Origin of the sequence: Rhodococcus ruber NBRC 15591 (genome assembly GCF_001894945.1) — a bacterium.
GTDB classification, from domain to species: Bacteria; Actinomycetota; Actinomycetes; order Mycobacteriales; family Mycobacteriaceae; genus Rhodococcus; species Rhodococcus ruber.
In genome coordinates this window covers 1-55,550 of sequence record NZ_BCXE01000004.1, presented here as the reverse complement: position 1 = coordinate 55,550, position 55,550 = coordinate 1, and the positions used below count along the sequence as shown (strand labels likewise).

Below are 55,550 nucleotides of genomic sequence, written 5' to 3'. Positions count from 1 at the left end.
GAGCGCGGGGGCGTGGGCGCGCATCAGCTATTAGGGTGGTGGGACACGCGCAAATCGGGCGTGCCCGCCCGGGCACCTCGTCCGGACCGACAGATCGAAAGGACCCCGCATGGGCGTCAGCTTGACCAAGGGCGGCAACGTTTCCCTCACCAAGGAAGCGCCGAACCTCACCGCCGTGGCCGTCGGCCTCGGCTGGGACATCCGCAGCACCACCGGTGCCGACTTCGACCTCGACGCCAGCGCGATCGCGACCGGCGCCGACAAGAAGGTGGTCTCGGACCAGCACTTCGTCTTCTTCAACAACCTCAAGTCCCCGGACGGCTCGATCGAGCACATCGGCGACAACCGCACGGGTGAGGGCGAGGGCGACGACGAGGTCGTCAACGTCGACCTGACCGCCGTGCCGGCGAACATCGAGAGCATCTTCTTCCCGGTCTCGATCTACGACGCCGACTCCCGTAGCCAGTCGTTCGGCCAGGTCCGCAACGCCTACATCCGCGTCGTCGACCGCGCCAACGGCAACGAACTGGCCCGCTACGACCTGTCGGAGGACGCGTCCACCGAGACCGCCATGGTCTTCGGTGAGCTGTACCGGCACGGTGCGGAGTGGAAGTTCCGCGCCATCGGCCAGGGCTACGCGTCCGGCCTGGCGGGCATCGCCCGTGACTACGGCGTCAACGTCTGACGTTCCTCCGGACCCCGGATCCGGCCCCCGGCTTCGTCGCCGGGGGCCGCTTTCCTTGGGTCACCGATAGTTTGCTGCAGTAACCACCCTGCACCGCCCGATCCAGACAGAAAGGCCACGCTTCGTGGTTCTGCGCATTTTCGGCATATCGTTCGCCGTCACCGTCGTGTCCCTGGTGGTCGCCTTCCTCTACGGCGGACCCCAGGCACTGTTCCTCGCCGCGATCCTCGGCGTCCTCGAGGTCTCGCTCTCGTTCGACAACGCGGTCATCAACGCCACCGTGCTGCAGCGGATGAGCGAGTTCTGGCAGAAGATCTTCCTCACCATCGGCATCCTCATCGCCGTGTTCGGTATGCGGCTGATCTTCCCGCTGCTCATCGTGTGGATCGCCTCCGGCCTCGGTCCGGTCGAGGCACTCGACCTCGCCCTCAACCCACCGCCGAACGACGCCGCGTACTTCCCCGACGGAAGCCCCAGCTACGAGACGATCATCACCGAAGCACACCCGCAGATCGCCGGCTTCGGTGGCATGTTCCTGCTGATGCTGTTCCTGAACTTCATCTTCGAGGAACGCGAGATCAAGTGGCTCGCGTGGCTCGAGCGTCCGCTCGCGCGGGCCGGCAAGCTCGACCAGCTCGAGGTCGTCGTCGCGTCGGTGCTGCTCGTGCTGACCGCCACGATCCTCGCCCCCGAGGACAAGGTCGCCACGGTGATGATCGCCGGCGTACTCGGCATGATCACCTACATCGCCGTCAACGGCCTCGGCGAGATGTTCCACATCCCCGAGGAAGGTGAGGAAGAAGGCACCGGCGGGCCCACCCAGCTGGCCAAGGCCACCGGCAAGGCCGGATTCTTCCTGTTCCTCTACCTCGAGGTGCTCGACGCGTCGTTCTCCTTCGACGGCGTGATCGGCGCGTTCGCCATCACCTCCGATCCGATCATCATCGCGCTGGGCCTCGGCTTCATCGGCGCGATGTTCGTCCGCTCGATCACGGTGTTTCTCGTCCGCAAGGGCACCCTGTCGGAGTACCGCTACCTCGAGCACGGCGCGCACTGGGCGATCGGTGCGCTCGCGTTCATCCTGCTGTACTCGATCGGCCATCACGTGAACGAGATCATCACGGGTCTGGTGGGGGTCGCGCTCATCGGCGCCGCGTTCGCCAGCAGCATCCGGCGCAATCGTCAGGAGACGAAGGCGTCCGTCGCCGCCTGACCGCACGACATCGACGGGAACCCGCGATCGGTTCGATCAATCGCGGGTTCCCGTTCTCGTATCCAGGGAAAGGTTCCAGCCATGGCAATCGATTACACCCGGCCCCCGAAGAACCCCGGCGACAGCACGGGCGGAGTCGACCCGAGCAAGATCAGCCTCACCAAGGCAGCCCCGACGGTCGATCTCGCCAAGTCCGGAAGCGGGATCACCCTGGTGAACCTGAACTGGTCACAGACCGGATCCCCGACCCCACCGAAGAAGGGATTCCTCGCCAAGCTCACCGGCGGCGCGGCGGGCCGCGGCGTCGACCTCGACCTCGGCTGCCTCTACGAGCTCGCCGACGGCTCGAAGGGTGTCGTCCAGGCCCTCGGCAACAGCTTCGGTGCGCTGCAGAAACCTCCGTTCATCGCGCTGGACGGCGACGACCGCACCGGCGCCGTCTCCGCCGGTGAGACCATGCGCATCGACCTGGGACAACCCGAACGATTCCGCCGGATCCTGATCTTCGCGATGATCTACGAGGGCGCCCCGAACTGGGCGGCAGTGGACGGCGTCGTCACCCTCACGCCGCCCTCCGGGCCGCAGATCGAGGTGCGCCTCGACTCGCCGAACAACGGTGCACGGATCTGTGCCATCGCGATGCTGCAGAACACCGGCCGCGAGATCAGCGTCTCGCGGCTCGTCGAATACGTCGACGGCAGCCAGTCCGACCTCGATCGTGCCTACGGCTGGGGCATGAACTGGGCGCCGGGCCGCAAGTAGCGCTGTCGACCGAGGGCGGCACTTGGTTGCAACGAATATCGGGCCGGCAGCGATCCCTTCAGGGGGCCACGCCTTCGTGTAGACCGACACCGACGACTCAGGGAGCTTGCCGTGACATCTCCGATTCTGTCCAAGGGACAGAACATCGCTCTGCCGAGTGAACTGTCGCAGATCGACGTGGTCGTCGGGTGGGCCGAATCGGAGGTCGAGGTCGATGCTTCGGCGCTGTTGCTCGGGTCCGAAGGAAAGGTGCGCTCGGACGAGGACTTCGTCTTCTACAACCAGCCGGAGTCCGCTGACGGGTCCGTACGGTTCCTCGGCACGAGTACAACCGAGGAGGGAGTGCAGGCACGGATCGCTGTAGTTCTCTCGGACGTGCCCGCCGACGTACACACCGTGGCGCTCGCCGGAAGTGTCGGTACCGGGAGCTTCGGAGACCTGGGGAAGCTCACCCTGCGAGTGGTCGACCCTTCGGGTCGTCCGGTGGCGGAGTACATGACGGCAGATGCGACCAGCGAAGCCGCCTTCGTTTTCGGGGAGATCTATCGACGCAACGGAGAATGGAAGGTACGTGCAGTCGGACAGGGATGGGATTCCGGTCTGGCCGCGCTCGCCACGGATTTCGGCGTCGACATCGACGAGGAACCGGAGGAACCGGCGCACGACTCCGGTTCCTCCGTCACAGTGCCTGAATCCACTCTCGTCGACGGCGGGGTCGCACCGACTGCTCCGGTCGCGGATGTCGTCGAGGACCGTACCGTCACACCTGCCGCGCCTGCGACGAAGCGGCGCGGGGTACGAACCGCCAGGCGAGCTGCCGCGAAAGCGAAGCCGATCGAGTTAAAGCTCGCAGAGCACGACGCGTGGCAGCCCGCGCGACTCTTCTCCGTAGCCGGAGTAGGCGGAGGCGAAGAGCAGGAACGCAGGGCAACGTCCGCGCTTGTGGCGACTATGCAGGCGGTACGTCCTTTTGCCCGTGCCATCTGCTCCCGAGTCGGGGCGCCGGCAGGCGCGTTCGAGGGTTACTGCGAAGTGCAGTACGCCCAGGGCGAGTCGAAGGTGATTCCCGACGCCGTGCTGAAGGTGTCGCGTGGCGCCAAACTCTGGACAGCGCTACTGGAGGTCAAGACGGGGAACGGCAAACTCCGACGGGACCAGTTGGAGAACTATCTCGACGTCGCGCGGAAGAACAAGTACGACGTTGTCGTCAGTCTGTCGAACGACATCCCTGCCAGTGCAGGCGAGCTTCCGGTCGAGGTCGACCGCCGCAAACTCGCCAAGGTGGCGCTGCGGCATCTGTCCTGGTCCGAGGTAGCGCACGAAGCTCGCATGCTCTTGTCCCACGGGGGTATCGACGATGCACTGCAGACGTGGGTTCTCGGCGAGTTCCTCCGCTACCTGGACCACCCTCGATCCGGTGCGGCCGAATTCGTCGACATGGGTCGCCATTGGGTAGGGGTCCGGGATGCCGTGGCTTCAGGAACTTTGCGTGCGGGTGACAAGAAGGCCGCAGCGGTGGCGGATACCTGGGTGTCTCTGGCACGGCATCTGTCACTCCGGTTGACCGCTGAATTGGGCGTGACTGTCAAACATGTTCTGCCTCGTCGGTACGGCAACGACCCGAGTGCGCGGAACGCCTACTTCGCAGAGAAGCTGGCGTCCGAGGGCACTCTCGAAGCTCTTCTCCGTATTCCGGAAACGGCCGGCGATCTCGTAGTAGTAGCCGATCTCCGAACCAACCGCGTTCGGTGCCGGACCACCATCGACGCTCCTGACGAGGGCACTTCGGCACGTCGCCTGGCCTGGTTGCTGAAACAGCTGAAGGACGCACCGGGTGATGTCCAGGTGGAAGCAGTGTTCTCCGAGCGCGGCAACGAGACCTGTGAACATCTCGACGCCGTCCGTGCGGATTCCAAGATCCTGACCGAAGGGAGGGACGGCCGGATCGTCAGTTTCACCCTTCAGCAGAGCTTTCCCATGGGAGGCCGACGGTCGGGAACCGCCGCCGGGTTCATCACCAGCGTGACGTCGTCCACCGATGCGTTCTACGCCGGTGTCGTCCAGCCACTGAGGGGATGGGTGCCGGCAGCGCCCAAGCCCGCGCCTCTGGGCGAACCGGTTGCTCCCGATCTCGAATGAGCACGAGAGAGGGCTCGTCGCTCGGTTCGACCTGTCAGCGTGCCCGTCACCGCGTGACGGACGACTCGCGTAGCAGCGTCTCGGCGTCGGCGAACGCCCCGGCCCGTCGCGCGACGGTGGGCGGCGCCGGGGGATGCCCGCCCCACCCGTGGAACAGCGTGCTCAGGCTCAGGACGATCCGCTCCGGGTGGATCCAGTCGCCCCACCGGACGAATTCGGGATCGCGCACCAGCCGCCGGGCCGCCTCGAGCGGCCCGGCGCCGCGCGCGTGCTGTTCCCGGCCGGCCTGCTCGAGCCACACCCAGTAGGCGCGCAGTTCGCGGATCTCGTCCGGTCCGCACAACGGTCCGTGGCCCGGCACGTAGGCGTCGGCGTCCAGCGCCAGCAGCCGATCCATCGCGGCAATCCAGTTCTCGAGCGGCCCGTGCCACAGAATCGGGGTCGAGCCGACGAACAGCAGATCGCCGGCGAAGACCACGCCGGCGTCCGGCACGTGCACGATCGCGTCCCCGGCGGTGTGGCACGGCCCGAGCCGTTCCAACGCCACCGGACGTTGTCCCACCTCGAGCCGCAGACCGGTGTCGAAGGTGTGGTCTGGCAGCCGGGGCGACCGCCACGGCAGGTGGGCGCCGCCCGGAATCCGGCGCATGTAGGCGGCCGCGGCGCCGACCCGGCCGGGCACCGCGCCCAGCCACCGGCCCGCCGTCGCCAGCGCCGTCACCGCGGCCGGCGGCAGATCCTCGCGCATGCCGCGCAGCGCGGCCGCACTGGTCGTGATGCGGGTCGCCGCCGGCAGCGTGTCGTTGCCCCACCAGTGGTCGCCGTCCGAGTGGGTATTGACGGCCTCGGTGATCGGTGCCCGCGCCACCAGCGGCTGCTGCGCCTCCGCGATCCGGCGCGCCAGACGGGTGTCCCACGCGGTGTCCACCACCAGTGACGCCGTGCCCGCATCGACGACGAGCCCGGTGTTCGCCTCGCCCCAGCCGCCCGGCGCCCGCACGAACGCCCACACCCCGTCGCCGATCTGCGTCGATCCACCGTCGTCCACGATTCGCCCCCTGTCCACGGTCGCGGAGAGTCTAATGGCAGGCGCCGGACCGGAGGTTTGCTCCTCGACCGGCCCGGGAACGCGGTACGGGTCGCACGGACGACGGCACGAGCGAGGGGATTCTCATGGGCACGACAGTTGCGGTCACCGGACCTACCGGCGAGATCGGCAGAGCCGCCGTCGCGGCCCTCGAACAGGATCCGCGCATCGACCGGATCCTCGGCATGGCACGAAGCCCGTTCGACCCGGCCGCACACGGGTGGACCAAGACCGAGTACCGGCAGGGTGACATCCTCGACCGCAGCGCCGTCGACGCCCTCGTCGCGGAGGCCGACGTCGTCGTGCATTTGGCGTTCGTCATCATGGGTTCGCGCACCGAGAGTCACCGGATCAACATCGCGGGCACCCGCAACGTCTTCGAAGCCACGGTCGCCGCGGCCCGGCCGCGACGCCTCGTGTACACCTCGTCCGTCGCCGCGTACGGCTATCACCCCGACAATCCGACCCCGCTCTCGGAGGACGTGCCCACCCGCGGCTCGCACGAGCACTACTACTCCGAACAGAAGGCCGAACTCGAGCGCGTCCTCGGCGAGGTCACCCGCGGATCGGATCTCGAGGTGTTCGTGCTGCGGCCGTGCATCGTCGCGGGACCGAACGCGACCGCCCTGGCCGACGCCATGCCGTGGCGGCAGCTCGCCGAGCACGTGCCCGAGACCGTCCGCCACGCCGTCGGTGCCCTGCCCCTGCCGCGCCCGGTGTTCCCCGACCCCGGCCATCCGCTCCAGCTCGTGCACCACGACGACGTGGCGAGCGCCGTGGTCGCGGCGGTGACGTCCGACGGGCCGCCCGGCGCGTACAACATCGCCGGGGAGGGGGTGGTGTCGCTGTCGGAGGTGGCGACCGCGCTCGGCGCCCAGCCGATCCGCGTCCCCGCCGCGGTCGCGACGGCGGCGTCGGCCGTGGTGGCGCGGCTGCCGTTCATGCCCTCGATGATCGAGTGGATCCACACCGGCCGCACGTCCGTCGTGATGGACACGACGAAGGCCCGGACGCAGCTCGGCTGGCAGCCGCGCTACACGGGTGCCCAGACCCTCGCGGCACTCGCGCAGGCGGTGGGTGAGGCCCGGTAGCGGCGGTCAGCGTCGCGCGGCCGCATGCGCGGCCATGCGGATCGGGGCGTTGACGGTGCCGTGACCCCGGTAGCCGCCGCGCCGCTGCACCAGTTCGAAGAACACCCGGGCGCTGACGACCTTGGTGAACACCTGGAACAGCTCGCCGCCGTCCTCGTCCCGGTCGTAGAGCACGTTGTATTCCCGAAGGGCGGCAAGTAGTTCCGGATCCGGGGCCAGGCGCGCATCCAGATCGTCGTAGTAGTTGCGGGGGATCTCGAGCACCGGCGCTCCCGAATCGCGCAGGGCGCGGGCAGATTCCACTGCATCGTCGACGCCGAACGCGATGTGCTGGGGGTGCCGCACGCCCGGCGCCCATTCCCCGCGCCGGAGGACGGGGGCGACCAGGCCGACCTCGAAGCCGTCCGCGGCGAGGACGCGGCTGCGCACCAGGCCGAACGGCCCCGCGTATTCGGCGGACTCGGCGTCGGTCAGGCCCAGCACCGAGCGGTAGAACAGCGTGGCCTCGTCGAAGCGGTCGTAGGCCTGGGTCAGCTCGACGTACTCGGTGCACCGCACGCCCACCGCCGTCGACGGCGTCGTACCGGTGGGACGGAAGTCGTTGCGCCAATCGGCGGTACCGTGGTCTCCGGACGACAGGAACAGGGCGGTGCCGTCCGGGGAGACCACCGCGGACAGCGGTGCCTCTCCGGGGCCGACGACCCGTGCCAGCTGCGGTGCCAGCAGCTCGTGGGCGTGCCGGGTGACGGCGCCGACGTCCGCGACCTCGATCCCCAGAGCCGTGACGGCCGCGCCCTCGGCCGCGCTGTGGGCGGGGTTCGAGGTGTTCACCAGCACCCGCGCGTCCCCCTGCTCCCACAGCTCCACCGGCTTGCTGTGATGCCGGCCCGAGTGGGTGAAGCCGAGCGAGGCGAGAGCCGCACGGACCGGCTCCGCGGCGGTGGGCGGGGTGCCGATCTCCGTGAACGCGTGCCCACGCACCTGCACCGGGTCGGGGTCACCGTCGAGACGCAGTTCCAGATCGAGCAGCGAGCGCATCGCGTCGGTCGCCGTCGGCACCGGCGCCGACTGGCGGAACACGTCGTTGAACACCTCGAGCGAGAGCGGACCGGTGTAACCGGCCGCGAGGACGTGCCCGACGAGCCCGGCGAGATCGAACTCGCCCTCGCCCGGGAACACCCGGTAGTGGCGACTCCACTGCAGGACGTTCATGTCCATCTCCGGTGCGTCGGAGAGTTGCAGGAAGAAGATCTTCTCGCCCGGGATGTCCGCGATGCCGGCGACGTCCTTGGTGCGGGAGAAGATGTGGAAGCTGTCGAGACACAGGCCGAGGGCCGGATGGTCGGCCCGGCGCACGATCTCCCACGAGCGCTGCCAGGTGTTCACGTGGCGGCCCCACGCCAGGGCCTCGAAGGCGATCCGCAAACCGCGCTGCGCCGCCGCATCCGCCAGTTCCCGCAGCTGCGCGGCGGCGAGGTCGACGTCGTCGACGGTGTGCGGCGAGACCGACGAGCACACCAGCACGAGGTCGGTGCCGAGTTGTTCCATCACGTCGAACTTGTGCCGCGCGCGGCGCATGTTGCGGGCGTGGATCTCGGCCGGGACGGCCTCGAAGTCGCGGAAGGGCTGATACAGCGGGATGCTCAACCCGAGCTCGGCGCAGCGCTCGCGCACTCCCGCGGGCGTGAGCGGGGAGCCGAGCAGGTCGGGTTCGAACAGTTCGATGTCGTCGAAGCCGGCGTGGGCGGCGGCGACGAGCTTGTCCTCGAGGGTGCCGGACAGGCACACCGTGGCAATTGCCTTGGCGCGCTTGGTTCCAGGACGGGGATGGGTCATGGTCGGGCTCCTCCACGACGGCCGCCTGGGCGGGCGACCGCGGAATCGGGGACCGGTACGCCGGGGCGGGTTCGCCGCGGCGGTATCGGTTCGGACGGCTCGCTGCGGGTCACGCGCGCGAGGGGTCGGTGACGGCGCCGGTTACGCCTGCGTCGTGCGCTGGGCGACGAGTGCGCGCAGCGCCCATTCGTAGCCGGCGACGCCGAGGCCGACGATGATCCCGGAGGCGACCGGGGAGATGTAGGAGTGGTGGCGGAACTCCTCGCGGGCATAAACGTTGGAGATGTGCACCTCGATGAGCGGCACGTGCGCGCCCTTGATCGCATCGTGCAGGGCCACCGAGGTGTGCGTGTAGGCACCCGCGTTGAACACCACGCCCAGGGATTCCCCGCGGGCGACCGCGGCGCCCGCGTCGTGGAGCGCATCGATCAGGACGCCTTCGTGGTTGGACTGCCGGAAGTCGATGTCGACGCCGAGTTCCTTGCCGACGTTGCGGCACAGGGTCTCCACGTCCTCGAGGGTCTGCGCGCCGTACACACCGGGCTCGCGGGTGCCGAGCAGATTGAGGTTGGGGCCGTTGAGTACGAGCACCGAGGTCATGAACGAATCTCCTTCGCTTTCTTCGAATTCCGAGGCAGTGCCCCGAAACGGTCTGTCAGCCGACGGGCAGGCCGGCGGTCACGGTGCTCGAACGCACGACGAGGTGGGTGCCGAGTTCCACGGGTCCGGCGTCCGGTGTGGTCTTTCCGTCGAGTACGTCGCACAGCAGATCGATGGCCGCCACACCGGCCTCGTCGAATGCCAGATGCACGGTGGTCAGCGGCGGCGAGGTCATCTCGCAGAGCCACGAGTCGTCGAATCCGACGACCGAGTAGTCGCGGCCCGCGCGCAGTCCGTGCTCGGCGAAGCCCTGCATGAGGCCGACGGCGGCCTGATCGTTGTACGCGACGACGGCCGTCGTGCCGGCGTCGACCAGTTCGTCGGCCGCGTTCCGGCCCGCGGCGACGAAGTCGGGCTCGAGGGGGCCGAGCACCGTGCCGGTGATGCCCCGGGCGGCGCAGGCCGTGGTGAAGGCGGTCAGGCGCCGCCGCTGGGCGAGCCAGTAGTCGGGACCGCCGAGGTATGTGACGGCGGTGTGCCCGGCGTCGGCGAGGTGGTCCACCGCCTGGGACATGCCGTCGTCGGAGGTCAGCAACACGGCGGGCAGCTGCCCGCAGGTGTGGTTGACCAGCACGACGGGGGTGACCCGTGCGAGATCCTCGAGGTCGGCGTCGGACATGCGGGGGGCGATGAGCACCAGTCCGTCGACCTGCCGGGCGATCGCCCGGACGAGGTCGAGTTCGTCGGCGGACCGGCCTTCGCCCGCCGCGACGAAGAGGGAGTAGCCGCGCTTGCGCGCCCGGTCCTGCGCGGTTTCGACGGCGGGACCGAACACGGGATTGCGGATGTCGGGGACGAGGAAGCCCAGGTTGTGGGTGCGGCCGAGGGCGAGCGAGCGGGCGGTGGGATTCGGGGTGAAGGACAGTGCCTCTGCCGCGGCGAACACCTTCGCGCGGGTGTCGGGACTGACCGCTTCCGGCCGGGAGAACACACGGGAGACCGTGGCGGTCGAGACGCCGGCGCGCGCCGCGACCTCGCGAAGCGTCGCCATGGGTCCTCCTCCGGGGTGGGGTCCCCCCACTGTGCAAGCGGTTACATCGCTTTGTCAAGGGTGGATGTAATCGCTTGCACGGAGGATCGGCGTGGGCGTCGCCCGTCCCCGGCGGGCGACGCGTCGCTCACGCGTCGATGCTGGACATGTCCCCGTAGCGCGCCCCGGCGACCGCCTCCCGGGGCACCGCCGACTCGATCGCGCCCAGCACCTCCGCGGTGAGCGACACGTCCACGGCCGCGATGTTCTCCTCGAGGAAACGCACCCGCTTCGTCCCGGGGATGGGGACCACGTCGTCACCCTGAGCGAGGACCCATGCCAGTGCCAGCTGACCAGGGGTGCAGTTCTCGGACCGGGCCAGGCGGCGGACGGCGGCCACGAGCGCCAGGTTCGCCTCCAGCGCCGCACCCTGGAATCGCGGGAAATAGGCGGTGCGGCGAGAATCCGAGCTCTCGAGATCGGACGGTGCCGTGATCGCGCCCGTCAGGATGCCGCGCCCGAGCGGCGAATACGGCACGAGCCCGATGCCGAGGTCACGCAGAGTCGGCAGGATCTCGTCCTCGATGTCGCGGGTGAACAGCGAATACTCGGTCTGCAACGCGGTGATCGGGTGGACGGCGTGGGCCCGGCGGATCGTCTCCGCGGATGCCTCCGACAGACCCAGATGGCGGACCTTCCCGGCCTGCACCAGTTCGGCCATCGCGCCGACGGTGTCCTCGATCGGCACGGTCCTGTCCACACGGTGCTGGTAGTAGAGATCGATGTGGTCGACGCCGAGGCGGCGGAGCGACGCGTCGCAGGCCGTGCGGACGTACTCGGGCCGGCCGTTGACGCCGAGGCGGGTGCCGTCCTCGGCGCGCTCGTTGCCGAACTTGGTCGCGAGGACCACGCGGTCGCGGCGATCCGCGACGGCGCGGCCGACGAGCTTCTCGTTGGTGAACGGGCCGTACATGTCGGCGGTGTCGAGCAACGTCACGCCGAGTTCGAGGGCCCGGTGAATCGTGGCGACGGCATCGGCCTCGTCCCCGGCGCCGTAGAACTCGGACATGCCCATGCATCCGAGCCCCATCGCCGAGACCGTCAGCGGCGACGCGGTGCCGAGCGTGCGGGTGCCGAGTGGGGGCCGAGAGGTGTTGTTCGTGGTCATGGCGTCGAGTCAAGACCTTCGAGCGCGCTCGAAGTCAAGCGCGAGCGCTCTCGCACGGTCCGTCGTCGAGGCCGCTCGTCCGGGAGCGATAGATGTCGATCTTGCCGTCGATCGCGGCGAGGTGCTCGGTCACCTGATCGAGCTGGGTGAGCACCCGTGCCCGGTGCGCGCGGAGCAGCGCGAGGCGGTCCTGTTCGTTGCCGCTGCCGGCCCGGCAGAGGGCCGCGTACTCGCGGATCTCGCGGATCGGCATGCCCGTCGCCCGCAGCCGGGTCAGCAACACCACCCAGGCGAGGTCGTCCTCGGTGTAGAGCCGGTGGCCGGAGGAGGAACGGCCGATCTCGCGGAGCATGAGGCCGTCGCGCTCGTAATAGCGGAGGGTGTGGGTGGTCAGACCGGTGCGCTCGGCGGCCTCGGCGATGGTCGCAACGGTCGTCGCGGAAGGGGCGGTCGTCATGGCTTCATGATCCGCCTCGGGGTGGTCCTGCGCTCCGCAGGCGATCCGGGGTGGCCGCATCGGCACCACAGGGTGCCTGTCGCGGCTCCGGACGGCGGCCGACGATGGGCGAACCCCGTCCCGCACCATCGTCAGGAGACTGCCATGAAGACCCGGATCCGCACCACCGTCGCGGTCGTCGCGACCTTGTTCGCCGTCGTCGTCGGTACCGCAGGCGCCGCGAACGCCGCCACTGCGAGCCCGTCCGTCAGATGCGGCCACGTGACCATCCACTGCCCGGGCTGAGCGCGGCCGGCGTCGGGGACGTCGCCGTCCCCGGCGCCGCCCCCGTCGGCGCCGGGTGCGGCCCTCCGCGATGATGAACAGATGATCGAGACACCTGTGATCGTGGGCATCGTGTCCATCTGCATCGGATTCGTGCTCTTCGTGCTCGCCGCGAGCGGGACCCGTGGCGGATGGAACCGGAAGCTGACGATCACGCTGTTCGTCCTGTCGGTCCTGTTCCTGACCCTCGTCCCGGTGACCGGCGCGGTCTTCTTCGCCACCTGACTTCCGATCGAGGACCGAACTCGTCCGCATTCCCGCCTACCGTCGTCGTAGCAGGAGAATCGATCTCACGAAGGGCGGAAAACGAGATGACCGAGCCGACCGGAGAACGCGCCGACATCCTCGACATCCTGGCCGAACAGCGGAAGACGTTCCTGATCACCCTCCGCGACCTCGACGACGAGCAGGCCCGCACCCGCAGCACCGTCAGCGAGCTGACCCTCGGTGGGCTGCTCAGGCACGTCGCGACCACCGAGCAGCACTGGATCGACACCATCCGCACACTCGACGACACCGCCGAGTTCGACATGGAGTCCGCGATGGAGCAGTACTTCATGCGCGACGACGACACGGTCGCCGGACTGCTCGAACGGTACGAGGCGATCGCGAAGGAGACGGAGGCGTTCGTCGCCGGCCTCGAGGACCTCGACCTGCCGGTGCCGCTGCCGACCGCGCCGTGGGCCCCGGAGCGGCAGTGGTGGAGCGCCCGGAAGGTGCTGCTGCACATCATCCGGGAGACCGCCCACCACAGCGGCCACGCCGACATCATCCGCGAATCCCTCGACGGCGCGAACACCACCAGGCAGCAGGGCGCCGACGCGGGGATGACCTTCGAGTAGCCGAGTCGTCGCTGCGCCGCGCGCCGCGGTGCTCGATGCGCGCGTGAGGACGCGCGCAGGAAGCACTTTCGGGCGCGAGGTCGCCGCCGAATCGCGGCGATCGGCGACACGCGGTCGGATGTCCTTGGTGCTCGCGGTTTCCGGGAGCAGTATCGGCCCATGTCGGCACTCTGGGACGAAGACGGCCGCGTCGCCTGGGAACTGCACGCGTCCGGGTGGGACTGGGAGCAGATCGGTCGCGAACTCGCGTGCCCCGAGCACATCGCCCGCGAGATGTGCGAGAGACACGGCGCGGTGCTCGCGGAGCAGGCGCAGCAGGACCATCCGACGCTGTTCGACCTGCCCTGACATGACGGGCACCCGCACTCGCATCGCCCGGGTGCGGGTGCCCGTCGTCGTCAGTGGGCGGTCGCGACCTCCGCCCCGATGCCGGTCTCGGCGCGCACGAGCATCTCCGCGAACTTCTCGTCCTCGTGTGCGGAGCGTCCGCGCCGATTCTCGGCCACGAGTGAGCCGACGACGCACGCGGCCAGGCCGAGCGGCATGGTGACGATCACCGGCAGCTGGATCGTCAGGGGGGCCGGTCCGCTGCCGAGCCACAGCGCCTCGGTGAACATGAGACTGACGACGGTCGAGATCAGGCCGGTGAGGATTCCCCACACGGCGCCGGTGCTGTTGAAGCGCCGCCAGTTCAGGCTGAGCACCAGCGACGGCAGGTGGGCGCTGCCGGCCACCATGAACGCCATGCCCATGAAGTAGGTGATGTTGGTGTCGTCACCGATCAGCATGGTCAGCACTATTGCGACGACGCTGAATGCGACGGCACCGAACCGGGCGACGCGGGCCTGCGCGTTCTCCTCGCGTGTGCGCGCCGCGACGTCGAGTTCGTCCACCGGCGGCGTGCGGGTCAGCGCCGGCCAGATGTCGCGGGCGAAGGTGCCCGCGGCGGAGATCACCACGCCGGCGACGACGGCGACGATGCTCGCGAAGGCGACCGCCGCGACCATCGCGAGGGCGATCGAGCCGCCGATCGTGCCCACGCCGCCACCGAGTTCGGTGACGAGCACGGGCGCCGCGAGGTTGCCCCCGGCGCCGACCCGATCGGCGCCCTCGTCGCCCAGCAGGGCGGCGGCGCCGAAGCCCATGACGATGACGACGAGGTAGAACATGCTGCACAGCGCGACGGTCCAGCCCAGCGAGCGCCGGGCGGTGCTCGCCTCGGGGACGGTGAAGAAGCGGATCAGGATGTGCGCCATGCCCGCGGTGCCGAGCGCGAACGCCAGCGAGTACGACACGAGGTTCAGCGCGCTGGTCTGCCCGAAGATCAGGCCGGGGGACAGGACGGCTTCGCCCGCGACCGCGTGGTCGGTCGCGGTGTCGAGGACCTTCGGGAAGCTGAACCCGAACTGCGCGAGGATGCCCAGGCCGACCGCGACGGCGAGGACCGACAGGATCGTGGACTTGATGACCTGCACCCACGTGGTGGCGAGCATGCCGCCGACGAAGACGTAGATGCCCATGAGGGTGCCGGCGACGATGACGGACAGCCAGAACGGGATGCCGGAGACCGACTCGAGCAGCACCCCGGCCGCGACGAGTTGCGCGAGCAACACGAAGGTGCCGGTGGCGATGGTGCTCAGTGCCACGACGATTCGCACACTGCGTGCCTCGGTGCGGAACACGAGCACATCGGCGAGGGTGTACTTGCCCACGTTGCGCATCTTCTCCGCGAGCAGGAACAGCACGGGCAGGAACGAGACCACCGAGGTGCAGAGGATGACCGCACCGTCGACGCCCTTGTAGAAGATCAGGCCGGTGGTGCCGAGAAAGCTTCCGGCCGAGATAAATTCACCGGCGATCGCGAAACCGTTCTGCCAGCTCGAGATCGAGCGGCCGGCGGCGAAGAACCCGTCGGCGCTGCGGGCCCGCCGGGACACGGCGAACGTGACCCACAGGGTCAGCGAGATCACCGCCGCGCAGATCGCGATGGCGAGGTAGTCGGCGTCGCCGGTCATGCCGCACGCTCCTGGTTCTCGAGGACGGCCGCGACGGCGGCGTCGGCGGCGGGCTGGATGTAGGTGCGGGTGAGCCGGAAGTAGGCGTAGACGAGCACCCACGTCCCGGCGAACTGGGAGAACACGACCCACAGCGAGAGGGGCACGCCGAGCAGTTCGGTCTCGCCGAGGAAGCCGGGGAAGTAGGCGAAGCCGACGAGGAAGGACGCGAAGAGGACGATCGCGAGGCCGCCGAGGGAGTTGGTCACGGTGCGCCGACGGCGGCGCAGTTCGACGACCTCGGGCAGGGCGAGCATCGCGCTCCAGGTCGGTTGCGTGCGCAGTTCGGTCACGGTCGCACCGCCGCGCGCCGCGCCGTCTCGAGCGCGAACAGGTTCTCGTCCCAGCCCTGTTCGAGCGGGCCGAAGAAGTGGAAGCGGACCTGTTTGACCCGGTAGCGCCAGCGGCCGTCGACCTTGACGACCTCGTCGGTGTAGCGGCCGGCGGCGATCGCGGGGGCGCCGTCGGTGACGCAGGGCTGCCACAGGAACGACCGCACGGTGGCGCGGTCGCGGTCGAGGTCGATCTCCATGTTCGTGATGAAGTGCCAGAACGTCGTCAGTCCGCCGGCGGCGAGGCCGGCGAAGAACTCGCGCATCTCGGCCTTGCCGCGGGGACGGGACAGGCCGTCGAACTCGCCGTCGTCGGTGAACAGGTCCATCAGGGCGTCCCAGTCGCCGTCGTCGAGATGGCGGCAGTAGCGGGCGTCGAGCGAACGGATCGCCTCGAGGTCCTCGAGGCGGGCGATCCGCTCGGCGAGCGTGAGATCGGGGAGGGTGGTCACAGTGCGTCCTTCGACGAAGTGGTTAACGCATGTTCATGTGAGGTGGACCATAAACGGAGCGCAATGGACACGTCAAGACGGCCTTCTTGCTGGTCGCGACCCGGACCTCTACCCTGCACCTCATGAACACTCGATCGGGCACGGCCCTGGTGGGCGTCCGCGAACGGATCCTCGACGCGGCGCTCGACGAGTTCTTCGCGGCCGGTTTCCACGGCGCCACGATGCGCACGATCGCCAACCGTGCTGGTTGCAGCGCCGCGAACGTCTACAACCACTTCGAGAACAAGTCGGAGCTGCTCGTCGAGATCCTCCGCGCGGCCAGCGACGAGCAGTTCACCGCCACGCGTACCGCCCTGCGCAAGGCCGGCCCCGATCCCGCCGAGCAGTGGCGGACCGCAGTGGTGGCGCATGCGCTGTTCACCGCCCGCAACCCGCGCGAGTGCCTGGTGGCGAACACCGAGCTGCGGTACTTGGGCGAGGTGGACCGCAAGCGGGTCGTGGGCTCGCGCGACGCCCAGGAGCAGCTGTTCGTCGACATCGCGGAAAAGGGTGTCGAGCTGGGCGTCTTCGAGGTTCCGCACGTGCATCAGGCGGTGACCGCCGTGCTGACGATGTGCGCCGGGATCCCGCTGTGGTTCCGGCCCGACGGGCCGCTGAGCGCCACCGAGGTGGCCGGCGACTACGGCCGGTACGCCCTCAACCTGCTCGGCTACCGCCCGTCCTGAACCGGCCGTTGACGCGTGGTCGGCGTCGTGCTCTACTGGGTGAACAAGCGTTAATGACCAGATTCTGGTTCATCGAGGGAGTCCCCAATGACCCACCGGCCGTCGCAGCCGCGCACCGACACCCCGCGGTACCTCACCGAAGAGCGCCTCGCCATCCGCGACCTCGCCCGCGACTTCGCCATGACGAAGGTGCTGCCCGTCGCCAACGAACTCGACCCCGTCCAGGGCACCATCCCCGACTCGCTGAAAAAGGAGATGGCCGAGATCGGGTTCTTCGGCATCATGATCCCCGAGGAGCACGGCGGCCTCGGCCTCGGCGTGTTCGAGTACTGCCTGGTCGCCGAGGAACTGTCCCGGGCCTGGATGAGCGTATCGGGGCTGCTCGCCCGCGGTAACGGCATGGGCGGCGGCTTCACCCCCGCGCAGGAGGCAGCCCTGCTCCCGAAGGTGGCCCGCGGCGAATACCTCGGCGCGTACGCGCTGTCCGAGGCGGAGGCCGGCTCCGACGTCGCCAACATCTCCTGCCGGGCCGTCCGCGACGGCGACGAATGGGTCGTCAACGGCACGAAGATGTGGTGCACCTACGCCGACGAGGCCGACTACCTGGTGCTGTTCGCCCGCACCGATCCGCACAGGGATCCGGCCAAGCCGCACCGGGGAATCAGCGCGTTCCTCGTCGAGAAGCAGCGCGGCGTCTTCCCGGAGGGGATCTCGGGCACCAAGGTCCGCAAGATCGGTTACTTCGGCTGGAGTACCTGGGAACTGTCGTTCGACAACTTCCGCATCCCCGCCGACAAGATGCTCGGCGAGGAAGGAAAGGGCTTCTACCTCGCCGTCTCCGGGCTCGAGGTCGGCCGCGCCCACACCGCCGCCCGCGCGATCGGCCTCGCCCGCGCGGCCCTCGAGGACTCGATCGCCTACGTGCACACCCGGCGTCAGTTCGGCCGGCCCATCGGCGACTTCCAGCACCTGCGGTTCAAGATCGCGAAGATGGCGGCCGACATCGAGGCGGCCCGCCAGCTCATGTACTCCGTCGCCACCGACATCGACACCGGACGCCGCTGCTCGCTCGAGGCGTCGATGTGCAAGCTCGTCGCCACCGAGATGGCCGAGCAGGTCACCAGCGAGGCGGTGCAGATCCACGGCGGCGCCGGCTACACCACCGACTTCCAGGTCGAACGACACTGGCGCGACGCCCGCCTGACGAAGATCTTCGAAGGCACCAGCGAGATCCAGATGCGCATCATCTCCGACGAGCTGCTCGGAAGGCCGGAAACCGCATGAGCACCACCGTGACCGCATCGCCCACCGTCCGCGTCGGCGATCGTACCGCCGCTCCCGTCCGGATGACCTCCGAGCTGCTTTCCGAGTCCGGAATCGTCCTCCCCACAGGAACGTTCGCCCTCGGAACCGTGGCCGCCGAGCTGCTCACCCCGCGCGTGCCGGCCGCGCACCGCACACGTCTGCGCTGGACGGCGATCGCGCCGGTCACGGCGGTGGACCGGATCCGGTCGGAGGCCGTCGTCACCCGCGTCGAGGGCGCCACCGCCGAGCGGTTCGTCCGTGTGCTCGACGCCACCGGCGCCGTCCGCGAGGAGGGGACCGAGACCTGGCAGCTCGACTCGCCGGCCGCGACCGCCACCGAGCTCGACTTCTGCACCCCTGCGTGGGGAGAGTTGTTGCGCGGCAGCCTCGCCGACGATCCGGCCTTCGCCTCGTCGCTGGCCACCTGGGACGGCACCGTCGGCCTGCGCAGCGGCGACCGCGAGGTGCACCTGCGGATCTACCGTGGCCGCATCGTCGACGTCACCCGCCGCACCCCGCACGGTGCCACCTTCACGTTCGTCGCACCCGACCACCTGTGGGTCGACCTGGTCCTCGGTGCGCGCGACGACTTCATGCGCCGCGCGATCGGTGGCGAATTCTCCGCCACCGGAGACGGATACGAGTACCTCCGGCTCACCAAGCCGCTGAACCTGATCATCGGCCACGCCCGTGCCGTCGCGAGAAAGGCCCGCTCATGATCGAGGCCCGCTACCTGGACATCGACGGAGCCCTCGGGTTCGTCGAGATCGTCACGCCCGAAGGGACTCCCGCCGCCGACACGCTGCCCACCGTGCTGTGCCTGCACACCGCCGGCCAGAGCGGAGTGCAGTGGCGGCACGTCGCCCGCGACCTCGCCGTCCGCGGCTACCGCGTCCTCGTGCCCGACCTGCCCGGCCACGGCCGCTCCGAGCCGGCCCCGGCCGGACCGGTCACCAGCCTCACCACCTACGGCGACTGGCTCGGCGCGCTGCTCGACGCGCTCGACGTGCACCGGCCGTACGTGCTCGGCTGCTCCATCGGGGGCAAGCTGACCCTCGAGCTCGCCACCCGGCCCGAGCGGCCGCTCGCCGGCGCCGTCGCGATGGAGGCCGAGGCCGCTCCGGGCCGGGTCAACGTCGCCGGTCTGCGGCGCGAACTCGAGGACGTCGCCGGGCCGTCGCGCGCCGAACGGACCTACCTCGGCACCCTCGCCTCCGTCGGGCGTTCGGTACCCGTCGCGACGGCGCACCGGATCGCCCTCATGCACAAGCGGGAGGACCCGGAGATCTCCTCGTCCGACCTCATCGGCTGGGGCACCCACGACGTCCGCGACCGGCTGTCGCAGTTGACCTGCCCCCTGCACCTCGTCGTCGGCTCGGACGACCCGTGGCTCGAGCCGGACGCCGTCGCGGACCTCGCCGACCGGATCAACGAGATCTCGCCCGGCCGCGCACGGTTCACCCGGCTCGACGGCATCGGCCACTACCCGATGGAGGAGGTCGACGACTTCGCCGCGCTCGCCGACGCCTGGCTCACCGAGCTACGTGCCGCCACCACGGAGGTGCTGTCGTGACCGCCACGACCACCGCGGGGCTCGCCGCCTTCCTCGACGACCTCGTCGCCGCCGATCCGGACGCCGTGGTCACCTACGACGTCGCCGACGGCCGGCTGCTGGCCTGCACTCGGGCCGAGCTTCGCCGCCGCGCGCAGGCGCTGCGGACCGAACTCGAGGCCGTCGGCGTCGAGCGCGGCCGGTGCGTCGCCGTCCTGCTCCCCAACTGGTCCGACGCGCTCGTCTGGCAGTTCGCGGCCGCCGCGCTCGGCGCCCACGTCATCGGGGTCAACACCCGCTACAACACCGGGGAGGTGGCCCACATCCTCACGGCCGCGCGGCCCGCGGTCGTGGCCGTCGCGGCCGGTTTCCACGGGCTCGACCTGTTCGGCACCCTGCGCGACGCGGCGGGCACCGCGGCGGTGCCGCCCCCCGCGGTCGCCGTCGTGGGCGGCCCCGGCACCGACGCCGGCGATCCGACCGGATTCGATCTCGGCGCGGGCTCCTGGTGGGCGGGCAGCGGCGACACCCGCGGGGTGCGCGTCCCGGACACCCCGGACACCGCCGTGCCCACCCCGGCCGGGACGGAGGACGATCCGGCGGATCCGCTGGCCGTCGCGTTCACCACCTCCGGCTCCACCGGCACCCCGAAGCTCGCGGCGCACCGGGACTCCGCGGTGGTGCGGCACGCCCGCGCGGACGCCGCGATCATGCGGGTCGCCCCCGGCGACGTCGCGCTGTGCGTGCTGCCGGTGTCCGGCGTGTTCGGCTACAGCACCGCGATGGCCGCCCTCGCCGGGGGCGCCACGCTGCTCATGGAGCCGGTCTTCGACGCGGCGGCGACGCTGCGCCGCATGGAGCACCTGCACGTGACGCACGTGGTCGGCGGCGACGACCTGTTCGGACGCCTGTACGACACGTGGCACGGCGAAGTGCGCGCCGACCTGTCCGCACTGAAGTGGCTCGGCATCGCCGACTTCCTCGGCCGCTCCCACGAGATCGCCCGCTGGGCCCGCGACGAGTTCGCCGCCCACACCTCGGGGGTGTTCGGCTCGTCCGAGGTGTTCGCGCTGACCCTGCTCTGGTCGGACGACGACCCGGAGTCGGTGCGCTGGAACGGCGGCGGCCGGCCGGTCGATCCGGCGATCCGGGTGCGTATCGCCGACCCGCTCGACGACCGGGTGCTTCCGGACGGCGAGCAGGGCGAGCTGCAACTGCGCGGCCCCAACGTCGTCGACGCCTACCTCGGCAACCCCGACGCCGCCGCGCGCGCGTTCACCGCCGACGGCTGGTTCCGCAGCGGCGATCTCGCTGTCGCGACCGGCGACGGCGGCTGCACCTACGTGTGCCGGATGGGAGACGTGCTGCGGCTGCGGGGATTTCTCGTGGACCCGGCCGAGATCGAGCACCGGCTGGCCGAGCACCCCGGGGTGCGGACGGCCAAGGTCGTCGGCATCACCGGCGACGGCGGCTACACCCGGGCCGTGGGTTTCGTCGTCCCCGCCGACGACGCCCCGGCCGACTTCGATGCGACGTCGCTGAAGGCCTGGTGTGCCGAAACGCTCGCCGCGTTCAAGGTGCCCACGATGATTCACGTCATCGAGGCGATGCCCACGACGGTGGGCGGCAACGGCACCAAGATCCGTGCCGTGGAACTGCGCGAGTGGGCGCAGGACTGGACCGACCGGGAAAGGGACTTCCGACATGACGACAACTGATGCGACCGCCGACGACGTGGTGATCTGCGAGCCCCTGCGCACGCCCGTCGGCCGGTACGGTGGGGTGTTCGTCGACGTGCCCGCCACCGACCTCGCCGCCCAGGTGATCTCGGAGCTGATGTCCCGCACCGGGATCGACCCGGAATCGGTGGACGACGTGATCTTCGGCCAGTGCTACCCCAACGGGGAGGCCCCCGCGATCGGCCGCGTCGCCGCGCTCGACGCGGGCCTGCCGGTGACCGTGCCGGGCCTGCAACTCGACCGGCGGTGCGGGTCCGGGCTGCAGGCCGTGCTCGACGCCGCGATGCGCGTGCAGACGGGCGTGGCCGACGTCGTGATCGCCGGTGGCGTCGAATCCATGAGCCGCGCCGAGTACTACACCGAATCGATGCGGTGGGGCGCCAAGGGCGCGCCGGCCGCGCTGCACGACCGGCTCGCTCGTGGCCGTGTGACCGCCGGCGGGCGAAACCATCCCGTGCCCGGCGGGATGCTCGAGACCGCGGAGAACCTGCGCCGCAAGTACGGGATCGGTCGTCGCGAACAGGACGAACTGGCGGTCGAGTCGCATCGGCGTGCGGTGGCGGCGATCGACTCGGGGGTGTTCGCGGAGGAGATCGTGCCGGTGTCCGTGCCCCAGCGCAAGGGTGACGACCGGGTCGTGGACCGGGACGAGCACCCGCGGGCCGACACCACCGTCGACACCCTCGCCAGGCTCCGGCCGATCATGGCGGCGCAGGACCCGGAGGCGACGGTGACCGCAGGTAACGCCAGCGGTCAGAACGACGGTGCCGCAGCGTGTCTCGTCACGACCCGCGCCCATTCGGAGCGGCTCGGCCTGCGACCGCTGGGCCGGCTGGTCACGTGGGCGGTGGCCGGCGTCGCACCGGCCGAGATGGGCATCGGACCGGTGCCCTCGACCGAGAAGGCCCTGAAGCGGGCCGGTCTCACGCTCGCCGACATCGACCTGATCGAACTCAACGAGGCGTTCGCGGCGCAGGCGCTGGCGGTGACCCGCGAGTGGGGCTTCACGGCAGCCGATTTCGAGCGGACCAACGTCAACGGCTCGGGAATCTCGCTCGGTCACCCGGTCGGGGCGACCGGCGTGCGCATCCTCGCCACGCTGCTGCGCGAACTCGACCGCCGCGGAGCGCGGTACGGACTCGAGACGATGTGCATCGGCGGTGGGCAGGGGTTGACGGCGATCTTCGAGAGGGTGGCATGACGACGCGCCCGCTCGACGGGGTGCGCGTCGTCGACCTGTCCAGCTTCGTCGCCGGACCGACCGCCGGGCGCATCCTCGCCGAGCTCGGCGCGGACGTGATCCGTGTGGACCCGCTCGGTGGCGCGGTCGACGGTGGTCGCTGGCCCCTCGCGGGGTCGGGGGCGAGCCTGTACTGGACGGGCCTGAACCAGGCGAAGCGGTCCGTCGCGGTGGATCTGCGCAGCGAGGACGGCCGCGCCGTCGTCACCGACCTGATCGCCGAGGCGGGCATCGTGCTCGAGAACGCGGCCCGCGCGCCCTGGCTCGCGCACGACGTGCTCGCCGCACGGCGGCCCGACCTGATCCACCTGCACATCGCCGGCAACGCCGACGGCTCGCCGGCGGTGGACTACACCGTCAACGCCGCGGTCGGGCTGCCCCTGATGACCGGACCCGTCGACGGGACGGTCCCGGTGAACCACGTGCTCCCGGCCTGGGACCTGATCACCGGGGTGCAGGCGGCCCTGGGCATCGTCGCCGCGCTGCGGCGGCGGGATCGCACGGGTGAGGGCGCCTACCTCGAACTCGCCCTCGAGGACGTCGCGGTGTCCGCGGTCGCGAGCATGGGCTGGCTGGCCGAGGCGGAGGAACGCGGGTCCGGCCGGGAGCGGCAGGGCAACGCGCTGTACGGCAGCTACGGCTCGGATTTCGCCACCGCCGACGGCCGTGCCGTCATGGTCGTCGGCCTCACCGCCGCCCAGTGGCGGGGGCTCGTCGAGGTCACCGGCACCGCCGAGGTGTTCGCGGCACTCGAACGGCATCGCGGGCTGCGATTCGCCGACGAGGGCGACCGCTACGCTGTGCGGGACGAGATCACCGCGATCCTGCGTCCGTGGTTCGCGGCGCGCACGCTCGCCGAGATCGAGAAGGAACTGTCCGGCAGCCGGGTGCTGTGGGCGCCGTACCGGACCATGGACGAGGTGGCCGCCCGCGAGTATGCCGTGATCGAACGCGTCGAACAGCCCGGTGTCGGTGCGGTACCGACGGCGCGCTCCCCGTTGCGCTGGGACGGGACGTACACCGGGGCGCGCCCGGCGCCGCAGCATGGGCAGCACACCCGCGAGGTTCTGGCGGAACTCGGGCTGGGACCCGGCAGCATCGACGCGCTCCTGGATGCCCAGGCGGGGACGCCGGCGCCGTCGGCCCGGCCCGACGGGGCGTAGCGCCACGCCCGCGAGCACGGCGTCATTTCTCCTCCGCGAAGCCCCCGAAGAACAGCGCGACGAGCAGGTCGGTGAACTCGTCCGTCGTGTAGTCGTCGCGTCCCGGCCAGTGCATGCTCGCCCACAGTGTGTCCCGCACGGTGCGGTAGAAGACCTCGGCGGGAATGTCGGAGCGGAAGCTGCCGTCGGCGACACCGGCTGCGAGGGCGGTGAGCCAGTAGTCACGCACCGTGCGTGACGGCGCGTCGACGACGTCGAGCAGGCCGTTGTCGCGCAGGTATTGCCGGTTCTGCTGGTAGATCGCCGTCGGATGGGGATGTTCCTCGATCACGGCGAGCGTTTGCCGAATCAGGCCGCGCACCGTCTCGCGCGCGCTCGTCGATGTCTCCACCACGCGCCGGAAGCGCTGGTCGATGTCGGCCATGAAGCCGCTGAGGATCTCGGCGACGATCGCATTCTTCGATCTGAAGAAGTGGTACAGGCTTCCGGAGAACACTCCGGCGCGTTCGCCGATGTCGCGGACCGTCGTGGGGGCGATCCCCTTGGTTGCGAAGAGTTCGGCCGCGAGCCGCATGATCTCGTCGCGTCGGTCCGACGTCATGGTCACTTTTCCCTTCCGTTTCGCCGGTTCGGCTCGAGTTTTCTGCCGTCCGTTCCAACTGAGTGGGAACGGGCCGTCCCGGCGGGGCATCCGCGCCTACCGTACTGCACCAAGCGCTTGCTCAAGAAAGGTGGTGCGGACGTGCCGACGCTGGAACAGGAGTTGGAACGGGAGTTCGAGCAGTACGTCGGGCGGGTGGCCGAGCCCGCCCGGGTGGCCCGGTACGCCGTCGACGAGGCGATGATCCGGAACTGGGTCGAGGCCCACGACGACTACAACCCCGTCTATGTCGACCGGGACGCGGCCCGCGCGACTGGGCGACCGGACGTAGTGTGCCCGCCCGCGATGATCTCGACGTGGGTGATGGCCGGCTACCGGCGCTGGCGCGAGGTGCAGCGGCTGCGCACCGAAGGACGGACCGAGGACTTCGCCTACTCCGAGCTGATGACTCTGCTGGACCGGCACGGCTTCACCTCCGTGGTCGCCACCAACGTCGAGCAGGACTACCACCGCGAACTCGTCCGGGGCGACCACGTCACCGCGCACTTCACCATCGAGTCGATCTCCCCGGTCAAACGCACCGGCCTCGGCCGCGGCTGCTTCGTCACCCTGCACAAGCGCTACGAGAACCAGCACGGCGACCTGCTCGTCGAGGAGCGATTCCGGTTGCTCCGCTTCGACCCGAACACCACCGAGGAGGCGTGATGACGGCCGTTCCCAGGTTGACGATCACCCAGGACAACGAGTTCTGGTTCGCAGCCGCCCGCGAGGGCAGGCTCGAGATCCAGCGCTGCAGCGACTGCGGCGCACTCCGGCATCCGCCGGGACCGGCGTGCCCGAAGTGCCGCTCCTTCAAGTGGGACACCGTCGAGTCGTCGCGCCGCGGCACCCTGCACAGCTGGACCGTGATCCACCACCCGAAGGACCCGTCCTTCGACTATCCCCTCGCGGTCGGGCTGATCGACCTCGAGGAGGGCATCCGGATCGTCGCCGACATCGCCGGGGTCGAGCACGACCGGCTGCGGATCGGCATGGAGCTCGAGGTCGGCTTCGCCGAGCACGCGCACGGCGAAATCCTGCCGCAGCTGCGCCTTCCGGGCGGGGGTGCCGCATGAGCCTGCCGACCGTGTCCGTCGGCACCGAACTGCCGGCACTGGACCTACCGCTCGACCGCAGCACCATCGTCGCCACCGCGATCGCCTCCCAGGATTTCGAGGATGTGCACCACGATCCGGGTGCAGCCGAAAAGCGCGGCACGCCCGACATCTTCATGAGCATCAACTCGACGAACGGATTCGTCGACCGCTACATCACCGACTGGGCCGGGCCGGCCGCCCGCATCCGCCGCGTCGCACTGCGGCTGGGCGTCCCCAACTTTCCCGGCGACACCATGCGCCTGACCGGGACGGTGACCCGCGTCGACGCCGGCGCCGTCACCGTCGAGGTGCTCGGCCGCAACGCCCGAGGAACACATGTGACCGCCGAGGTCACCGTCGCACCGTACGAAGGACAGACACGATGAGCGGCAAGGCAATTCCCGACGGGGGTTTCGCCCGCAAGGCGGCGATCGCGGGTATCGGCGCCACCGAGTTCTCCAAGAACTCCGGGCGCAGCGAATGGCAGCTGGCCTGCGAGAGCGTGCTCGCCGCGCTCGAGGACGCGCAGATCGGCGTCGAGGAGGTGGACGGCTTCGCGCTGTTCACGATGGAGACCAACCCCGAGATCGCGGTCGCCCGGGCACTCGGCATCCCCGAACTGACGTTCTTCAGCCGCATCCCGCACGGCGGCGGCGGCGCGTGCGCACCCGTGCAGCAGGCGGCGCTCGCCGTGGCCAGTGGGGTCGCCGACGTCGTGGTCGTCTACCGGGCCTTCAACGAACGCTCCGGCACCCGGTTCGGCGCCGGCCCGCCGCCGTTCGCCTACACGGCCAACACCGACCAGGAATACCGCAACTGGATCAACCCCTACGGGTTGCTCACCCCCGCCCAGCAGGAGGCGTTCCTCGCCCGGCGCTACATGCACAAGTACGGGGCGACCAGCGCCGACTTCGGCCGCATCTCCGTGCTCTCGCGCAAGCACGCCGCCGTCAACCCCAGGGCCTGGTTCTACGAGCGGCCCATCACCCTCGACGACCACCAGAACTCCCGGATGATCGCCGACCCGCTGCGGCTCCTCGACTGCTGCCAGGAGAGCGACGGCGGCCAGGCCCTGGTGATCGTCAGCACCGAGCGGGCCCGCGACCTGCCGCACCCGCCGGCCGTCGTCTCCGCCGCCGCGCAAGGCGTCGGACCCCAGCAGATCTCCATGAGCAGCTACTACCGCGAGGACATCGACGAGATGCCCGAGGTCGAGCTGGTGGCACGGCAGCTGTGGGATCAGGCCGGCATCGATCCGGACGACATCGACGCCGCGATCCTCTACGACGCGTTCACCCCGATGGTGCTGCTGCAACTCGAGGAGTACGGGTTCTGCGGCCGCGGCGAGGCCAAGGACTTCATCGCGGACGGCAACCTCGAACTCGACGGCCGCCTGCCCGTCAACACCCACGGCGGACAACTCGGCGAGGGATACATCCACGGCGTCAACGGAATCGCCGAGGGCGTGCGCCTGATCCGCGGTACGTCGGTGAACCAGCCCGGCAAGGACGTGTCGAACGTTCTGGTCACGGGCGGCTCCCCGGTGCCGCACAGCGCACTCGTGCTCTCCGCCGACAACTGACCGACCACCCATCCAGAGAAAGTCCGAACATGACCGAACGCATCACCTATGCCCGCGCCACCCACGGCGAGGACGAAATCCGAGCGGTGGTCGACGTCCTGCGCAGCGGCCATCAGGGGCTGCGCATCGGCAAGAACGTCTTCGAGCTCGAACGCCGCATCCCCGAGCTGTCCGGGAAGCAGTACGGCGTGATGTGCAACTCCGGATCGTCCGGCCTGTACCTCGCGGTCGAGCTGCTCGACCTGCCGAAGGGCAGCGAGGTCATCACCTCGCCGCTGACCTTCTCCACCGACGTCGCGCCCCTCGTGCGCGCCGGCCTGGTACCGGTCTTCGTCGACGTCGAACCGGACACGTTCAACGTCGACGTCACCAAGATCGAGGCGATGGTCACCGACCGCACCAGCGCCGTGCTCGTCCCGAACCTCGCCGGCAACTGCCCCGACTGGGACGCGATCCGGACCGTCGCCGACCGGCACGGCCTGAAGGTGATCGAGGACACCTGCGACACCCTCGGTGCCCGGCTGCACGGCACGCCCACCGGCGCGCGTGCCGACCTGAGCGTCACCAGCTTCTCCATGGCCCACATCATCACGTGTGCCGGCACCGGCGGCATGGTCATGATGGACGACGAGCAGACCCGTGATCGTGCACTCCTGCTTCGCCGCTGGGGACGTCGCTCCGAGCCGAACCTGTTCGGCAACGGGGGTGGACGCGTCTTCCGGGAGGATCTGGACGGGGTCGACTACGACAACGACTTCATCTTCGATCTGCTGCCGTGGAACTTCGAACCGTCCGAACTCGGCGCCGCCTACGGCGTCGTGCAGCTGAACAAGCTCGCGCAGAACTACGAGCGGCGCCGCAAGACCTTCGCGGAGTTCACCGCCGCATACGGCGCCTACCCCGAGTTCTTCCGCACGCCGGTCGAAACCGACGGCCTCGACACCGCCTGGCTGTGCTATCCCGTCACGGTCTCCGCCGACGCCCCGTTCTCCCGCAGTGACCTGCAGGAGTTCGTCGAAGCGCAGGGCATCGACACCCGAACCGTGTGGAGCGGCAACATCACCCGCCATCCCATGATGGCGGGCGTCGAGCACCGCGTGCCCGACGAGGGGCTGCCCGAGGCCGATGCGGTGTTCGAACGCGGCATGACGCTGGGCATGAGTCACGGGCTCTCCGACGAGGAGGTCACCCGCGTGACCGGCGCGATCCACGCCTTCGCCGCGAAGTGGCGGTGACCGTCGTGCCGTCCCGTTTCACCGGCCGGATCACCGCCGGCCCCGGCCTGGTCGACGAATCAGGGCTCGAGATCCACGGCCTCGACAACCGACAGTGGACCCGACCGGAGGTACCCGCATGAAACCCGTGATCGTCGACGCCGCACGCACCCCCTTCGGCAAGCGCGACGGCTGGATCTCCGGTCTGCACGCCGCCGAGTTGCTCGGACTCGCGCAACGCGGCGTGCTCGACCGGCTCGGCCTCGACGCCGCCCTCGTCGAGCAGGCCGTCGGCGGGTGTGTCACCCCGATCGGGGAGCAGTTCGGCAACATCACCCGCACCGCGTGGATGCACGTCGGCCTGCCCTCCCACACCGGGACCACCACCATCGACGCCCAGTGCGGCACCGCGCTGCAGGCGGTGCATCTCGTCGCCGGGCAGATCGCGCTCGGCACCCTCGAGGTCGGCCTGGCGTGCGGCGTCGAGCTGATGTCGCGGGTCCCGCTCACCTACAAGGTCGGCACCGGCGCCGGCACCCCGCGACCGGCGTCGTGGTCGGTGGACACCCCCGACCAGTACACCGCGGCCGACCGCATCGCCCGGCACCGCGGCTTCGCCCGCGAGGACCTCGACGCGTTCGGCCTGAGGTCGCAGCAACGGGCGCGCGACGCCTGGGACGCCGGGTGGTTCGACCGGCAGATCATCCCCGTCGCCGTCCCCGGCGACGACGGCAGCAGCACCGTCACCCGGGACCAGGGACTGCGCGAGACCAGCACGGAGGCGCTCGCGCGGCTGCGTCCCACGATCGAGGGCGGCCTGCACACCGCCGGCACCTCGTCGCAGGTGTCCGACGGGGCGAGCGCCGCGGTCCTGATGTCCGAGGACAGGGCACGAGAACTCGGCGCGGCGCCGCGGGCCCGGCTGCTCGCGCAGTGCGTCATCGGCGGCGACACCGAGTTCATGCTCGACGGCCCGGTGGCTGCGGCGCAGATGCTGCTCGACCGCACCGGGATGACGGTCGCCGACGTGGACCTGTTCGAGGTCAACGAAGCCTTCGCCGCGGTGCCGATGTCGTTCGCCGAGGTGCTCGAGGTCGACCCGGACGTGCTCAACGTCGGCGGCGGTGCCATCGCCCTCGGCCACCCGGCCGGCGCGACGGGAATCCGGTTGCTGGCCACCGCGATCGACGAGCTCGAACGCCGGGACCGGCAGGTCGCGATGATCGCCATCTGCGCGTCCGCCGCCACGACGTGCATGATTCTGGAACGGATGTAGGCCATGACGATCGCACTCGACGCCGACCACCGCGACCTCGCCGACTCCGTCGCGGGCCTCGCCCGTCGCCACGCCCCGATCGAACGCACCCGCGCCGCATTCGCCGACCTGGCGGCGGGCAAGCGGCCGGAGATCTGGGATGCGTGCGTCGCGCAGGGCCTGCACGCCCTGCACCTGCCCGAGGAGCACGGCGGCGGTGGGGCGGGACTGCCGGAACTCGCGGTCGTGGCGGAGCAGTTCGGCCGCGCCCTCGTTCCCGGCCCGTGGGTGCCGACCGTACTGGCCGGGGCGTTGGTCGCCACCCTCCCGCCCGAGGGCCTCGTCGCGGACCTGCTGCGGCGGTTCGCCGAGGGCGCGACCGGCGCCGCCGTCACCACCCCCGGCCTCGTCGCGACCGCGTCGGGGCGGGGATGGACGGTCACCGGTGTCTCCGAGCCGGTGCTCGGGTTGCCGGGCGCCGACGAGGTGATCGTGCGCGCCACCGCCGACGGCGCACCCGTGTGGTTCCGGCTCCCACCCACCGCCGGGGAGATCGAGACCGCCGACGGCGTGGACCTCACCCGATCGGTGGGACGACTGCGACTGTCCGCAGCGGCGATCACACCCGAGCACCTGCTCCCGGCGATCGCCGACGACGACGTGCAGCTGATCGTCAACACCGTGCTCGGCGCCGAGGCCGCCGGAATCGCGGCGTGGGCGCTGGACACCGCCGTCGACCACGTCCGCAACCGCCACCAGTTCGGCCGACCCGTGGGCAGCTTCCAGGCCGTGCAGCACAAGGCCGCGATGATGCTGGTGCGCAGCGAGATCGCCCGCGCGGCGGCATGGGACGCCGCCCGGTCGGTCGGGCAGGACCGGGAGCAGCAGCGTCTCGCGGCAGCGCAGGCGGGGCTGACGGCCGTCCCGGCGGCCGTGGACGTGGCGCTCGAATGCGTCACCCTGCTCGGCGGTATCGGATTCACCTGGGAACACGACGCGCACCTGTACTGGCGACGGGCACTGTCGATCGCCTCCGTCGCCGGTCCGGAGGACGTCTGGGCGCGCCGGCTCGGTGAGCTCGCGCTGTCCGGCGAGCGTGACTTCTCCTTCGTCGAAGCCGATGCGCTACCGGAGCTGCGTGCGCAGGTCGGTGCCGTCCTCGACGAAGTACGGGCACTGCCGGACGACGCGGTGCGCAGCGACGGCTGGGCGCCGGCACGCGGCGGGGCACGTCGTGCCCGGCTCGCCGAGGCCGGACTCGTCGCGCCGCACTATCCTCGGCCCTACGGCCTCGCGGCCGGACCGCAGGAACAGGCCGTGATCGCAGACGAATTCGCGCGCCGCGGCCTCGAACTGCCGACCACCGTCATCGGCGAGTGGGCCCTGCCCACCCTGTTGCGGCACGGCACCGAGGACCAGCAGCGGCGTTTCGTCACCCCCACCCTGCGCGGCGAGATCGTCTGGTGCCAGCTGTTCAGCGAGCCGGGCGCCGGCTCGGACCTCGCCGGGCTGTCCACCCGCGCCCGCAAGGTGGCCGGCGGCTGGGTCCTCACCGGACAGAAGGTGTGGAATTCGATGGCGCACGAGGCGGATTGGGGCATCTGCCTGGCTCGCACCGACCCCGATGCGCCCAAGCACGAGGGCATCTCGTACTTCCTCGTCGACATGCGCAGCGACGGGCTCGACGTGCGACCGCTGCGGCAGGCGACCGGGCGGGCGGAGTTCAACGAGGTGTTCTTCGACGACGTCTTCGTCCCCGACGACTGCCTGGTCTCGGAACCGGGGCAGGGCTGGCGCCTCGCGGTGACCACCCTCGCCAACGAACGGCTCAGCATGGGCGCACAGCTCGAGCACGGTGCGGCCGCACGGGTGCGCGACGTCGTCGAGTCGGGCCGCTACGCCGCCGCCCGCGACGACGCACTGCGCGTCCTCGGCCGCAACACCGGCCGCGAGATGGCCCTGTCGGCGATGAACCTGCGCAGCGTGCTGCGCCGGTTGTCCGGTCTCGACGCCGGGGCGGAGATCAGCGTGCAGAAGGTCTTCAGTGCCCTCGCCCAACGCGACGGCTCGCGCGGGCTGGTCTCGCTGCTCGGTCCGCTCGGCGCCGCCGACGACGACGGACACATGCTCGACCACCTCGGTCTGCCCGCGGTGCTCTTCGGCGGCGGCACCATCGAGATCCAGCTGAACGTGATCGCCCGTCGCGTGCTGGGACTGCCGCGCTGACACCGACCACACCACATCCACCTGGAGGGGCTATGCACCCGGAACTGTCCGACGATTCACGTCGGCTCCGCACCGAATTACGCAACTACTTCGCCGAGATCATCGACGACGACGACCGGCGCGCCCTCGCCGACCAGACCGAGGGCGGACCCGTGTTCGACCGCATCCTGCGACGGATGGGCCGCGACGGGTGGCTCGGTCTCGGCTGGCCCACCGAATACGGCGGGCGGGGAGAGGATCCCGAGGCCCTGTACGTGTTCTACGACGAGGTGATCCGGGCCGGCGCACCGCTGTCGCTGGTCACTCTCAACACCGTCGCGCCGGCGCTGATGAAGCACGGGACCCAGGCGCAGAAGGACTTCTTCCTACCGCCGATCCTGGCCGGTGAACTCATCTTCGCGATCGGCTACACCGAACCGAACGCGGGCACCGACCTCGCCTCGCTGCAGACCCGCGCCCGCATCGAGGGCGACGAACTGGTCATCAACGGCAACAAGATCTTCACCAGCGCCGGCGTCTACGCGGACTGGATCTGGCTGGCCGTCCGCACCGACCCGGACGCACCGCGGCACCAGGGCATCTCGGTGGTGCTGGTACCGACGTCGGCGCCCGGGTTCTCGGTGACCGAGATCCACACCGTCGGTGGCATCAGCACCTCCGCCACCTACTACGACGACGTCCGCGTGCCGCTGACCAACGTCGTGGGCGAGCTGAACCAGGGCTGGGACCTGATCACCAACCAGCTCAACCACGAGCGGGTCGCGCTCGCGGCCCGCGGCGGCATCGCGAACGAGCTGTACGACGCCGTGCTCGCCTGGGCGCAGTCCGAGCCCCTGGGCCCCGGGACCGTCTACGACCTGCCCTGGGTGCGCACCAATCTGGCGGAGACGTACGCACTGCTCAGCGCCGCCGATCTCGTCAACCTCCGGCTCGTCGCGGACGTCGCTGCGAACACGCTCGGCGGCGGAGACTCCGCCGCTGCCAAGATCTTCGGGACGGAGGCGGTCGTCACCGCCTACGGCAAGATGCAGGAGATCCTCGGCGTCCGTGGCCTGCTGCGGCCCGGCAGCCCCGGAGCCGTCGTCGAGGGACGCGTCGAAACCCTGGCGCGCAGAGCCCAGAACAACACCTTCGGCGGCGGCACCAACGAAGTGATGCGCGAGATCGTCGCCGCCAAGTGCCTCGGCATGACGCTCGCCGCCCGTCGCCGCACCGACGCCCCCACCAGCACGAGGAGCTGACATGGATTTCGAACTCGACGAGGACCTGACGAGTGTGCAGGACCTGGCGTCCCAGCTCTTCCGGCAGCTCGCGCCGGTCGAGCGGGTCGTCGAGGTGGAGAAGAACGAGGGCGGCTTCGACGCGAAGCTGTGGAGCGCCCTGGCCGACGCCGGTCTGCTCGGCATCGCGGTGCCGGAGGAGTCCGGTGGCGCCGGGATGGGTCTGCTCGGCCTGATCACCGTGCTCGAGCAGCAGGGCCGGCACGTGGCGCCGGTGCCGCTGTGGTCGGTGACGGCGGCCGCGTCGGCGATCGTCCGGTTCGGCACGGCCGAGCAGGTCGAACGGCTGGTGCCCGGCATCGTGGACGGCTCCCGACCGGTCGTCGCCGCGTTCGACGCACCCTACGGTGAACTCACCTCGTTGTCTGCGGTGAGCAAGGGCGACGACCTGGTCGTCAGCGGAACCGTCGCCGGCGTGCCCGCCGCGGCCGTGGCCGCCGCCACGACCGTGCCGGTCCGGTGCGACGACGGATCGCTCGCCGTCGCAGTGATACCGACCGGGGCGGACGGCGTCACGGTGGAACCGGTCGCCGCCACCGACCGCGGCAGCTTCGCCAACCTCCGGTTCGACGACGTCGTCGTGCCCGCGGCCGATCGTCTGCCGGGCGACGGCGCGGAGACGGTCGCCTGGGTGCGCCGCCGGATCCAGCTCGCGCTCGCGGCGGTGCAGCTGGGCGTGTGCGCGCAGGCGCTGCAGACGACGGCCGAATACACCTCGCAGCGAGTCCAGTTCGGTCGGCCGCTGTCGACCAATCAGGCCGTGGCGGTGCGCGCCGCCGACGCCTACCTCGACACCGAGGCGATCCGGCTCACCACCCGGCGGGCGGCGTGGCTGCTCGACGCCGGACGGGAGCAGGAGGCCGAATCCGCGGTCCTCGTCGCCAAATGGTGGGCGTCGCGAGGCGGTCTGCGGGTGGTGCACGCGACGCAGCACCTGCACGGCGGTATCGGAGCGGACGTGGACTACCCGATCCACCGCTACTTCCTGTGGGGACGGCAGCTGTGCTTCAGCCTCGGCGGTGCGGACGCCACCGCGGCCGAGCTGGGCGACGTCCTCGGGTCTGCACCCAGGATCGGGGCACCCGCATGACGCATCCCGGGCGCCCGACGCTCGTCACCGACGCCGGCATCGGCTCGGCGCTCACGCGCCGGATCGCCGGAGAGGACTCCCGATGACCCGCACCATCGATGTGCCCGCGGACCTGCGGGAGGCGTCCGCGGAACTCGTCGCCGCGACTCGCGCGCTGATGCTGGCCGCGGCGACCACGACGGCGGACACCGAGACCGTCCGCGCCGCCCGCGCAACGATCGCCGAACTGGCCGAGACCCTCGGCGTGCGACCGCGCTCGCGGGTGCTGCGTCCCCCGTTCGACGGTCCGTCGCGGTCCCGGGACACGGGTGGGCGCGAGCCGTGGGCGCTGTTCACCCACAACCCGATGGGCATTCCGCTCGAGATCCACTTCGGCACGGACGAGGCGCGGGCCCGGCTGGTCGCGAACGCCCTGCACGAGGGTCCGCCCGACAGCGTGCACGGCGGGTTCAGCGCTCACCTGCTGGACTGCATGCTCGGCACCCTCATGCAGGCCCGGGGCAGCCGTTCGCTGACGGCGTCGCTCGACCTGCGCTACCTGCGCCGCACGCCGCTCGACGAGCCGCTGGATCTGTATTCGCGGATCGTCGAGACCGAGGGCCGGAAGACCGTCGCCGAGGGCTGGATCGAATGCCGCGGTGAGCGCACGGTCGAGGCGCGGGGAGTGTTCGTCCGCGTCGAGGAATGACCGGTTCCGTCGACGGAACAGCATGCAGGAAAAGTGAATTCGCGGCGCGCCGGACGACGTCCGGCGCGCCGTCGCGTTCTAGTTCGCGACACCCACACGTGTTCGGTGCGCCAGGCGGGTCCGCGCGGTGGAACCGGAGCGGCCGGGGGTGAGCATCCGCGAGGTGCGGCGTGCGGCGGCCCAGACCATCGGTGCGATGTGGGCGAGTTCGACCGTTCCGCGGCACGCCACCGAGATCGCGCCCACGACGCCGTCGGGGCCGACGACCGGTGCGGCGACCGCGCTGATGGACATGGGGCACGAGTGGCCGGGCACGAACGCGAGGCCCTGCCGCTGGCGCACCCGGTTCAGACGGTCGTGCAGTGCCGACAGATCGGCGCGGGACCGGACGTGCGGCCCGGCCGTCATGAGAGCGTCGACCCGCTCCGGCTCGAGGCCGGCGAGCAGTGCCCTTCCACTGACGGTGCTCTCGGCCGGAAGCCGGGCCGCGACCTGGGAAGGGATGCCCGCGCTGGCCGCGCCCCCGATCCGGTCGAGAAAGTACACGGACGAGCCTTCCAGCACCGTCAGGTGCGCGACCCCGCCGGTGCCGATCTGCAGGTCGTTGAGCATCCCCGCGGCCGCGGCGCGCAGCTGTGAGTAGTCCCGGGGCCGGGCCATCGTCTGCATCCGCAGCCCGGGTCCGTATCCGCGGGAGTCGTGTTCGACCCAGTGGAGGTCGACGAGCTGGGTCAGCAGGCGGAAGACGGTCGAGCGGGGCAGTCCGGTGGCGGCCGTGATCTCCTCGAGGAACATCCGGTCGGGACCGGATGTGAACACGTCGAGGATCTGGGTGAACCGCTCCGCCACGCTGGGGCGCTGCTCACGCGGCATGTCCGACACCGGAATCGAGTCACTACGCATCACAGTCAATGTCTGACCTCCTTCGGCTCACGTTACCTAGCACTTGCTTGGTGCGCTACGCGGGCCGGCGCGGCGGCGCCGCCGGATGACGATCGGTGCCGTCACGAGAGCTTGGTACGCACGCCGGTGGTGTCCAGGGCTGCGACGCTGCGGGCGGAGAACGTCCGGTCGGCGGGGCGGTCGGCGAAGTACCCGGAGACCTGCGCGTCGAGTTCGTCGAGGGTGAAGACCCCGGAGCCGGCGGTGAATCGATTCTCCACCGTCGGGGGAGCCATCAGCGCCACCATGTCGCCGTAGACGACGAAGACCTGACCGTTCACGCGGCTCGCCGCCGGACACGCCAGGTAGGCCACGAAGGTCGCCACCCGCTCGGGGGCCAGGATGTCGACGGCCGATCCGGACGGGTCTTCGTCGAAGACGTGCGCGGTCATCTCCGTGCGCGCCCTCGGCGCGATCGCGTTGGCGGTCACCCCGTACCGGGAAAGTCCGTGCGCGGCTGCCAGGGTGAGAGCGACGATTCCGGACTTGGCGGCGGCGTAGTTCGATTGCCCCGCCCCGCCGAAGAGGAACGCCTCCGAGGTGGTGTTGATCAGCCGCCCGTACACCGGGGAGCCCGACGATTTCGACTCCGCACGCCAGTATCTCGCCGCCGCGGTGGTCAGCGCCGCGTGCCCCTTCAGATGCACGCGGATCACGTCGTCCCACTTCTCCTCGGTCATGTTGACCAGCATCGCGTCGCGGATGATGCCCGCGTTGTTCACCACGACGTCGAGGCTGCCGAACTGTTCGACGGCCGCGTCGACGAGGCGGTCGCCGATCGACCAGGCTCGGACGTCACCTTCGACGGCGATCGCCCTGCCGCCGCGCGCCTCGATCTCGGTGGCGACGGTGTGTGCAGCAGCTCCGATGTCGTTGACTACGACGGCTGCGCCCCGTTCGGCGAGTGCGAGCGCCTCGGCCCGGCCCAGGCCGGACCCGGCTCCCGTCACCACGGCCGTGCGGCCGGTCAGGTCGGTGTCGCTCACAACGTCTCCTCGTTTCGGTGGATGCCGGTCCCACGGGCCGGTGCGACGGGTCCGCGCAGGTGCGGACTGTTCCTGCAGCGTGGTCCACCCCGCGGCGACCGATCCTGCCGCTCGGTCGGCACAATAGAATCAGATTCTTCTTCTGTCGAGGAAGGGGTCGGTCCCGCCTCGCCGATACAGAAGTGGTTCAGCTGCATATTCCATGTATACGACGACGAATAAAAGAACGTGATTCTATTCCGCTGACCGGGACCTGGGGGCGGGATCATGCTCGCTCTACCGACGCTCCACACGGGTGCTCGACGCGGCTACGGCGACCGGTCCGCCCTCTGTGACCCTGTCGTCGCTGCCGCGGGGCCGCGCTAGTCTGCGCAGGTGAGTTCCGCAGCCGCCGGTGTACCCATGAGCCCGGACGACATGACCCCCGCACAACTGCGGCGACGCAGCCGGATCACCGAGACCGTCGTCGAGATGCTCGAGGAGACGAGTCCCGACAGCATCCAGATGCGGGACGTGGCCGAGCGTTCCGGGGTGGCGCTCGGCACCCTGTACCGATACTTCCCGGCCAAGCCGCAACTGCTCGCCGCCGCGATGGCGGCATGGAACGACCGCCTGTCGCAGCGGCTCGCCGCCGAGCGCCGGCGCCGCCCCGACCGCGACGCCCGGGCGGGGGATGTGGTGGAGCGCGTCGTCCGGTTGTACGGGCGGCAGATGAAGGCGTTCCAACGGGGCCCGTACTTCGCCCGCCTGGAGGTCGAGCTGCAGACCTGCAGGGATCCGTATGTGGTGGAGACACTGGTCGAGCGGTCGGCGGTCAACCGCTCGGCCGTCCTCGAAGCGATGGAGGGAATTCCGGCCGAGCGGGCACGGCTGGCCTCGCTGGCGATCGGCAGCACCATGCTCAATTCGCTGGTCCTGTGGACGACGGATCGCATCAGATTCGCCGAGGCGCTGCGCAACGTCGAGGACGTGTGCCGGCTGGTACTGAGCGATCGTCCCGCCTCGAGCTGAAGGCTGCCCACCGAGGGCGACGGATCACGTTGCGATGCACAGTCTCACGCGTCCGGACCCGATTGCCTCCGCACCTCCGTCGGGTCTCCGTCGCCGCGTGTTTCCGCGGCCGGGGTGCGCCGGTGCTGCATCAGGTGTTCCCCGGCGAAGAGGGCGAAACCCGCAGTGGGGAAGACCGCTCCGAGGACGCACACCGCGAGCCATCCGCCGGTGAGGTAGGCGGCCGTGGACAGCGCGCTGCCGAGGGCGCCGGCCAGAAAGTAGGACGTCATGTACGCGGTGTTGAGGCGGCTGCGGGCGTCGGGCCGCAACGGCTGGATCAGGCTCTGGTTGCTGATGTGCGTTCCCTGGATACCCAGGTCCAGCAGGGCGACGCCCACCGCGAGTGCCAGCACGTGGTGTTCGCCGAAGGCGAGGAACACGAAGCTGACCGCGGTGACCGCGACGAACAGACCCGTCTGCCGGCGGGCGTAGCCGCGGTCGGCGAAGATGCCGGCCGTCCGTGCTGCCAGCGCGCCGGCGACCCCGACGAGGGTGAAGATCCCGATGCGGGCCTCGGACCACCCGTACCCCGGCCCGGCCAGCAGGAAGCCGACGCTGGTCCAGAACACCCCGAACGAGGCGTAGGTCAGGGCACCGTAGGCGATCCGGCTGCGGAGCACCGCTTCGTAGCGGATCAAGTGCACCACCGAGGCGAGCACCGTGCGGTAGCCGGCGGTGGTCGCCGGGGGCAGGACCGGAAGGGTCCGCACCAGCAGCACGGTGCAGAGCATCAGCACCGCGGCCAGCACGAACACCGCTCGCCACCCGGCGATCTCGGCCACCAGGCCCGCCACGACGCGGGAGAGGAGAATGCCGAGCAGCAGGCCGGTCATCACGTTTCCGATCACACGTCCGCGTTCGTCGTCCCGGGCCAGGGATGCGGCGAACGGGACGAGGATCTGGCCGACGACCGATCCGGTGCTGACGAGCACGGCCGTGACTGCGAGGATCTGCCAGCTCGGTGCCCAGGCCATGACCAGCAGGCCGGCGGCGGTGAGCACGAGCATGCGTCGCAGCAGCCGCCGCCGTTCGACCATGTCGCCCAGCGGCACCAGCAGCGCCAGACCGGCGGCGTACCCGATCTGGCCCGCGGTGACCACCCATCCGACCTGTGTGGTGGAGGCGTCGAGGCTGTCGGCGACGGCGCCGACGAGCGGCTGGGCGTAGTAGCTGTTGGCCACAACCAGGCCGGAGGCCAGGGCCATCGCGACGACGAGCCGGCGGGGCATGCGCGTGGTCGGGGTGTCGGCGGTCGGGGCGCCGGTGGACGGGGACTGCATGGCACCGATCCTGCGAGCCCCGGCATTGATGTGTCCAACGGGATGAATCGATGAATCCGAGCGATAGAGTCGATGAATGGAACTTCGGCAGTTGCGGCACTTCGTGGCCGTCGCCGAGCACGGGCACTTCACCCGGGCCGCCGAGTCGGTGCACCTGTCGCAGTCGGCGCTCAGTGCGTCCGTGCGCGCGCTCGAGCACGAACTCGGGGCGCCGCTGTTCGAGCGCACCACCCGGTCGGTGCTCCCGACCGCGGCGGGCAGGACCCTCTATCCCTACGCGCAGCGGCTGCTACGCGAGGCCGCGGAGGCCCGCGCAGCCGTGGCGAGACTGGAAAGCGGCGAGACCGGCACCCTCGCGGTGGGTACCGTGCAGACATTCCGGGCCGCGGACCTGCCGTCGCTGCTCGCGCAATTGCACCGCGCCCACCCGGGTATCGAAGTGGCCCTGCGAGAGGCGACCACCACCGAACTGTTCGACGCCCTCGTCACGGCAGAACTGGACCTGGCGTTCGTCGCCCTCGACGCGCGTCCGCTGCCGCCCGGGCTCGTCGCGTTGCGCACCTACACCGAGGAACTGGTCGCCGTGGTCGCACCCGGCCACCGGCTGGCCGCCGTCGCGGAGACCGATCCGGCCGGGCTGCAGCCGTACCCGTTCATCGAATTCGAGGCCGGCACCGGACTGCAGACCACCGTGGATGCGCTGTTCGTCCGCGCGGGCGTGCACCGCGACGTGACGTTCCGCGTCGGGGACATGGATCGCCTGCTCGATCTCGTCCGCCACGGTCTCGGGGTCGCGGTCATCCCCGAACCGATCGCGCGACGCAGCGGCCTGCACCGCATCGGGCTGCGGCCCGGGCCGCCGCACCGCACACTGGCGCTGGTGTGCCGCGACCCGGCCCCGTCCTCCACCGCCGCGCGTCTGTTCCTCGACCTGCTCTGACCCGGCGATCCGACCGGCAGGGAGCGTCCCGCTCGGTCCCGCTCAGTGCCCCGGCGTCCGGTACGCGGCGTTGCGATGCACCGCGTCGTCCATCTCCTGAGGGGTGAGCAGCCGGATCGGCACGGAACGCGCGATACCCGACGCACGGGTGCGGAACTCGAGCGTGGCCGCGGCGAGATCGTCGGGCACGTCCCCGATGACGTAGAGGTCGTGCCCGCCGAGCGCGAAGTGTACGGACTCGACGCTGCCACCGACACTCTCGACCATCTCGGTGATGGCGGAACTACGGACGGAACCACCCTCGGAGAGCAGACCCTGCGCGCCCTCGGGGGTGTAGGTGACCTGCCACAGGTACTTCGGCATGTTCTCGACTCCTCGGCTGTCGGGCCATTCCACGGCCGGGCTCGGTGCCCCCTCCATCGTCGACCCGCTCGCGCCCTCGTGGGGCGGTTTCGCCCCGAACCGGCGTAGGTTCGTGACCGAACCGCCCGACCTTTCCGACGAGAGGACCACTGCCGTGCCCAGACCTCCGCTGCCGCAGGCCGTCGCCGAGATGCTCGCTCAGCCGAACTACGCCACCATCAGTACGGTGCGGGCCGACGGACATCCGGTGTCGGTGCCCACCTGGTACCTGTTCGAGAACGGCCGGATCCTGGTGAACATGGACGCCGAGCGCAAGCGGCTCGAGCATCTGCGCCGAGATCCCCGGGTCAGCCTGAGCGCGATGGACCCGGCGGACTGGGTGACGCACGTGAGCCTCCAGGGGCGGGTCGTCGAGTTCGTCGACGACCCCGAGCTGACCGACATCGACCGCGTCGCGCGGCACTACACCGGCACGCCCTACGGGGTGCGCAACCGGCCGCGCGTCAGTGCCTGGATCGAGATCGACCGCTGGCATGCGTGGGGCCGGCTGAAGGATGCGGCCTGACACAGTCCCGCCGCCGGCCCCGGGGCCGGGCTCACACGAGCCCGGCCTCCTTCGCCACCTTCCGGACCTGGAAGGCCACGACGATCAGCAGCACGCCGAAGAGGATGGCGTAGATACCCAACAGCCAGATGAGGCTGATGATCCCGCTGCCGGGGAAGATCAGCAGCACGACACCCAACAGAACCGCAAGGATGCCGGCGAAGAGCGACCACCCCCATCCCGAGTTCGGGACCTTCCGGAAGCTCAGCGCACCGATGATGCCGGTGACGCCGAACAGGATCGCGTAGAACGCGATGATGTACAGCACCACGAGTGCGGTGGCCGCGGGCCAGACGAGGGCGACGATGCCGGCGGCGATGGAGACCAGGCCCATCGCGAGCCACCAGCCCCAGCCGTCGAGGCGGGCCCGGTCGCGAATCGAGTGGTAGACGAGTACGACGCCGTCGACGATGGCGTAGATGCCGAATACCACCACGAGGGCCCAGACGGTGATCCCCGGCCACACCAGGGCGACGACACCGAACAACACGGCGAGGATGCCCCGGATCAGCACCAACCACCACATCTGTTTGAACAGGGGACTGAACTGATCGTTTGCGGTGAACGCTCTCTCGGACACGGCCACTCCTAGGATGCGGTCTCGTAGTTCGGGCACAGCGTAGGCCCGTACGGTTCCCCCCGCCTGCCGAATGACGATCCGATTCCCAGTCGTGACGAGCGTTACCGTGGAGCGATGGCTCAGGTGCGGATCGGAATCTCCGGCTGGCGGTACGCCGAATGGCGCGGTGACTTCTACCCGGCGGGGCTGGTGCAGCGCCGCGAACTCGAGTACGCCGCGGAGCGGTTCGGATCGATCGAGATCAACGGCACCTTCTATGCGTTGCAGCGGCCGTCGAGCTTCCTGCGGTGGCGGGACGAGACACCGGACGGGTTCGTCTTCGCCGTCAAGGGCGGCCGGTACGTCACCCACATGAAGCGCCTCGTCGACGTCGACGACGCCCTCGCCAACTTCTTCGCGTCCGGTGTGCTCGCCCTCGGCCCGAAGCTGGGGCCCGTGCTGTGGCAACTGCCGCCCTCCTTGGCATTCGAGCCGGAGCGGATCGCCGCGTTCGTCGAGCGGTTGCCCGCCTCGACGACCGAGGCCGCGGCACTCGCCGTGCGCCACACCGAGAAGGTTCCCGACGATCGGGCGTGGACGGAAACCGAGGCGGATCGGCCCCTCCGGTACGCGCTCGAGGTGCGGCACCCGAGCTTCACGGACCCGGACGCGGCGGCACTGCTGGCCCGCCTCGGCGTCGCCCTCGTCGTCGCCGACACGGCCGGGCGGTTCCCGTTCCTGACCGAGGCCACCACCGACTTCGTCTACGTGCGACTGCACGGAGACACCGAGCTGTACGCGAGCGGGTACGCCCCCGACACCTTGGACGAGTGGGCGGCGCGGGTCCGTGGCTGGCGCTCCGAGGGGCGCGACGTGTACGTGTACTTCGACAACGACATCAAGGGCTACGCGCCCTGGGATGCGCTCGAACTGCAGCGCCGCGTCGGCTGACCGTGTCGGTGCCGCATGGCACGCTCGTCGTGACGCGCCGGCGCTCGCCGGGAGCATCGGCGACCCGAGGAGGACACCGTGTGGCCCACGCACTGGCCGCAGCTGGCGCGGGAAATCGCGGAGCACACCAGCGCGGCGCTCGCCGCCGCCCGGACGCGCTCGGTCCCGGCCTGGGAGGACGCGACGACCGAGCTGGTAGCGCTGCCGTACGAACAGGTCGCCGGCGTGCATGCGACGATGATGCGCGAGCTGCTCGAGGAGCTGCACCCGGACGGCCTGGCCGGCGAGGACGTGCAGGCGGTGTTCGAGCGCAGCGCGCGCACGGGGGCCGCGTGGCTGCCGTCGCTGCACCCGGACACGGTGGTGGCCGTGCTCACCGGCACCCTCGGGGTGTCGGATCCCGACGCACCGAAGGCTCGTCCCGACGAGTACCTGCAGGCCGGCCTGGTCGTGCTGGCCGACCTGCTGGCGGCCCGCCGGGCGGACCCGGGCACGTACCTGCGTCGCGCGCTCGGAGAGATCGAGCGTGCCGAGACGGTCGAGATGCCCTGACGGCTCGCCTCAGTGCCGGGTGTGGTCCTCGACTGCGCGGGTGAGTCGTCGCAGCAGCGCGGTGAGGGTGTCGAGTTCGTCGTCGGTGAAGCCGTCGAGCATGCGGCGCTCACGTTCGACGCGTCGGGGGAACTCGGCGTCGACCACGGCGCGGCCCGCTTCGGTGAGGGAGAGCAGGACGACGCGGCCGTCGCGCTCGAAACGCCGGCGCTCGACCAGCCCGAGCCCCACGAGGCGGTCGGCGTGCTTGGTGGTGGAGGCGCCGCTCAACCCGGTGACCGACGTGACCTCGCTGGCACGCAGCGGCGTGTTGCTGCGCGCCAGCGCGCACAGCACTTCGAACTCGGGGCGTGTGACACCGCTCGGCACGAGTTCCCGGTCGAGCTGGGAGAGGGCGAGGGAACTGATCCGGGTGATACGGCCGATGACGTCGATCGGGCGGGTGTCGAAGCCGGGGTGCGTCTCGGCCCAGCCGAGCCGAACGTGGTCCACGAAGTCCTCGGGCTGGGCGGTGTCCGACATGGGTCCATCCTAGCGAGGAGTCTCACACTCAATTCACATTTAATTTATCTCTGAAATATCTACACTGGAGCGGTGCGCCCCTCCCTCCCGATCCCAGACCACAACCGTCTCAGGCACTCGACGACCGCGCTCGCGCATTCGCTGTCGCCTGCCGCGTGGCGCGAGGCGCTCGAATTCCGCAGTGCCGACGCCACCGTGGCGCCTGCGCTGCGCGTGGGATCGGCGGTGCTCGTCGCGCTCGTCGGAGGCGGCCTCCTGCACCTGCCGCACCTGGCCGGATTCGCCGCCCTCGGCGCGCTCGCCTCGGCCTTCGGACGCTACGAGCCCTATCCGCGACTGGCCGGAAAGATGGCGATGGTCGGACTCGGTGTGGTCGGCTACGTCGCACTCGGCGCCGGTGTCGGCGCGGCCACGGTGCCGATGGGGATGCAGATTGCGGCGCTCTCGGTAGCGGCCGGGTTCGCCTTCTGGGTTCTGGGGGCCTTCCGGCTGTCCGGGCCGGGACCGGTCATCCTGGTCTTCGCGGCCGCCGGCGCAGCCGGATTCGCGCGCACCGCCACGGACGTACGGGACGCGGTCGTTGCCGCCTCCGTGGGAGTCGTTGTGGGATGGGTGATCTCGATGGTTCCCGCCCTGTATCACCCGCACGGGCCCGCACGAATCGCCGTCGCCCGCGCCCTCGCGGCGGTCTCGGCAATCGAGCGCGACGGCCACCGCGCGGTGCCGGGCGCCCACGCCGCGATCGCCCGGGCTCACGACGTCGTCGCGCTCGGCTCCCGTCGGGCGGACGCGCACACCCACGAACTCCTCGCGCTGCTCGCCGCGGCCGGCACGGTCGTCGACGAGGCCGAGTCCGACGCCGTGCCCGATCGGGTGGCCGAATTCGCCCGATTCGAGGTCGAATTTCGGAAGGTCCGGCGCGACATCGCCATTCCCCGTGTCGACGGGACCGGAACACCCGTCCTCGCACGGCCCGTCGGATTCGTGCGTGAGGGCGTCCCACGGTTGCGGGACCGCGCGATCCTCGTCGGCGCGGCCCGGGTGCTCCTCGCCTCGCTCCTGGCGGGCTGGTTCGCCGCCGCGGCGGGTCTGCACCACCCGCTGTGGGCGACGATGGGGGCGATGGCCGCGTTGCAGGGCGTCAACTACCGGCAGACGGTGCAGCGGGCGATCCAGCGTCTGCTCGGCAACGTCGCGGGCGCCGTGCTGGCGGCGGCGTTGATCGCGCTGTCCCTGGATTACTGGCCGTACGCGCTGGCGATCGTGGTGCTGCAGGTCGTCGCCGAGCTGTACGTGATGAAGAACTATGCCGCGACGTCCGTTGCGGTGACCGCGATGGCACTGCTGCTCACCGGGCTCGGCGAGAACCTGGGCCCGGAGATCGCGATGAGCCGGATCGCCGACACGCTCGTCGGGGTGGTGCTCGGTGTGCTCGTCGCGGCGTTCACCATCGACCGTGCCGACCGGCACCACCTGCGGCCCGCACGATAGCGCCCCTGGCGCGAGAGCCCCGGACCGACGCCCGGGCCTGCGACGCATCGACGGGGCACGATCGCACGGGGTCGATCGCACCGGGTCTAGCATCGGCGCATGCGCGTGCGCCGGATCGTCGACCTGAGCCGGACCGTCTCCGGCGACACCCAGGTCTATCCCGGAGATCCCGTCCCGGTGCTGAGCCCGCACGCGACGCTCGAGCGCGACGGGTACAACCTGCTGCGGATCGAGATGGGTTCGCAGACCGGAACCCACGTCGACGCGCCGCTGCACATGCGCGCCCGGGCCGCCCCGATCGACGAGGTTCCCCTCGACCGCTTCGTCGGCCGGGGAGTCGTCCTGGACGTGCGGGGCCTGCCGCCGCGTACCGCCGTGACCCCGCGGCACCTCGCCGGCGGGCCGGAGCCGGGGCCCGGCGACATCGTCCTCGTGCATACCGGCTGGGCCGAGCACTACGACACCGATACCTACTTCGAGCATCCCTACCTGGCGGCGGACGCGTGCCGGTGGGTGCTCGAACGCGGCGTGCACGCCATCGGCCTCGACGCCCCGAGCATCGACTCCGCTCTGGGCGCCGACTTTTCCGCGCATCGGCTCGTCGCCGCGGCCGGCGGCATCGTGTGCGAGAACCTGTGCAACCTCGAACTCGTCGACTTTCCCGATCCGCTGATCAGTCTCCTTCCGCTGCGGCTGCAGGGCGCGGACGGTGCGCCGGTGCGGGCCGTGGCGATCGAACTCGAACCGTGATCACGGCACCTGCGCCGCGACGATCCGTGCGGTGCCGTATGCCGCGGTGCCGAGCGTGACGACCGCGAACGCCACGATCCACACGGCCGTCGGTACGCGGGTGAGCCAGCGCAGCTGATCGGCGTCGGAACCCTGCCCGCGGCCGCGCCGATGGGTGCGCGCCAGTTCGAGGACCGGCCGGGTGGCGCCGAACAGCAGCACCCAGGTCGTCAGGTACGCGACGGTGTAGCGCACCAGCTCGTCGCCGTAGTACGCGGCGACTCCGATCACCGCACCGACCGCGAGCACCGAGACGAATCCGAAGAAGTTGCGGATCAACAGGATCAGCAGGGCGAGGGCCGCGAGTACCGACCACAGCACCGCCGCGGGCCGGCCGGTGGTGAGGAGCGTCGCGGCGACGAACCCGAGCACGGCCGGGCCGGTGTACCCGGCGAACGCGGTCGCGATCATGCCCGGACCGCGCGGATTGCCGGAGGACACGGTCACTCCCGAGGTGTCGCTGTGCAGGCGGATGCCCGCCAGCCGCCGGCCGACGAGCCGGGCGACGAGCGCATGCGAGCCTTCGTGGGCCTGGGTGATCACGTGCCGGGTCACCAGCCACAGCGGTCGCACCGATACCAGCACCAGCGCGACGGCCGCGGTGAGGACGACGAGTCCGGCCGGTGCGGGTTCGCTCACCGCGCTGACGGCGTGCCAGCCGGCGCGGACGGCGGAGGCGAAGGACTCGAGCGGTGTGGACGGGTCGGCCTCGGGGTCCACAGGCGGCACCTTTCTGTCGGGAGTCCGCCATCGTACGGTCCGGCAATTCGCTCCACGGGCGCCGGTAATGTGCCACTCTCTAGGCTAATCATTCATATCAATAGGGAGGCCGCGTGTCGGTCGGGATTCTGGAAAGGCGCCGGGTGGCCCGGCCGTCGTGGATCGCACTCTCGGTGTTCCTCGTGTTCGCCGCGAGCAACGCCCCGGCCCCGCTGTACGTGGTGTGGCAGCGCGAGATGGGGTTCCCACCCAGCACGGTCAGCCTCATCTTCGTCAGCTACATCGTCGGATCGGTGGTGGCGCTGGTGTTCGGTGGGCGCGCGTCGGACCGGTTCGGGCGGCGAGCCGTCCTGCTGCCGGCCCTGGGCCTCGCGATCGTGGCCTGCCTCGTGTTCGCGACGGCCCGCACGCCGCTGTGGCTCGAGACGGGGCGGTTCTTCATCGGCCTCGCCTCGGGGGCATTCGGCGCGGCGGGATCGGCGGCGATCGCCGACGCGTTCGGCCCCGGTCGCGGCGGGCGCGCGGCGCTGTATGCGAGCGCAGCACCCGTCGCCGGGTCGGCCGTGGGGCCGCTGCTCTCCGGGGTGCTGGCCGACGTGGCGCCGGCGCCCACCCACCTGGTCTTCCTGGTGCTGATCGTTCCCCTGGCGGCAGCCGCGATACCGCTGACCGCCGTCGGCGGTCGCCCGGCCGGGGTGAGCGGGCGCTGGGTGCAGCTGCCGAGTATCCCGCGCGAGATCGCGGGAACCGTCGTGCTGGCCATGGCCGTGGCCGGCAGCCCCTTCGCGCTGGCGGGGCTGTTCATCTCCCTCGGCCCGGCCCTGATCGCCGACCTGCTCGGCAACGACAGCCGCACCCTCGCCGGCGCGGTGTCGTTCGTCGTCTTCGGTGCCGGTGCCGGGGCTCAGTTCCTCGTCCGGCGGATGGGCATCTACCGGGTCGCGGTGGTGGGACTCTCGGTCTCCGCCCTGGCCGCGGTGCTCATCGCCGCGGCGGTCGGCGCCGCCTCGGTGCCCGTGATCGTCGTGGCGGCGGTCGCGGCGGGTCTGGGCCAGAGCCTGGCGCAGCTCGCCGGGCTCACCCTCGCACGCGGGTACGCCCCGGAGGGGCGGACCGCCGAGGTGGTGTCCATGGTGTGGCTCGCCGGATACGCCACCGTCGGGTCGGGAATCCTCGGTCTGGGGTTTCTGGCGGACGGAATCGGCTTGCGTCCCGCGACTTACGCCTTCTGCGGGTTCTTCCTGGCCTGCGTGTGCGGAGCCGGGGTCGCGGTGATGCGCCGCAGGCCGGTCGTCGAGGCACTCGCAGCCGACACCCATTGACACCCCGCAATCAATGAATATGATTATGACTTAAATCACGCGGTGATCGAATCGGAGGAGTGCGCAGTGACCTACACCATCACCGAGCCCTGTGTCGACGTCCTCGACAAGGCCTGCATCGAAGAGTGTCCGGTGGACTGCATCTACGAGGGCGGCCGGATGATGTACATCAACCCGGAGGAATGCGTCGACTGCGGCGCGTGCGAGCCGGTCTGCCCCGTCGAGGCCATCTTCTTCGAGGACGACGTCCCCGAGGACCGCGCCGGCTACACCCAGATCAATGCCGACTTCTTCGTCGAGATCGGCTCGCCGGGCGGCGCTTCCAAGATCGGAAAGACCGAGTACGACCCGCCGTCGGTGAAGAGTCTGCCCGTACGGGCATGATCGCGGTCCGGGCGGACCGACCCGGCCGGGGTTCGGTGCTCCTCGGAGCCGCGGTGGCGGCCGCCTTCACGTTCGCCGTCGTCGGGTCCAACATTCCGGGGCCGATCCTCCCGTTGTACGAGGATCATCTGGGCCTGTCCCCGTTCGTGCTGGCCGCCCTGTTCGTGACGTACTTCGTCGCCCTGGTGTCGATGTTCCTGCTCGTGAGCCGGACCTCGCTCGGGCGGTTCGCGTGGGCCGTTCTGCCCGGGGCGCTCGTCGTCGGGCTGCTCGGCGACGTCGCCCTGTGGTCCGGGGCGGATACGGCCTGGCTGCTCTTCGTCGGTCGCGCGCTGACCGGAACATGTGTCGGGCTCGCAACGGGATCCGCCGCCACGCTGGCCGTGGCGGCGCGCGGTGACGCGGGCCGCACCCTCGCGGCGACCGGCGCGATCGCCGGCTCGTTCCTCGGTCTGGTCGCCGCGGCCACCGTCGCCCAGTTGCTTCCGGAACCCACCGTGCTCATATACCGGCTGCATGCCGTCTCGCTCGTGCTCTCGGGACTGCTGCTCGCCGCCGCGCTGTGGCGCAGCAGGCGCCGGCTCGCCGCCCTCCGGCACGACGAGCCCTCCCGGCCGCCCGGGCCTCTCCCGTCCCACCCGGACGTCGGGTCGTCCCGGAACGCGTTGCCCGCCTACGGATTGGGGGCGGCCGGGTGGACTGTCGGCGGCATCGCCGTCGGCGTGCTGCCGTCCGCGTTGCGGGACGGGATCGGATCCGAGTTGATGGTGATCGGCGTCCTCGCGGCCATCATCCTGCTCGTCACCGCCTGGCTGGGTCCCTACGTCGCCCGGGCCGCGGGCCGCGCCCCGGGGCCCGGCCTGTGCCTGCTCCTGCTCGCCGGCGGCGGCGTGCTCGTCGCCGCCGGGCTCCTCGCGCACACGTTGTGGCCGGTGCTGGCCGGCAGCTTCCTGTGGGGCATCGGCCAGGGGTTCGCCTACGCGCAGGGCCTCATCCTGCTCACCGCCGGGATGACGCCGGTGGAGCAGGGGAGGAGCACGTCGCTGTATGCATGCTCGTCGTACGGCTTCGCGGCGGTGATGATCCTGGTGGCCGGCGCGCTGTCGTCCGCGTGGGGCTACTCCTACGGATCCGCCGGTGCGGTAACGATTTTTGTGCTGTTCTGCGTGGCCGTCGCGGCAGCAGGGCGGGGGCGGTGGGCGCCGGCCGTCGCCGTGGCTCCCGTAGCCGTCCCCACCCGCCGATAATTCCTGCGCATGTTCGGATCGAACTCTGGACATTTCCCGCACGTGGCTCTACTGTGACGGGCATCACGACTAATGATGCATATCATTCGACCGGAAGGTGCACACATGTCTCGAGTCGACCGGAAAGTCCGGCGCCGCCTGCTCGGTGCCGCGAGCGCGTTCGGCGTCCTCTTCGCGGCCGCCTGCAGTTCCGGGGGGAACAGCACCGTCGCCGACGGTGATCTACCGGCCGAGATCAAGGTCGTCTCCGTGACCGACCAGACCGGCACCACGGCGTACGTCGGGAACAGTCAGCTCAGGGGCATCGAGCTCGCCATCCAGGAGATCAACGACCAGGAATATCTGGGCGATTCGAAGATCGTTCTGCAGAAGCGTGATTCGGCGAGCGACACGCAGACCGCCGTCAGTCAGGCCACGGAGGCGCTGACCGACAAGAGCGTCAGTGCCCTCCTCGGCCCGGTCCTCAGCGCCCACGCCGTCGCGATCGCCCCGCTCGTGGAGCGAGCCGGGCTGCCGACGATCTTCACCCAGTCCGGCAGCGAGGGCGTCGTCATCGGCGACTACACCTACCGCGCGACGGCGCCGATGGAGACCTACTTCGTCAAGGCGCTCGAGCGGCTGCAGCAGCAGGGCGTCGAGACCGTGAGCGTGCTCTACAACGCGGGCAACGTCACCCTCGCGGGACTCGGGGAGAAGACCATCCCCGAGGGCCAGGACAAGTACGGCTACCGGATCCTGTCGAGCACCTCCGTCCAGGCCACCACCCAGGACTTCGGCACCACCGCAACGAAGATCGCCGGCGAGAATCCCGACGCCGTGATCGTCCTGCTCGTCGGTGCCGGCAACTCCACCGCCATGTCGCAGCTGCGTCAGGCGGGCTACACCGGCCCCGTCGTCGGCAACCCGGCCGCCGGCGCGGGCAACCTCGCCCCCGCGGGAGCCGCGGGAGCCGGAATGTACTGGGCCACCGACTTCAGCTTCCACCAGAAGGACGAGACGTCCCAGCAGTTCGTCGAGGCGTACCGCGCCAAGTACAACGGGGAGAACCCGCTGAACTACGCCGCCGAGGGCTACGACGCGACCTGGATGCTCGCCCACGCCGCCAAGAACTCGGGCGGTGCGTCCCGCGACGACCTGCAGCGCGGTCTCGAGCAGGTCGTGGCCGAGGGCTTCGACGGCGCGCTCGGGCCGGTGCGCTTCGAAGGCAACGACATGCGCGTCGACGGCGTGCTCGTCGAATGGAACGGCACGGAAGAAGTGCTGCTCGACGGCCAGGAATCGACGGAATAGTGCGGACCTCACCGCACCCGTGCACCAAGGAGTTCGACGAATGACCGGAACATCGCACAGTCACCGGGGCAACCCGGCCGGAGGAAGGCAGGGGTCATGTCACAGCTGGTGATCGACGCACTCGTGCTCGGCTCCATCTACCTGCTCTTCTGCCTGGGAATGAGCATCTCCTGGGGAACGATCGACATCCTCAACTTCGCCCACGGCGGGATCTTCATGTTCTCCGCGTTCGTGGCCTCCCAGATCGTCTCCAACGTCGGGCTCGGGCTCGTCACCGTCTGCCTGATCTCCGTCGTGGTCGGCGCCGCGCTCTCCGCGGCCATCGACGTCTTCGCGTTCCAGCCGATCCTGCGCCGGGCCAAGAACCAGCGGACGGCCGAGCTGCAGATCCTCATCGGCGGTATCGGAATCGGCACCATCCCGGTGGCGATCGTGCAGTTCCGCACGCTGAGCGAGCCGTTCGGCTTCCTCGGCAGCTCGTACGAGACGTCGGTCTACACCCTCGGCGGCCTGCGACTGACGAGCACGGGACTCATCGTGCTCGGCTGCGCCCTGATCCTCACGCTGGCGATCTCCTTCTGGCTCAAGAACACCAGCCACGGCCTCGCCCTGCGGGCGATCGGCGTGGACTCGGAGACCGCCGAACTGATGGGCGTCAAGCGGCGCCAGCTGTCCCTGCTCACCATGGCGGTGTCGGGCGGCCTCGCCGGTCTCGCCGGTGCCTTGCTCACCTACAACCTCGGCGCCATCACGGCCGAGAGCGGTGAAACCCTGCTCATCAAGGCATTCGCCATCATCATCCTCGGCGGCGTGGGCAGCACCGGCGGCGCCGCCCTCGGCGCCATGGTGCTCGCGTTCTCCGAGGTCCTGGTGCTCCGCTACACCGGGGGCGGCTGGGTCGACGCCGTCGGCTTCGGCCTCATCCTCGTGGTTCTGCTGCTGCGGCCGCAGGGCATCTTCGGAAGGAAGGAGGTGCGACGGGTATGAGCGACTTCTACTTCTCCAACATCGTCCTCATCCAGAGCACGTTCACGGTCCTGCTGCTCGCGCTGAGCATCCAGATCCAGTTCCGGATGGGAGTGTTCTCCTTCGCCGGCGCCGCGTTCTACGGCATGGGCTCCTACGGCACCGCGATCTTCGTGCTGCACTACGGGTTCGACGCGATCTCCGCGACCGCCGCCATCGTCGCGATCTGCGCGGTCACCGGATACCTGCTCTCGCTGATCCTGCAACGTCTCACCGGCTTGTACCTGGCCATGGCCACCGTCGCGTTCGTCATGATCGTCACCGTCGTCGCCCACAACGGCGGTGAACTCACCGGTGGCTCGGTCGGCCTGTTCGGCGTGCTCACCACCCCGGAGATCTCCGTTCCGCACCTGGCCGTCGTCTGCGCCGTCGTCGTCGCAGCGATGATCTTCAGCGAGCGCGGCAGCATGGGCCGGCGCATCGAGGCGGTCCGCGAAGACCCGGAACTCGCCTCGGCCATGGGCATCAACGTCGCCCGCTACCGCCGGATGTCCTTCGTGATCAGCGGTGTGCTCGGCGCGCTCGGTGGCGCCCTGAACATCCTGATGATGACGGCCATCGCCCCGGAGAACATCGGCTTCCCGCTGATCGTGCTCGCGCTGACGATCATCATCGTCGGTGGCTCCCGGTCCTGGCTCGGCGTGCTCATCGGTGCCCTCATCTTCACCTGGCTGCCGGTGATGCTCGAGCAGGTGGGCACCTACCAGAGCATCGTCTACGGCATCATCGTCGCCATCGCCGCGATCTTCATGCCCGGCGGCATCACCGGCGTCGTCACCGACCTGTACCGTCGCCGCGCTGCCCGCCGCGACAGCGCGGCGCTCGAGGACGAGGCCGAAGCGGAACGTCGCGCCGACGCCGCCGACGACGAGGCCGCCGCCGAACTCGGTGCCGAACTCGCGGGCACCGGCGCCCACTCCGCCCCGACAGGAGAATCGCGATGACCACCGAAGCCGTTCCCCACGAGGGCGTTCCCGGCCGGCGGGTTCCGGACCAGGTGCTGCGGGTCGAGGACCTCGCGGTCCACTTCGGCGGCATCAAGGCCGTCGACGGCATCACCCTCGGTCTCGAGCGCGGTCTGATCTCCGGAATCCTCGGGCCCAACGGTTCGGGCAAGAGCACCCTGCTCGGCGCCGTCACCCGGCTCACGCCCCTGACCCGTGGATCGATGTACTTCGAGGACCGCGACTTCTCCGGCGTCCGGCCCGAGCAGGTGGCCCGGCTCGGCATCGGACGCACCTTCCAGACGGTCCGCCTCCTCGACGATCTCACCGTGCACGAGAACGTCCAGCTCGGGCACGACCTGATCGCGGGACCGCGACGGTGGTGGCGACGGGTCGACAGTACCGAGCGCGACGCCGCCGAGGCGGCCGTGCACACCGCGCTCGAACGCACCGGACTCGACGGCAAGGAGAAGCTGCGTCCGGGTCAGCTCTCGTACGGCCTGCAGCGCCGGGTCGAGATCGCCCGCGCGATCGTGATGTCGCCGAAGCTGCTGCTGCTCGACGAACCCACCGCCGGCATGAATCGCTTCGAACGCGAGGAGATCGGCCGGTTGATGTCCGACCTGCGTGCGGAAGGACTCACCCAGCTGATCGTCGAACACGACGTGCAGATGATGGTGGACGTCTGCGATCACCTGTTCGCCATGAACTCCGGACAGCTCATCGCCTCCGGTGCCCCCGCCGACGTGGTGCGCGATCCGGCGGTGCGCGAGGCCTACCTCGGAAAGCAGGACAACGATGATCGAGATTCGTGATCTGCACGTCGATTACGGCAAGGTCAGTGCGGTACGCGGGGTGTCCGTCACCGCGCGGCCGGGACGGGTGACGCTCGTCCTCGGTGCCAACGGCGCCGGCAAGACCACCACGCTGCGCACCGTCGCAGGCCTGACCACGCCCACCTCCGGCGACGTCCTCGTCGACGGGGAGTCGATCAAGGGATGGCCCGCCCACCGGATCCTCAAGCGCGGCATCTCGCTGGTGCCCGAGGGACGCAAGGTGTTCGGTTCGCTCACCGTGTACGAGAACCTCAAGATCGGCGGCCTGGTGGCGTCGAAGAAGGCCCGCGAGGAGTCGATGCGGACCGTGTTCGAGATGTTCCCCATCCTGGAGGAACGGCAGTCCGGCCCCGCCGGCCTGCTCAGCGGCGGCGAGCAGCAGATGCTCGCCTTCGGCCGCAGCCTCATGTCGCAGCCCGACTACATCCTCATGGACGAGCCGTCCATGGGGTTGGCCCCCGCCGTGGTCGACCGCGTCATGGCCAGCGTGCGCACCATCGCGGACCGTGGCATCGGCGTCCTCATGGTCGAGCAGAACGCCGAGGCCGGCATGCGGATCGCGGACGACGTCGTCGTCGTCAACCGCGGTGAATCGGTGTACTCCGGGCCGGTCGACGAGGCGCGCAACCACTCGTCGGTGGTGCTGGCCTTCCTCGGTGAAGCCGCGCTGACCGGAACCGACAACTGAACCGAGAACGGAAGAGAATGAAGAACACACGTATTGCCGTCGCCGCGTTCGCCGGTGTCGCCGGTCTCGCCCTGACCACCGCGTGCGGGTCGGGCGGCGGCGGGACCGTCGGGTCCGGCGAGATGCCCGCCGAGATCAAGGTCGTCTCGGTGACCGACAAGACCGGTCTGACCGCCTTCGGTGGCCTGCCCCAGTTCCGGGGCATCGAACTCGCCGTCGAACAGGTCAACAGCAGTGGGTTCCTCGGTGAGTCGAAGCTCGTGCTCGAGAGCCGGGACGCGGCCAGCGACACGCAGACCGCCGTGAGCCAGGCGACGGAGGCGACGGCGGACCGGTCGGTCAGCGCGCTGCTCGGCGGCATCTCCAGCGCTCAGGCCATCGCGATCTCCCCGATCGTGGACCGGGCGAAGCTGCCGACCGTCTACACGCAGTCCGCCAGCGACGGTGTGCTCGGCGGCGACTACACCTTCCGGGCGACGCCGCCGCAGACCACGCACATCGGCACCTCCCTGGCTCACCTCGAGGACCTCGGGGCCGAGCGGGTCAGCGTGCTGTTCAACGCCGCCAACCCGGCGCTGGCGGAGATGGCGGAGAAGAACCTTCCGGAGGGGCAGTCCGAGCACGGTTACGAGATCGTCTCGACCACGTCCGTGCAGAACACCACCCAGGACTTCGCGTCGTCGGCGACGAAGATCGCCGGGGAGCGGCCCGACGCGGTGGCGATGCTGCTCACCGGCGCCCAGAACGCCACGGCCATGCGGCAGTTGCGTCAGGCCGGGTACACGGGACCGGTGCTGGGCCAGACCGGCGCCGGCGCGAAGAACCTCGTCCCGGCGGGGGCGGACGGGGCGGGCATGTTCTGGACCGCCAACTTCACCCTCGACCAGCCGGCAGCGTCGTCCCAGAAGTTCGTCGCGGCGTACCGGGCGAAGTACAACGAGGACCCGCTGAACTACGCGGCCGAGGGGTACGATGCCGCCTGGCTGCTGGCCCGGGCGATCAAGGCGTCCGGCGGCGCGTCCCGCGAGGACATCCAGCGCGGCCTCGAGCAGGTCACCGCGGAGGGCTTCGACGGTGCGCAGGGCGAGATCACGTTCGAGGGCCACGACATGCGGACCCCGGGTGTGCTCGTCGAATGGGACGGCAGCCGTGAGGTGCTCGTGTCGACGCCGTCGGCCTGACTCTTTTCTTGT

59 protein-coding genes are annotated in these 55,550 nt (G+C 70.2%); 42 read left to right on the top strand and 17 right to left on the bottom strand.

Annotation, left to right across the window (positions count from 1 at the left end; translation table 11 throughout):
* The first annotated feature begins 109 nt into the window (after positions 1-109).
* The 4 genes from RR3_RS04320 (at position 110) to RR3_RS04305 (ending at position 4,799) form a co-directional block, all read left to right on the top strand.
* Positions 110-685, top strand: a complete 576-nt coding sequence (locus tag RR3_RS04320) for a TerD family protein (protein ID WP_017680109.1) — start codon at positions 110-112, stop codon at positions 683-685.
* Between the two features lie 124 nt (positions 686-809).
* Positions 810-1,898, top strand: coding sequence for a DUF475 domain-containing protein (locus RR3_RS04315; RefSeq protein WP_010594097.1), 1,089 nt, complete (start codon positions 810-812; stop codon positions 1,896-1,898).
* 81 nt (positions 1,899-1,979) lie between these two features.
* Entirely contained in the window at positions 1,980-2,660 is a 681-nt protein-coding gene (locus tag RR3_RS04310) for a TerD family protein (RefSeq protein WP_010594096.1), read from the top strand.
* A 111-nt stretch (positions 2,661-2,771) separates the two neighbouring features.
* The gene (locus tag RR3_RS04305) at positions 2,772-4,799 is read left to right on the top strand and encodes a TerD family protein (RefSeq protein ID WP_064065631.1); all 2,028 of its coding nucleotides are present in this window, start codon (positions 2,772-2,774) and stop codon (positions 4,797-4,799) included.
* A gap of 46 nt (positions 4,800-4,845) precedes the next feature.
* On the opposite strand, the gene RR3_RS04300 is transcribed toward RR3_RS04305, so the two are convergent.
* The gene (locus RR3_RS04300; RefSeq protein WP_064065632.1) at positions 4,846-5,847 is read right to left on the bottom strand and encodes an MBL fold metallo-hydrolase; all 1,002 of its coding nucleotides are present in this window, start codon (positions 5,845-5,847) and stop codon (positions 4,846-4,848) included.
* Between the two features lie 125 nt (positions 5,848-5,972).
* Here RR3_RS04300 and RR3_RS04295 point away from each other — a divergent pair, with 125 nt between their 5' ends.
* Positions 5,973-6,977 carry an NAD-dependent epimerase/dehydratase family protein gene (locus RR3_RS04295; RefSeq protein WP_064065633.1) on the top strand — a complete coding sequence of 335 codons (1,005 nt, stop codon included), beginning with the start codon at positions 5,973-5,975 and terminating at the stop codon, positions 6,975-6,977.
* A gap of 6 nt (positions 6,978-6,983) precedes the next feature.
* Here RR3_RS04295 and RR3_RS04290 read toward each other — a convergent pair whose 3' ends face one another.
* The 5 genes from RR3_RS04290 to RR3_RS04270 all read right to left on the bottom strand — a co-directional run bounded on the left by RR3_RS04290 (position 6,984) and on the right by RR3_RS04270 (position 12,068).
* The gene (locus RR3_RS04290; protein ID WP_064065634.1) at positions 6,984-8,813 is read right to left on the bottom strand and encodes a sugar phosphate isomerase/epimerase and 4-hydroxyphenylpyruvate domain-containing protein; all 1,830 of its coding nucleotides are present in this window, start codon (positions 8,811-8,813) and stop codon (positions 6,984-6,986) included.
* A 141-nt stretch (positions 8,814-8,954) separates the two neighbouring features.
* Positions 8,955-9,413, bottom strand: a complete 459-nt coding sequence (aroQ, locus tag RR3_RS04285) for a type II 3-dehydroquinate dehydratase (RefSeq protein WP_064065635.1) — start codon at positions 9,411-9,413, stop codon at positions 8,955-8,957.
* A gap of 55 nt (positions 9,414-9,468) precedes the next feature.
* Positions 9,469-10,464, bottom strand: coding sequence for a LacI family DNA-binding transcriptional regulator (locus tag RR3_RS04280; RefSeq protein ID WP_010594091.1), 996 nt, complete (start codon positions 10,462-10,464; stop codon positions 9,469-9,471).
* 127 nt (positions 10,465-10,591) lie between these two features.
* On the bottom strand, positions 10,592-11,533 hold the full coding sequence (locus tag RR3_RS04275; protein ID WP_230831592.1) for an aldo/keto reductase: 942 nt from the start codon (positions 11,531-11,533) through the stop codon (positions 10,592-10,594).
* 112 nt (positions 11,534-11,645) lie between these two features.
* Complete coding sequence (locus RR3_RS04270; RefSeq protein WP_010594089.1) at positions 11,646-12,068, bottom strand: MerR family transcriptional regulator; 423 nt, start codon at positions 12,066-12,068, stop codon at positions 11,646-11,648.
* A gap of 144 nt (positions 12,069-12,212) precedes the next feature.
* On the opposite strand from RR3_RS04270, the gene RR3_RS24820 reads away from it, so the two are divergent.
* The 4 genes from RR3_RS24820 to RR3_RS04255 all read left to right on the top strand — a co-directional run bounded on the left by RR3_RS24820 (position 12,213) and on the right by RR3_RS04255 (position 13,582).
* Positions 12,213-12,353: a hypothetical protein gene (locus RR3_RS24820; protein ID WP_156525143.1), complete on the top strand. Its 141-nt coding sequence runs from the start codon at positions 12,213-12,215 to the stop codon at positions 12,351-12,353.
* Between the two features lie 81 nt (positions 12,354-12,434).
* Complete coding sequence (locus RR3_RS04265; RefSeq protein ID WP_003938777.1) at positions 12,435-12,617, top strand: hypothetical protein; 183 nt, start codon at positions 12,435-12,437, stop codon at positions 12,615-12,617.
* 86 nt (positions 12,618-12,703) lie between these two features.
* On the top strand, positions 12,704-13,234 hold the full coding sequence (locus RR3_RS04260) for a DinB family protein (protein ID WP_010594088.1): 531 nt from the start codon (positions 12,704-12,706) through the stop codon (positions 13,232-13,234).
* Positions 13,235-13,393: 159 nt separating this feature from the next.
* On the top strand, positions 13,394-13,582 hold the full coding sequence (locus RR3_RS04255) for a hypothetical protein (protein WP_003938775.1): 189 nt from the start codon (positions 13,394-13,396) through the stop codon (positions 13,580-13,582).
* Positions 13,583-13,632: 50 nt separating this feature from the next.
* Here RR3_RS04255 and RR3_RS04250 read toward each other — a convergent pair whose 3' ends face one another.
* The 3 genes from RR3_RS04250 to RR3_RS04240 are packed head-to-tail and all read right to left on the bottom strand — an operon-like array spanning position 13,633 to position 16,072.
* The gene (locus RR3_RS04250) at positions 13,633-15,249 is read right to left on the bottom strand and encodes a solute symporter family protein (RefSeq protein WP_064065636.1); all 1,617 of its coding nucleotides are present in this window, start codon (positions 15,247-15,249) and stop codon (positions 13,633-13,635) included.
* On the bottom strand, positions 15,246-15,581 hold the full coding sequence (locus RR3_RS04245) for a DUF485 domain-containing protein (RefSeq protein ID WP_017680099.1): 336 nt from the start codon (positions 15,579-15,581) through the stop codon (positions 15,246-15,248). The genes RR3_RS04250 and RR3_RS04245 overlap by 4 nt, the downstream gene beginning before the upstream one ends.
* Entirely contained in the window at positions 15,578-16,072 is a 495-nt protein-coding gene (locus RR3_RS04240) for a nuclear transport factor 2 family protein (protein WP_017680098.1), read from the bottom strand. Before RR3_RS04240 ends, RR3_RS04245 begins: the two co-directional genes overlap by 4 nt.
* Positions 16,073-16,194: 122 nt before the next feature.
* On the opposite strand from RR3_RS04240, the gene RR3_RS04235 reads away from it, so the two are divergent.
* The 7 genes from RR3_RS04235 (at position 16,195) to RR3_RS04205 (ending at position 23,796) form a co-directional block, all read left to right on the top strand.
* Entirely contained in the window at positions 16,195-16,797 is a 603-nt protein-coding gene (locus RR3_RS04235) for a TetR/AcrR family transcriptional regulator (RefSeq protein ID WP_026137610.1), read from the top strand.
* Positions 16,798-16,884: 87 nt separating this feature from the next.
* Complete coding sequence (locus RR3_RS04230) at positions 16,885-18,081, top strand: acyl-CoA dehydrogenase family protein (RefSeq protein WP_010594083.1); 1,197 nt, start codon at positions 16,885-16,887, stop codon at positions 18,079-18,081.
* A complete protein-coding gene (locus RR3_RS04225; protein ID WP_017680096.1) occupies positions 18,078-18,821 on the top strand; it encodes a hypothetical protein in 744 nt (247 codons plus the stop codon). Before RR3_RS04230 ends, RR3_RS04225 begins: the two co-directional genes overlap by 4 nt.
* A complete protein-coding gene (locus RR3_RS04220) occupies positions 18,818-19,675 on the top strand; it encodes an alpha/beta fold hydrolase (RefSeq protein ID WP_040269896.1) in 858 nt (285 codons plus the stop codon). The genes RR3_RS04225 and RR3_RS04220 overlap by 4 nt, the downstream gene beginning before the upstream one ends.
* On the top strand, positions 19,672-21,372 hold the full coding sequence (locus RR3_RS04215; RefSeq protein WP_064065637.1) for an AMP-binding protein: 1,701 nt from the start codon (positions 19,672-19,674) through the stop codon (positions 21,370-21,372). The genes RR3_RS04220 and RR3_RS04215 overlap by 4 nt, the downstream gene beginning before the upstream one ends.
* Positions 21,359-22,594, top strand: a complete 1,236-nt coding sequence (locus tag RR3_RS04210) for an acetyl-CoA C-acetyltransferase (protein ID WP_064065638.1) — start codon at positions 21,359-21,361, stop codon at positions 22,592-22,594. Before RR3_RS04215 ends, RR3_RS04210 begins: the two co-directional genes overlap by 14 nt.
* Positions 22,591-23,796: a CoA transferase gene (locus RR3_RS04205; RefSeq protein ID WP_064065639.1), complete on the top strand. Its 1,206-nt coding sequence runs from the start codon at positions 22,591-22,593 to the stop codon at positions 23,794-23,796. Before RR3_RS04210 ends, RR3_RS04205 begins: the two co-directional genes overlap by 4 nt.
* A gap of 22 nt (positions 23,797-23,818) precedes the next feature.
* Here the strand turns inward: RR3_RS04205 and RR3_RS04200 are convergent, their stop codons facing one another.
* A complete protein-coding gene (locus RR3_RS04200; protein ID WP_010594076.1) occupies positions 23,819-24,397 on the bottom strand; it encodes a TetR/AcrR family transcriptional regulator in 579 nt (192 codons plus the stop codon).
* Between the two features lie 141 nt (positions 24,398-24,538).
* Between RR3_RS04200 and RR3_RS04195 the strand changes: the two genes are divergently transcribed.
* From RR3_RS04195 to RR3_RS04150, 10 genes are all read left to right on the top strand, one after another.
* Positions 24,539-25,102: an FAS1-like dehydratase domain-containing protein gene (locus RR3_RS04195; RefSeq protein ID WP_064065640.1), complete on the top strand. Its 564-nt coding sequence runs from the start codon at positions 24,539-24,541 to the stop codon at positions 25,100-25,102.
* On the top strand, positions 25,102-25,512 hold the full coding sequence (locus RR3_RS04190) for a Zn-ribbon domain-containing OB-fold protein (protein WP_017680089.1): 411 nt from the start codon (positions 25,102-25,104) through the stop codon (positions 25,510-25,512). Before RR3_RS04195 ends, RR3_RS04190 begins: the two co-directional genes overlap by 1 nt.
* Positions 25,509-25,919 carry a MaoC/PaaZ C-terminal domain-containing protein gene (locus RR3_RS04185; RefSeq protein WP_017680088.1) on the top strand — a complete coding sequence of 137 codons (411 nt, stop codon included), beginning with the start codon at positions 25,509-25,511 and terminating at the stop codon, positions 25,917-25,919. Before RR3_RS04190 ends, RR3_RS04185 begins: the two co-directional genes overlap by 4 nt.
* Positions 25,916-27,115 (top strand): lipid-transfer protein, encoded by a 1,200-nt coding sequence (locus tag RR3_RS04180; RefSeq protein WP_017680087.1) that lies wholly within the window; start codon positions 25,916-25,918, stop codon positions 27,113-27,115. The genes RR3_RS04185 and RR3_RS04180 overlap by 4 nt, the downstream gene beginning before the upstream one ends.
* Positions 27,116-27,144: 29 nt before the next feature.
* Positions 27,145-28,350: a DegT/DnrJ/EryC1/StrS family aminotransferase gene (locus RR3_RS04175; protein WP_017680086.1), complete on the top strand. Its 1,206-nt coding sequence runs from the start codon at positions 27,145-27,147 to the stop codon at positions 28,348-28,350.
* A 118-nt stretch (positions 28,351-28,468) separates the two neighbouring features.
* The gene (locus RR3_RS04170; protein WP_064065641.1) at positions 28,469-29,605 is read left to right on the top strand and encodes a steroid 3-ketoacyl-CoA thiolase; all 1,137 of its coding nucleotides are present in this window, start codon (positions 28,469-28,471) and stop codon (positions 29,603-29,605) included.
* Between the two features lie 3 nt (positions 29,606-29,608).
* Positions 29,609-31,810: an acyl-CoA dehydrogenase family protein gene (locus RR3_RS04165; protein ID WP_064065642.1), complete on the top strand. Its 2,202-nt coding sequence runs from the start codon at positions 29,609-29,611 to the stop codon at positions 31,808-31,810.
* A 32-nt stretch (positions 31,811-31,842) separates the two neighbouring features.
* Complete coding sequence (locus tag RR3_RS04160; RefSeq protein WP_064065643.1) at positions 31,843-33,051, top strand: acyl-CoA dehydrogenase family protein; 1,209 nt, start codon at positions 31,843-31,845, stop codon at positions 33,049-33,051.
* A gap of 1 nt (position 33,052) precedes the next feature.
* Positions 33,053-34,180, top strand: a complete 1,128-nt coding sequence (locus tag RR3_RS04155; RefSeq protein WP_059174546.1) for an acyl-CoA dehydrogenase family protein — start codon at positions 33,053-33,055, stop codon at positions 34,178-34,180.
* An 82-nt stretch (positions 34,181-34,262) separates the two neighbouring features.
* A complete protein-coding gene (locus tag RR3_RS04150; protein WP_064065644.1) occupies positions 34,263-34,868 on the top strand; it encodes a PaaI family thioesterase in 606 nt (201 codons plus the stop codon).
* A gap of 78 nt (positions 34,869-34,946) precedes the next feature.
* Here RR3_RS04150 and RR3_RS04145 read toward each other — a convergent pair whose 3' ends face one another.
* The gene (locus tag RR3_RS04145) at positions 34,947-35,771 is read right to left on the bottom strand and encodes an IclR family transcriptional regulator (RefSeq protein ID WP_003938753.1); all 825 of its coding nucleotides are present in this window, start codon (positions 35,769-35,771) and stop codon (positions 34,947-34,949) included.
* Positions 35,772-35,872: 101 nt separating this feature from the next.
* The gene (locus tag RR3_RS04140) at positions 35,873-36,796 is read right to left on the bottom strand and encodes an SDR family NAD(P)-dependent oxidoreductase (protein WP_059174545.1); all 924 of its coding nucleotides are present in this window, start codon (positions 36,794-36,796) and stop codon (positions 35,873-35,875) included.
* Between the two features lie 417 nt (positions 36,797-37,213).
* On the opposite strand from RR3_RS04140, the gene RR3_RS04135 reads away from it, so the two are divergent.
* Positions 37,214-37,807 (top strand): TetR family transcriptional regulator, encoded by a 594-nt coding sequence (locus tag RR3_RS04135; protein ID WP_081005181.1) that lies wholly within the window; start codon positions 37,214-37,216, stop codon positions 37,805-37,807.
* A 44-nt stretch (positions 37,808-37,851) separates the two neighbouring features.
* On the opposite strand, the gene RR3_RS04130 is transcribed toward RR3_RS04135, so the two are convergent.
* Positions 37,852-39,129 (bottom strand): MFS transporter, encoded by a 1,278-nt coding sequence (locus RR3_RS04130; RefSeq protein WP_059174544.1) that lies wholly within the window; start codon positions 39,127-39,129, stop codon positions 37,852-37,854.
* Positions 39,130-39,205: 76 nt separating this feature from the next.
* Here RR3_RS04130 and RR3_RS04125 point away from each other — a divergent pair, with 76 nt between their 5' ends.
* Positions 39,206-40,069 (top strand): LysR family transcriptional regulator, encoded by an 864-nt coding sequence (locus RR3_RS04125; RefSeq protein ID WP_059174543.1) that lies wholly within the window; start codon positions 39,206-39,208, stop codon positions 40,067-40,069.
* A gap of 42 nt (positions 40,070-40,111) precedes the next feature.
* Here RR3_RS04125 and RR3_RS04120 read toward each other — a convergent pair whose 3' ends face one another.
* Entirely contained in the window at positions 40,112-40,432 is a 321-nt protein-coding gene (locus tag RR3_RS04120; RefSeq protein WP_003938748.1) for a GYD domain-containing protein, read from the bottom strand.
* 154 nt (positions 40,433-40,586) lie between these two features.
* Here RR3_RS04120 and RR3_RS04115 point away from each other — a divergent pair, with 154 nt between their 5' ends.
* Complete coding sequence (locus tag RR3_RS04115; protein WP_003938747.1) at positions 40,587-40,997, top strand: TIGR03618 family F420-dependent PPOX class oxidoreductase; 411 nt, start codon at positions 40,587-40,589, stop codon at positions 40,995-40,997.
* Between the two features lie 31 nt (positions 40,998-41,028).
* Here the strand turns inward: RR3_RS04115 and RR3_RS04110 are convergent, their stop codons facing one another.
* Positions 41,029-41,622, bottom strand: coding sequence for an HdeD family acid-resistance protein (locus RR3_RS04110; RefSeq protein WP_059174542.1), 594 nt, complete (start codon positions 41,620-41,622; stop codon positions 41,029-41,031).
* A 108-nt stretch (positions 41,623-41,730) separates the two neighbouring features.
* On the opposite strand from RR3_RS04110, the gene RR3_RS04105 reads away from it, so the two are divergent.
* Both RR3_RS04105 and RR3_RS04100 read left to right on the top strand, forming a co-directional pair.
* Positions 41,731-42,546, top strand: a complete 816-nt coding sequence (locus RR3_RS04105; protein WP_003938745.1) for a DUF72 domain-containing protein — start codon at positions 41,731-41,733, stop codon at positions 42,544-42,546.
* A 78-nt stretch (positions 42,547-42,624) separates the two neighbouring features.
* The gene (locus RR3_RS04100; RefSeq protein ID WP_003938744.1) at positions 42,625-43,098 is read left to right on the top strand and encodes a hypothetical protein; all 474 of its coding nucleotides are present in this window, start codon (positions 42,625-42,627) and stop codon (positions 43,096-43,098) included.
* Positions 43,099-43,107: 9 nt separating this feature from the next.
* Here the strand turns inward: RR3_RS04100 and RR3_RS04095 are convergent, their stop codons facing one another.
* Positions 43,108-43,620, bottom strand: a complete 513-nt coding sequence (locus RR3_RS04095; RefSeq protein ID WP_003938489.1) for a MarR family winged helix-turn-helix transcriptional regulator — start codon at positions 43,618-43,620, stop codon at positions 43,108-43,110.
* Between the two features lie 72 nt (positions 43,621-43,692).
* Here RR3_RS04095 and RR3_RS04090 point away from each other — a divergent pair, with 72 nt between their 5' ends.
* A complete protein-coding gene (locus RR3_RS04090) occupies positions 43,693-45,111 on the top strand; it encodes an FUSC family protein (protein WP_064066544.1) in 1,419 nt (472 codons plus the stop codon).
* A gap of 99 nt (positions 45,112-45,210) precedes the next feature.
* Positions 45,211-45,861, top strand: a complete 651-nt coding sequence (locus RR3_RS04085; RefSeq protein WP_010594051.1) for a cyclase family protein — start codon at positions 45,211-45,213, stop codon at positions 45,859-45,861.
* Here RR3_RS04085 and RR3_RS04080 read toward each other — a convergent pair whose 3' ends face one another.
* Positions 45,862-46,620 carry a M50 family metallopeptidase gene (locus RR3_RS04080; RefSeq protein ID WP_010594050.1) on the bottom strand — a complete coding sequence of 253 codons (759 nt, stop codon included), beginning with the start codon at positions 46,618-46,620 and terminating at the stop codon, positions 45,862-45,864.
* 113 nt (positions 46,621-46,733) lie between these two features.
* Here RR3_RS04080 and RR3_RS04075 point away from each other — a divergent pair, with 113 nt between their 5' ends.
* The 9 genes from RR3_RS04075 (at position 46,734) to RR3_RS04035 (ending at position 55,538) form a co-directional block, all read left to right on the top strand.
* Positions 46,734-47,942 carry an MFS transporter gene (locus tag RR3_RS04075; RefSeq protein WP_230831579.1) on the top strand — a complete coding sequence of 403 codons (1,209 nt, stop codon included), beginning with the start codon at positions 46,734-46,736 and terminating at the stop codon, positions 47,940-47,942.
* Positions 47,943-48,008: 66 nt separating this feature from the next.
* Positions 48,009-48,326 carry a ferredoxin gene (gene fdxA, locus RR3_RS04070; protein WP_010594048.1) on the top strand — a complete coding sequence of 106 codons (318 nt, stop codon included), beginning with the start codon at positions 48,009-48,011 and terminating at the stop codon, positions 48,324-48,326.
* Complete coding sequence (locus RR3_RS04065; protein ID WP_059174540.1) at positions 48,323-49,573, top strand: MFS transporter; 1,251 nt, start codon at positions 48,323-48,325, stop codon at positions 49,571-49,573. The genes fdxA and RR3_RS04065 overlap by 4 nt, the downstream gene beginning before the upstream one ends.
* 105 nt (positions 49,574-49,678) lie before the next feature.
* Positions 49,679-50,863, top strand: coding sequence for an ABC transporter substrate-binding protein (locus RR3_RS04060; protein WP_010594046.1), 1,185 nt, complete (start codon positions 49,679-49,681; stop codon positions 50,861-50,863).
* A gap of 96 nt (positions 50,864-50,959) precedes the next feature.
* Positions 50,960-51,850 (top strand): branched-chain amino acid ABC transporter permease, encoded by an 891-nt coding sequence (locus tag RR3_RS04055; RefSeq protein ID WP_010594045.1) that lies wholly within the window; start codon positions 50,960-50,962, stop codon positions 51,848-51,850.
* Entirely contained in the window at positions 51,847-52,833 is a 987-nt protein-coding gene (locus RR3_RS04050; protein ID WP_010594044.1) for a branched-chain amino acid ABC transporter permease, read from the top strand. Before RR3_RS04055 ends, RR3_RS04050 begins: the two co-directional genes overlap by 4 nt.
* A complete protein-coding gene (locus RR3_RS04045; RefSeq protein WP_010594043.1) occupies positions 52,830-53,648 on the top strand; it encodes an ABC transporter ATP-binding protein in 819 nt (272 codons plus the stop codon). Before RR3_RS04050 ends, RR3_RS04045 begins: the two co-directional genes overlap by 4 nt.
* Positions 53,632-54,357 carry an ABC transporter ATP-binding protein gene (locus tag RR3_RS04040; RefSeq protein WP_017680068.1) on the top strand — a complete coding sequence of 242 codons (726 nt, stop codon included), beginning with the start codon at positions 53,632-53,634 and terminating at the stop codon, positions 54,355-54,357. Before RR3_RS04045 ends, RR3_RS04040 begins: the two co-directional genes overlap by 17 nt.
* A gap of 17 nt (positions 54,358-54,374) precedes the next feature.
* The gene (locus tag RR3_RS04035; protein WP_064066545.1) at positions 54,375-55,538 is read left to right on the top strand and encodes an ABC transporter substrate-binding protein; all 1,164 of its coding nucleotides are present in this window, start codon (positions 54,375-54,377) and stop codon (positions 55,536-55,538) included.
* The last annotated feature ends 12 nt before the right edge of the window (positions 55,539-55,550 follow it).

Bases quoted from the DNA above. Each gene is read 5' to 3' on its own strand.
- RR3_RS04320 (WP_017680109.1), top strand. From the start codon at position 110: ATGGGCGTCAGCTTGACCAAGGGCGGCAACGTTTCCCTCACCAAGGAA.
- RR3_RS04310 (WP_010594096.1), top strand. From the start codon at position 1,980: ATGGCAATCGATTACACCCGGCCCCCGAAGAACCCCGGCGACAGCACG.
- RR3_RS04295 (WP_064065633.1), top strand. From the start codon at position 5,973: ATGGGCACGACAGTTGCGGTCACCGGACCTACCGGCGAGATCGGCAGA.
- RR3_RS04290 (WP_064065634.1), bottom strand. From the start codon at position 8,813: ATGACCCATCCCCGTCCTGGAACCAAGCGCGCCAAGGCAATTGCCACG.
- aroQ (WP_064065635.1), bottom strand. From the start codon at position 9,413: ATGACCTCGGTGCTCGTACTCAACGGCCCCAACCTCAATCTGCTCGGC.
- RR3_RS04280 (WP_010594091.1), bottom strand. From the start codon at position 10,464: ATGGCGACGCTTCGCGAGGTCGCGGCGCGCGCCGGCGTCTCGACCGCC.
- RR3_RS04275 (WP_230831592.1), bottom strand. From the start codon at position 11,533: ATGGGGCTCGGATGCATGGGCATGTCCGAGTTCTACGGCGCCGGGGAC.
- RR3_RS04270 (WP_010594089.1), bottom strand. From the start codon at position 12,068: ATGACGACCGCCCCTTCCGCGACGACCGTTGCGACCATCGCCGAGGCC.
- RR3_RS24820 (WP_156525143.1), top strand. From the start codon at position 12,213: ATGAAGACCCGGATCCGCACCACCGTCGCGGTCGTCGCGACCTTGTTC.
- RR3_RS04265 (WP_003938777.1), top strand. From the start codon at position 12,435: ATGATCGAGACACCTGTGATCGTGGGCATCGTGTCCATCTGCATCGGA.
- RR3_RS04260 (WP_010594088.1), top strand. From the start codon at position 12,704: ATGACCGAGCCGACCGGAGAACGCGCCGACATCCTCGACATCCTGGCC.
- RR3_RS04255 (WP_003938775.1), top strand. From the start codon at position 13,394: ATGTCGGCACTCTGGGACGAAGACGGCCGCGTCGCCTGGGAACTGCAC.
- RR3_RS04250 (WP_064065636.1), bottom strand. From the start codon at position 15,249: ATGACCGGCGACGCCGACTACCTCGCCATCGCGATCTGCGCGGCGGTG.
- RR3_RS04235 (WP_026137610.1), top strand. From the start codon at position 16,195: ATGAACACTCGATCGGGCACGGCCCTGGTGGGCGTCCGCGAACGGATC.
- RR3_RS04230 (WP_010594083.1), top strand. From the start codon at position 16,885: ATGACCCACCGGCCGTCGCAGCCGCGCACCGACACCCCGCGGTACCTC.
- RR3_RS04225 (WP_017680096.1), top strand. From the start codon at position 18,078: ATGAGCACCACCGTGACCGCATCGCCCACCGTCCGCGTCGGCGATCGT.
- RR3_RS04220 (WP_040269896.1), top strand. From the start codon at position 18,818: ATGATCGAGGCCCGCTACCTGGACATCGACGGAGCCCTCGGGTTCGTC.
- RR3_RS04210 (WP_064065638.1), top strand. From the start codon at position 21,359: ATGACGACAACTGATGCGACCGCCGACGACGTGGTGATCTGCGAGCCC.
- RR3_RS04205 (WP_064065639.1), top strand. From the start codon at position 22,591: ATGACGACGCGCCCGCTCGACGGGGTGCGCGTCGTCGACCTGTCCAGC.
- RR3_RS04200 (WP_010594076.1), bottom strand. From the start codon at position 24,397: ATGACGTCGGACCGACGCGACGAGATCATGCGGCTCGCGGCCGAACTC.
- RR3_RS04190 (WP_017680089.1), top strand. From the start codon at position 25,102: ATGACGGCCGTTCCCAGGTTGACGATCACCCAGGACAACGAGTTCTGG.
- RR3_RS04185 (WP_017680088.1), top strand. From the start codon at position 25,509: ATGAGCCTGCCGACCGTGTCCGTCGGCACCGAACTGCCGGCACTGGAC.
- RR3_RS04180 (WP_017680087.1), top strand. From the start codon at position 25,916: ATGAGCGGCAAGGCAATTCCCGACGGGGGTTTCGCCCGCAAGGCGGCG.
- RR3_RS04175 (WP_017680086.1), top strand. From the start codon at position 27,145: ATGACCGAACGCATCACCTATGCCCGCGCCACCCACGGCGAGGACGAA.
- RR3_RS04170 (WP_064065641.1), top strand. From the start codon at position 28,469: ATGAAACCCGTGATCGTCGACGCCGCACGCACCCCCTTCGGCAAGCGC.
- RR3_RS04165 (WP_064065642.1), top strand. From the start codon at position 29,609: ATGACGATCGCACTCGACGCCGACCACCGCGACCTCGCCGACTCCGTC.
- RR3_RS04160 (WP_064065643.1), top strand. From the start codon at position 31,843: ATGCACCCGGAACTGTCCGACGATTCACGTCGGCTCCGCACCGAATTA.
- RR3_RS04155 (WP_059174546.1), top strand. From the start codon at position 33,053: ATGGATTTCGAACTCGACGAGGACCTGACGAGTGTGCAGGACCTGGCG.
- RR3_RS04150 (WP_064065644.1), top strand. From the start codon at position 34,263: ATGACCCGCACCATCGATGTGCCCGCGGACCTGCGGGAGGCGTCCGCG.
- RR3_RS04145 (WP_003938753.1), bottom strand. From the start codon at position 35,771: ATGCGTAGTGACTCGATTCCGGTGTCGGACATGCCGCGTGAGCAGCGC.
- RR3_RS04135 (WP_081005181.1), top strand. From the start codon at position 37,214: ATGACCCCCGCACAACTGCGGCGACGCAGCCGGATCACCGAGACCGTC.
- RR3_RS04130 (WP_059174544.1), bottom strand. From the start codon at position 39,129: ATGCAGTCCCCGTCCACCGGCGCCCCGACCGCCGACACCCCGACCACG.
- RR3_RS04125 (WP_059174543.1), top strand. From the start codon at position 39,206: ATGGAACTTCGGCAGTTGCGGCACTTCGTGGCCGTCGCCGAGCACGGG.
- RR3_RS04120 (WP_003938748.1), bottom strand. From the start codon at position 40,432: ATGCCGAAGTACCTGTGGCAGGTCACCTACACCCCCGAGGGCGCGCAG.
- RR3_RS04105 (WP_003938745.1), top strand. From the start codon at position 41,731: ATGGCTCAGGTGCGGATCGGAATCTCCGGCTGGCGGTACGCCGAATGG.
- RR3_RS04095 (WP_003938489.1), bottom strand. From the start codon at position 43,620: ATGTCGGACACCGCCCAGCCCGAGGACTTCGTGGACCACGTTCGGCTC.
- RR3_RS04085 (WP_010594051.1), top strand. From the start codon at position 45,211: ATGCGCGTGCGCCGGATCGTCGACCTGAGCCGGACCGTCTCCGGCGAC.
- RR3_RS04065 (WP_059174540.1), top strand. From the start codon at position 48,323: ATGATCGCGGTCCGGGCGGACCGACCCGGCCGGGGTTCGGTGCTCCTC.
- RR3_RS04060 (WP_010594046.1), top strand. From the start codon at position 49,679: ATGTCTCGAGTCGACCGGAAAGTCCGGCGCCGCCTGCTCGGTGCCGCG.
- RR3_RS04055 (WP_010594045.1), top strand. From the start codon at position 50,960: ATGTCACAGCTGGTGATCGACGCACTCGTGCTCGGCTCCATCTACCTG.
- RR3_RS04050 (WP_010594044.1), top strand. From the start codon at position 51,847: ATGAGCGACTTCTACTTCTCCAACATCGTCCTCATCCAGAGCACGTTC.
- RR3_RS04045 (WP_010594043.1), top strand. From the start codon at position 52,830: ATGACCACCGAAGCCGTTCCCCACGAGGGCGTTCCCGGCCGGCGGGTT.
- RR3_RS04040 (WP_017680068.1), top strand. From the start codon at position 53,632: ATGATCGAGATTCGTGATCTGCACGTCGATTACGGCAAGGTCAGTGCG.
- RR3_RS04035 (WP_064066545.1), top strand. From the start codon at position 54,375: ATGAAGAACACACGTATTGCCGTCGCCGCGTTCGCCGGTGTCGCCGGT.